General features: G+C 72.0%; 51 protein-coding genes, 1 tRNA gene and 2 pseudogenes (2 of these 54 running past the window's edge). 30 read left to right on the forward strand and 24 right to left on the reverse strand.

All coding sequences use genetic code 11. The annotated features are described in order from the left end of the window. The 6 genes from pknB to ACIBTU_RS04805 form a co-directional block, all read right to left on the reverse strand. Nucleotides 1-656, reverse strand: partial view of a Stk1 family PASTA domain-containing Ser/Thr kinase gene (gene pknB, locus ACIBTU_RS04780; protein ID WP_399124438.1) — the beginning only. It extends 1,333 nt beyond the left edge of the window; the window shows 656 of its 1,989 coding nt (coding positions 1-656); the start codon lies at nucleotides 654-656; the stop codon falls past the left edge of the window. Between the two features lie 229 nt (nucleotides 657-885). Next, on the reverse strand, nucleotides 886-2,349 hold the full coding sequence (locus ACIBTU_RS04785; RefSeq protein ID WP_399124439.1) for a peptidoglycan D,D-transpeptidase FtsI family protein: 1,464 nt from the start codon (nucleotides 2,347-2,349) through the stop codon (nucleotides 886-888). Beyond that, nucleotides 2,346-3,773, reverse strand: a complete 1,428-nt coding sequence (locus ACIBTU_RS04790) for an FtsW/RodA/SpoVE family cell cycle protein (RefSeq protein ID WP_399124440.1) — start codon at nucleotides 3,771-3,773, stop codon at nucleotides 2,346-2,348. The genes ACIBTU_RS04785 and ACIBTU_RS04790 overlap by 4 nt, the downstream gene beginning before the upstream one ends. A 24-nt stretch (nucleotides 3,774-3,797) precedes the next feature. Further along, on the reverse strand, nucleotides 3,798-5,339 hold the full coding sequence (locus ACIBTU_RS04795) for a Stp1/IreP family PP2C-type Ser/Thr phosphatase (RefSeq protein WP_399124441.1): 1,542 nt from the start codon (nucleotides 5,337-5,339) through the stop codon (nucleotides 3,798-3,800). A 131-nt stretch (nucleotides 5,340-5,470) separates the two neighbouring features. Continuing rightward, entirely contained in the window at nucleotides 5,471-5,986 is a 516-nt protein-coding gene (locus ACIBTU_RS04800; RefSeq protein ID WP_399124442.1) for an FHA domain-containing protein, read from the reverse strand. Between the two features lie 10 nt (nucleotides 5,987-5,996). Next, complete coding sequence (locus ACIBTU_RS04805; protein ID WP_399124443.1) at nucleotides 5,997-6,848, reverse strand: FhaA domain-containing protein; 852 nt, start codon at nucleotides 6,846-6,848, stop codon at nucleotides 5,997-5,999. Nucleotides 6,849-7,239: 391 nt separating this feature from the next. Between ACIBTU_RS04805 and ACIBTU_RS04810 the strand changes: the two genes are divergently transcribed. Further along, nucleotides 7,240-7,323, forward strand: a tRNA-Leu gene (locus tag ACIBTU_RS04810). Nucleotides 7,324-7,547: 224 nt separating this feature from the next. Here the strand turns inward: ACIBTU_RS04810 and ACIBTU_RS04815 are convergent. Next, the gene (locus ACIBTU_RS04815; protein WP_399124444.1) at nucleotides 7,548-8,201 is read right to left on the reverse strand and encodes an FMN-dependent NADH-azoreductase; all 654 of its coding nucleotides are present in this window, start codon (nucleotides 8,199-8,201) and stop codon (nucleotides 7,548-7,550) included. Between the two features lie 129 nt (nucleotides 8,202-8,330). On the opposite strand from ACIBTU_RS04815, the gene ACIBTU_RS04820 reads away from it, so the two are divergent. From ACIBTU_RS04820 to ACIBTU_RS04835, 4 genes are all read left to right on the forward strand, one after another. Continuing rightward, on the forward strand, nucleotides 8,331-8,720 hold the full coding sequence (locus ACIBTU_RS04820; RefSeq protein ID WP_399124445.1) for a winged helix-turn-helix transcriptional regulator: 390 nt from the start codon (nucleotides 8,331-8,333) through the stop codon (nucleotides 8,718-8,720). 166 nt (nucleotides 8,721-8,886) lie between these two features. Then, on the forward strand, nucleotides 8,887-10,398 hold the full coding sequence (locus ACIBTU_RS04825) for a DUF2252 domain-containing protein (protein WP_399124446.1): 1,512 nt from the start codon (nucleotides 8,887-8,889) through the stop codon (nucleotides 10,396-10,398). A gap of 32 nt (nucleotides 10,399-10,430) precedes the next feature. After that, nucleotides 10,431-11,429 carry a hypothetical protein gene (locus ACIBTU_RS04830; RefSeq protein WP_399124447.1) on the forward strand — a complete coding sequence of 333 codons (999 nt, stop codon included), beginning with the start codon at nucleotides 10,431-10,433 and terminating at the stop codon, nucleotides 11,427-11,429. Between the two features lie 31 nt (nucleotides 11,430-11,460). Next, nucleotides 11,461-11,808, forward strand: coding sequence for a rhodanese-like domain-containing protein (locus ACIBTU_RS04835; protein WP_399124448.1), 348 nt, complete (start codon nucleotides 11,461-11,463; stop codon nucleotides 11,806-11,808). A gap of 110 nt (nucleotides 11,809-11,918) precedes the next feature. On the opposite strand, the gene ACIBTU_RS04840 is transcribed toward ACIBTU_RS04835, so the two are convergent. The 6 genes from ACIBTU_RS04840 to paaA all read right to left on the reverse strand — a co-directional run bounded on the left by ACIBTU_RS04840 (nucleotide 11,919) and on the right by paaA (nucleotide 17,007). Next, complete coding sequence (locus ACIBTU_RS04840) at nucleotides 11,919-13,085, reverse strand: acyl-CoA dehydrogenase family protein (protein ID WP_399124449.1); 1,167 nt, start codon at nucleotides 13,083-13,085, stop codon at nucleotides 11,919-11,921. Nucleotides 13,086-13,258: 173 nt separating this feature from the next. Beyond that, nucleotides 13,259-14,356: a 1,2-phenylacetyl-CoA epoxidase subunit PaaE gene (paaE, locus tag ACIBTU_RS04845; RefSeq protein WP_399124450.1), complete on the reverse strand. Its 1,098-nt coding sequence runs from the start codon at nucleotides 14,354-14,356 to the stop codon at nucleotides 13,259-13,261. Continuing rightward, nucleotides 14,356-14,934 (reverse strand): 1,2-phenylacetyl-CoA epoxidase subunit PaaD, encoded by a 579-nt coding sequence (paaD, locus tag ACIBTU_RS04850; RefSeq protein WP_399124451.1) that lies wholly within the window; start codon nucleotides 14,932-14,934, stop codon nucleotides 14,356-14,358. Before paaD ends, paaE begins: the two co-directional genes overlap by 1 nt. Then, nucleotides 14,928-15,683, reverse strand: coding sequence for a 1,2-phenylacetyl-CoA epoxidase subunit PaaC (paaC, locus tag ACIBTU_RS04855; protein WP_399124452.1), 756 nt, complete (start codon nucleotides 15,681-15,683; stop codon nucleotides 14,928-14,930). Before paaC ends, paaD begins: the two co-directional genes overlap by 7 nt. Then, nucleotides 15,680-15,994 carry a 1,2-phenylacetyl-CoA epoxidase subunit PaaB gene (gene paaB / locus ACIBTU_RS04860; RefSeq protein ID WP_399124453.1) on the reverse strand — a complete coding sequence of 105 codons (315 nt, stop codon included), beginning with the start codon at nucleotides 15,992-15,994 and terminating at the stop codon, nucleotides 15,680-15,682. Before paaB ends, paaC begins: the two co-directional genes overlap by 4 nt. Continuing rightward, a complete protein-coding gene (gene paaA, locus ACIBTU_RS04865) occupies nucleotides 15,991-17,007 on the reverse strand; it encodes a 1,2-phenylacetyl-CoA epoxidase subunit PaaA (RefSeq protein ID WP_399124454.1) in 1,017 nt (338 codons plus the stop codon). The genes paaB and paaA overlap by 4 nt, the downstream gene beginning before the upstream one ends. Before the next feature lie 286 nt (nucleotides 17,008-17,293). Between paaA and ACIBTU_RS04870 the strand changes: the two genes are divergently transcribed. From ACIBTU_RS04870 to ACIBTU_RS04880, 3 genes are read left to right on the forward strand one after another with little or no spacing between them, the layout of a single operon-like run. After that, nucleotides 17,294-18,070: a DUF5819 family protein gene (locus tag ACIBTU_RS04870; RefSeq protein ID WP_399124455.1), complete on the forward strand. Its 777-nt coding sequence runs from the start codon at nucleotides 17,294-17,296 to the stop codon at nucleotides 18,068-18,070. After that, on the forward strand, nucleotides 18,067-19,293 hold the full coding sequence (locus ACIBTU_RS04875) for an HTTM domain-containing protein (protein WP_399124456.1): 1,227 nt from the start codon (nucleotides 18,067-18,069) through the stop codon (nucleotides 19,291-19,293). Before ACIBTU_RS04870 ends, ACIBTU_RS04875 begins: the two co-directional genes overlap by 4 nt. A gap of 10 nt (nucleotides 19,294-19,303) precedes the next feature. Next, nucleotides 19,304-20,119: a TrmH family RNA methyltransferase gene (locus ACIBTU_RS04880; RefSeq protein WP_399124457.1), complete on the forward strand. Its 816-nt coding sequence runs from the start codon at nucleotides 19,304-19,306 to the stop codon at nucleotides 20,117-20,119. Here ACIBTU_RS04880 and paaN read toward each other — a convergent pair. Beyond that, nucleotides 20,116-21,831, reverse strand: a complete 1,716-nt coding sequence (gene paaN / locus ACIBTU_RS04885; RefSeq protein WP_399124458.1) for a phenylacetic acid degradation protein PaaN — start codon at nucleotides 21,829-21,831, stop codon at nucleotides 20,116-20,118. The genes ACIBTU_RS04880 and paaN overlap by 4 nt on opposite strands. Nucleotides 21,832-22,029: 198 nt before the next feature. On the opposite strand from paaN, the gene ACIBTU_RS04890 reads away from it, so the two are divergent. After that, nucleotides 22,030-23,538, forward strand: coding sequence for a 3-hydroxyacyl-CoA dehydrogenase (locus ACIBTU_RS04890; protein ID WP_399124459.1), 1,509 nt, complete (start codon nucleotides 22,030-22,032; stop codon nucleotides 23,536-23,538). Further along, entirely contained in the window at nucleotides 23,535-24,146 is a 612-nt protein-coding gene (locus tag ACIBTU_RS04895; RefSeq protein WP_399124460.1) for a TetR/AcrR family transcriptional regulator, read from the forward strand. The genes ACIBTU_RS04890 and ACIBTU_RS04895 overlap by 4 nt, the downstream gene beginning before the upstream one ends. A 48-nt stretch (nucleotides 24,147-24,194) precedes the next feature. On the opposite strand, the gene ACIBTU_RS04900 is transcribed toward ACIBTU_RS04895, so the two are convergent. After that, nucleotides 24,195-24,695: an Lrp/AsnC family transcriptional regulator gene (locus ACIBTU_RS04900; RefSeq protein ID WP_399124461.1), complete on the reverse strand. Its 501-nt coding sequence runs from the start codon at nucleotides 24,693-24,695 to the stop codon at nucleotides 24,195-24,197. A 174-nt stretch (nucleotides 24,696-24,869) separates the two neighbouring features. Here ACIBTU_RS04900 and pdhA (ACIBTU_RS04905) point away from each other — a divergent pair, with 174 nt between their 5' ends. From pdhA (ACIBTU_RS04905) to ACIBTU_RS04940, 8 genes and pseudogenes are all read left to right on the forward strand, one after another. Beyond that, nucleotides 24,870-26,021 carry a pyruvate dehydrogenase (acetyl-transferring) E1 component subunit alpha gene (gene pdhA / locus ACIBTU_RS04905; RefSeq protein ID WP_399124462.1) on the forward strand — a complete coding sequence of 384 codons (1,152 nt, stop codon included), beginning with the start codon at nucleotides 24,870-24,872 and terminating at the stop codon, nucleotides 26,019-26,021. Further along, the gene (locus tag ACIBTU_RS04910) at nucleotides 26,021-27,043 is read left to right on the forward strand and encodes an alpha-ketoacid dehydrogenase subunit beta (protein WP_399124463.1); all 1,023 of its coding nucleotides are present in this window, start codon (nucleotides 26,021-26,023) and stop codon (nucleotides 27,041-27,043) included. The genes pdhA (ACIBTU_RS04905) and ACIBTU_RS04910 overlap by 1 nt, the downstream gene beginning before the upstream one ends. A 23-nt stretch (nucleotides 27,044-27,066) precedes the next feature. Then, nucleotides 27,067-28,446, forward strand: coding sequence for a dihydrolipoamide acetyltransferase family protein (locus tag ACIBTU_RS04915; protein ID WP_399124464.1), 1,380 nt, complete (start codon nucleotides 27,067-27,069; stop codon nucleotides 28,444-28,446). A gap of 91 nt (nucleotides 28,447-28,537) precedes the next feature. After that, nucleotides 28,538-28,909 (forward strand): annotated as a pseudogene (locus tag ACIBTU_RS04920) (molybdenum cofactor guanylyltransferase); the annotation flags it as partial. A gap of 525 nt (nucleotides 28,910-29,434) precedes the next feature. Beyond that, nucleotides 29,435-29,974, forward strand: a pseudogene (locus ACIBTU_RS04925) (DUF6457 domain-containing protein); the annotation flags it as partial. Continuing rightward, nucleotides 29,971-31,689, forward strand: a complete 1,719-nt coding sequence (locus ACIBTU_RS04930; RefSeq protein ID WP_399124465.1) for a molybdopterin molybdotransferase MoeA — start codon at nucleotides 29,971-29,973, stop codon at nucleotides 31,687-31,689. The pseudogene ACIBTU_RS04925 and the gene ACIBTU_RS04930, both read left to right, overlap by 4 nt. Beyond that, nucleotides 31,686-32,783, forward strand: coding sequence for a potassium channel family protein (locus ACIBTU_RS04935; protein WP_399124466.1), 1,098 nt, complete (start codon nucleotides 31,686-31,688; stop codon nucleotides 32,781-32,783). Before ACIBTU_RS04930 ends, ACIBTU_RS04935 begins: the two co-directional genes overlap by 4 nt. 51 nt (nucleotides 32,784-32,834) lie before the next feature. After that, nucleotides 32,835-33,815 carry an NAD(P)H-quinone oxidoreductase gene (locus tag ACIBTU_RS04940; protein ID WP_399124467.1) on the forward strand — a complete coding sequence of 327 codons (981 nt, stop codon included), beginning with the start codon at nucleotides 32,835-32,837 and terminating at the stop codon, nucleotides 33,813-33,815. 33 nt (nucleotides 33,816-33,848) lie between these two features. Here the strand turns inward: ACIBTU_RS04940 and ACIBTU_RS04945 are convergent, their stop codons facing one another. Continuing rightward, nucleotides 33,849-34,295 carry a hypothetical protein gene (locus ACIBTU_RS04945; protein WP_399124468.1) on the reverse strand — a complete coding sequence of 149 codons (447 nt, stop codon included), beginning with the start codon at nucleotides 34,293-34,295 and terminating at the stop codon, nucleotides 33,849-33,851. Between the two features lie 160 nt (nucleotides 34,296-34,455). Here ACIBTU_RS04945 and ACIBTU_RS04950 point away from each other — a divergent pair, with 160 nt between their 5' ends. Then, a complete protein-coding gene (locus ACIBTU_RS04950) occupies nucleotides 34,456-34,998 on the forward strand; it encodes a bacterial proteasome activator family protein (protein ID WP_399124469.1) in 543 nt (180 codons plus the stop codon). A 79-nt stretch (nucleotides 34,999-35,077) separates the two neighbouring features. Here the strand turns inward: ACIBTU_RS04950 and ACIBTU_RS04955 are convergent, their stop codons facing one another. Next, entirely contained in the window at nucleotides 35,078-35,509 is a 432-nt protein-coding gene (locus tag ACIBTU_RS04955) for a hypothetical protein (protein ID WP_399124470.1), read from the reverse strand. A gap of 111 nt (nucleotides 35,510-35,620) precedes the next feature. Next, on the reverse strand, nucleotides 35,621-37,264 hold the full coding sequence (locus ACIBTU_RS04960) for a protein kinase (RefSeq protein ID WP_399124471.1): 1,644 nt from the start codon (nucleotides 37,262-37,264) through the stop codon (nucleotides 35,621-35,623). A gap of 424 nt (nucleotides 37,265-37,688) precedes the next feature. On the opposite strand from ACIBTU_RS04960, the gene ACIBTU_RS04965 reads away from it, so the two are divergent. Beyond that, a complete protein-coding gene (locus ACIBTU_RS04965; protein ID WP_399124472.1) occupies nucleotides 37,689-39,272 on the forward strand; it encodes a protein kinase in 1,584 nt (527 codons plus the stop codon). A gap of 26 nt (nucleotides 39,273-39,298) precedes the next feature. On the opposite strand, the gene ACIBTU_RS04970 is transcribed toward ACIBTU_RS04965, so the two are convergent. Together ACIBTU_RS04970 and ACIBTU_RS04975 are read right to left on the reverse strand one after the other, a co-directional pair. Continuing rightward, nucleotides 39,299-39,727, reverse strand: coding sequence for a pyridoxamine 5'-phosphate oxidase family protein (locus tag ACIBTU_RS04970; protein WP_399124473.1), 429 nt, complete (start codon nucleotides 39,725-39,727; stop codon nucleotides 39,299-39,301). 147 nt (nucleotides 39,728-39,874) lie between these two features. Beyond that, the gene (locus ACIBTU_RS04975; RefSeq protein WP_399124474.1) at nucleotides 39,875-40,534 is read right to left on the reverse strand and encodes a response regulator; all 660 of its coding nucleotides are present in this window, start codon (nucleotides 40,532-40,534) and stop codon (nucleotides 39,875-39,877) included. Nucleotides 40,535-40,923: 389 nt separating this feature from the next. On the opposite strand from ACIBTU_RS04975, the gene pdhA (ACIBTU_RS04980) reads away from it, so the two are divergent. Genes pdhA (ACIBTU_RS04980) through ACIBTU_RS04990 form a run of 3 tightly spaced genes read left to right on the forward strand, consistent with a single transcriptional unit; the run spans nucleotide 40,924 to nucleotide 44,485 of the window. Beyond that, entirely contained in the window at nucleotides 40,924-42,117 is a 1,194-nt protein-coding gene (gene pdhA / locus ACIBTU_RS04980) for a pyruvate dehydrogenase (acetyl-transferring) E1 component subunit alpha (RefSeq protein ID WP_399124475.1), read from the forward strand. Between the two features lie 2 nt (nucleotides 42,118-42,119). Next, a complete protein-coding gene (locus tag ACIBTU_RS04985; protein ID WP_399124476.1) occupies nucleotides 42,120-43,100 on the forward strand; it encodes an alpha-ketoacid dehydrogenase subunit beta in 981 nt (326 codons plus the stop codon). A gap of 14 nt (nucleotides 43,101-43,114) precedes the next feature. After that, nucleotides 43,115-44,485 (forward strand): dihydrolipoamide acetyltransferase family protein, encoded by a 1,371-nt coding sequence (locus tag ACIBTU_RS04990; RefSeq protein ID WP_399124477.1) that lies wholly within the window; start codon nucleotides 43,115-43,117, stop codon nucleotides 44,483-44,485. Nucleotides 44,486-44,563: 78 nt separating this feature from the next. On the opposite strand, the gene ACIBTU_RS04995 is transcribed toward ACIBTU_RS04990, so the two are convergent. Then, a complete protein-coding gene (locus ACIBTU_RS04995; protein ID WP_399124478.1) occupies nucleotides 44,564-45,478 on the reverse strand; it encodes a D-alanyl-D-alanine carboxypeptidase family protein in 915 nt (304 codons plus the stop codon). A gap of 135 nt (nucleotides 45,479-45,613) precedes the next feature. Between ACIBTU_RS04995 and ACIBTU_RS05000 the strand changes: the two genes are divergently transcribed. The 3 genes from ACIBTU_RS05000 to ACIBTU_RS05010 all read left to right on the forward strand — a co-directional run bounded on the left by ACIBTU_RS05000 (nucleotide 45,614) and on the right by ACIBTU_RS05010 (nucleotide 48,466). Beyond that, nucleotides 45,614-46,306 carry a GntR family transcriptional regulator gene (locus ACIBTU_RS05000; RefSeq protein ID WP_399124479.1) on the forward strand — a complete coding sequence of 231 codons (693 nt, stop codon included), beginning with the start codon at nucleotides 45,614-45,616 and terminating at the stop codon, nucleotides 46,304-46,306. After that, nucleotides 46,303-47,619, forward strand: a complete 1,317-nt coding sequence (locus tag ACIBTU_RS05005; RefSeq protein ID WP_399124480.1) for a nitrate/nitrite transporter — start codon at nucleotides 46,303-46,305, stop codon at nucleotides 47,617-47,619. The genes ACIBTU_RS05000 and ACIBTU_RS05005 overlap by 4 nt, the downstream gene beginning before the upstream one ends. Before the next feature lie 94 nt (nucleotides 47,620-47,713). Then, a complete protein-coding gene (locus ACIBTU_RS05010) occupies nucleotides 47,714-48,466 on the forward strand; it encodes a class I SAM-dependent methyltransferase (RefSeq protein WP_399124481.1) in 753 nt (250 codons plus the stop codon). Here the strand turns inward: ACIBTU_RS05010 and ACIBTU_RS05015 are convergent. Then, nucleotides 48,456-49,280, reverse strand: a complete 825-nt coding sequence (locus tag ACIBTU_RS05015; protein WP_399124482.1) for a maleylpyruvate isomerase family mycothiol-dependent enzyme — start codon at nucleotides 49,278-49,280, stop codon at nucleotides 48,456-48,458. The two genes, ACIBTU_RS05010 and ACIBTU_RS05015, sit on opposite strands and share 11 nt — an antisense overlap. 194 nt (nucleotides 49,281-49,474) lie before the next feature. Here ACIBTU_RS05015 and ACIBTU_RS05020 point away from each other — a divergent pair, with 194 nt between their 5' ends. Next, nucleotides 49,475-50,275, forward strand: coding sequence for a carbon-nitrogen family hydrolase (locus ACIBTU_RS05020; protein ID WP_399124483.1), 801 nt, complete (start codon nucleotides 49,475-49,477; stop codon nucleotides 50,273-50,275). Between the two features lie 15 nt (nucleotides 50,276-50,290). Here the strand turns inward: ACIBTU_RS05020 and ACIBTU_RS05025 are convergent, their stop codons facing one another. After that, nucleotides 50,291-50,788 (reverse strand): LURP-one-related/scramblase family protein, encoded by a 498-nt coding sequence (locus ACIBTU_RS05025; RefSeq protein ID WP_399124484.1) that lies wholly within the window; start codon nucleotides 50,786-50,788, stop codon nucleotides 50,291-50,293. A gap of 102 nt (nucleotides 50,789-50,890) precedes the next feature. On the opposite strand from ACIBTU_RS05025, the gene ACIBTU_RS05030 reads away from it, so the two are divergent. Then, nucleotides 50,891-52,210: a hypothetical protein gene (locus tag ACIBTU_RS05030; RefSeq protein ID WP_399124485.1), complete on the forward strand. Its 1,320-nt coding sequence runs from the start codon at nucleotides 50,891-50,893 to the stop codon at nucleotides 52,208-52,210. Nucleotides 52,211-52,223: 13 nt separating this feature from the next. Here the strand turns inward: ACIBTU_RS05030 and ACIBTU_RS05035 are convergent, their stop codons facing one another. Continuing rightward, nucleotides 52,224-53,216 carry a helix-turn-helix domain-containing protein gene (locus ACIBTU_RS05035; protein ID WP_399124486.1) on the reverse strand — a complete coding sequence of 331 codons (993 nt, stop codon included), beginning with the start codon at nucleotides 53,214-53,216 and terminating at the stop codon, nucleotides 52,224-52,226. Nucleotides 53,217-53,269: 53 nt separating this feature from the next. Between ACIBTU_RS05035 and ACIBTU_RS05040 the strand changes: the two genes are divergently transcribed. After that, nucleotides 53,270-53,686 carry a cupin domain-containing protein gene (locus ACIBTU_RS05040; RefSeq protein ID WP_399124487.1) on the forward strand — a complete coding sequence of 139 codons (417 nt, stop codon included), beginning with the start codon at nucleotides 53,270-53,272 and terminating at the stop codon, nucleotides 53,684-53,686. A 48-nt stretch (nucleotides 53,687-53,734) separates the two neighbouring features. Further along, nucleotides 53,735-54,577 carry the 5' portion of an NHL domain-containing thioredoxin family protein gene (locus ACIBTU_RS05045; RefSeq protein ID WP_399124488.1) on the forward strand. It continues 996 nt past the right edge of the window, so only the first 843 of its 1,839 coding nucleotides appear in the window; the start codon lies at nucleotides 53,735-53,737; its stop codon lies off the right edge, out of view.

Consider the following 54,577-nt stretch of genomic DNA (forward strand, 5'->3'; position numbering starts at 1 on the left):
TCACCGACGAACGGAGGGCGGACCGTCAGCAGCTCGTAGAGGAGACAGCCCGTCGAATACAGGTCCGAGCGGGCGTCGACCTGCTCGCCCTTGGCCTGCTCCGGCGAGAGGTACTGGGCGGTGCCGATGACCGCGGACGTCTGCGTCATCGTCATGCCGGAGTCGCCCATGGCGCGGGCGATGCCGAAGTCCATGACCTTCACCTGTCCGGTGCGGGTCAGCATGACGTTGGCCGGCTTGATGTCGCGGTGGACGATCTGGGCGCGGTGCGAGTACTCGAGGGCCTGGAGGATGCCGATGGTCATCTCCATGGAGCGCTCGGGCAGCAGCTTGCGCCCCGAGTGCAGCAGCTCGCGCAGCGTGGATCCGTCGACGTACTCCATCACGATGTACGGGATGGAGATGTTGTCGACGTAGTCCTCGCCGGTGTCGTACACCGCCACGATCGCGGGATGGTTGAGCGAGGCGGCCGACTGGGCCTCCCGGCGGAACCGGGCCTGGAACGACGGGTCGCGCGCGAGGTCAGCCCGCAGCGTCTTCACCGCCACGGTGCGGCCGAGCCGGGTGTCATGCGCGAGGTAGACCTCCGCCATGCCACCACGGCCGAGCACCTGGCCCAGCTCGTACCGGCCGCCGAGGCGACGCGGCTCTTCCATGGTTACCTACCAGCCCTCTCCGTCGGTTCCGTCCGTCCCGTGCGGGGTCGGGCGGTGTGCCGTCCGGCATACCGTACCCGTCCCACCCGACGTGACCTGGCCAGCGTCGGGAGCCGTGACAGGACCGGTATCGCCACGTGCGACTTCGTGAAGAACAGGTGACCGGGCTCACATGAAGAGGTGAACCCGGCCGAGCCTGACGATGCGTACGTCACATCCGTCACGTACGTCACTTCTTGCCGTTGATGACCGCTTCCATGACGCTCTTCGCGATCGGGGCGGCGAGACCACCACCGGAGATGTCACCGCGATCGGCGTCACTGTCCTCGACGACGACGGCGACGGCCACCGGGGTTCCCGAGCTCGTCTTCGCGTACGAGACGAACCAGGCGTACGGGGTGCCCTCGTTGTTCACACCGTTCTGCGCGGTACCGGTCTTGCCGCCGACCGTGGCGCCCGGGATCTGCGCCATGCGGCCGGTGCCGCTGGAGACGACCGTCTCCATCATCGACTGGAGCTTCTGCGCGTTCTCCTTCGAGAGCGGGCGGCTCATCTCCTTGGGCTCGTGCTTCTCGATCGTGTCGAGGCTCGGCGACTTGAGCTCGTCGACCAGGTACGGCTCCATCAGGGCGCCGTCGTTGGCGATCGCGGCGCCGACCATCGCCATCTGGAGCGGCGTCGCCGCGGTGTCGTACTGGCCGATGGAGGAGAGCGCCGTCTGCGACGGGTTCATCTCCTTGTCGAAGTTCGAGGCGTTCGCGCGGACCGGGACGAACTGCTCCTCGTTGAAGCCGAACTTCTCCGCGGTCTCCCGCATCTTGTCCGTGCCGAGGTCGGAGCCGACCTTGCCGAACACGGTGTTGCAGGAGACCCGCAGGGCCTCGCGCAGCGTCGCGTTCTCACACGGCAGGTCGCCCTCGTTCTTCAGCGGCGTCGTCGTGCCCGGCATCGTCCAGGGCAGCGGCGACTTCGTGCGCTGGTCCGCGTCCGAGTACAGGCCGTGCTCCAGCGCGGCCGCGGCGGTGACCAGCTTGAAGGTGGAGCCGGGCGGATACGTCTCGCGCAGCGCCCGGTTCATGAGCGGCTTGTCCTTGTCCTTGTTGAGCTTGGAGAAGGTCTCACCGTCCTTGAGCAGGTTGCCGGCGAAGGACGACGGGTCGTAGGAGGGCGTCGAGGCGAGCGCGAGGATCTTGCCGGTGGACGGCTCGATCGCGGCGACCGCGCCCTTGCCCCGGTTCTTCAGGCCGTCGTACGCGGCCTTCTGCGCGGCGGCGTCGAGGGTCGTGACGACATTGCCGCCCTCCTTCGGCTTGCCCGTGATCATGTCGAGCGTGCGGCGGAAGAACAGCCGGTCGTCGTTGCCGGAGAGGATGCCGTCCTCGAGGTTCTCGATCTGGCTGGCGCCCACGACCTGCGAGGAGTACCCGGTGACGGGGGCCCACATGGGTCCGTTCTTCCAGGTCCGCTTGTACTTCAGGTCGGTGTTCTTGGTCTTCACCGACCCGGTGACCGGATTGCCGTCGACGATGATGTTGCCGCGCGGCGTCGAGTAGCGGGCGATGAGGACGCGGCGGTTGTCCTTGTCCGAGGCGAGGGTGTCCGCCTTGACGTACTGCAGCCAGTTGTCCCGGATGAGCAGGGTCAGGATCAGCAGCCCGCAGAAGATCGCGATACGGCGCAGGGGCTTGTTCACGGTCGGACCACCTGGGTCATCTCGGCGTCGGGACTGGGAGCGGGGGCGGGCGCGGGCCTGCGGGCCGTGTCGCTGATGCGGATCAGGATGCCGATGAGCGCCCAGTTCGCGATCACGGACGAACCGCCGTACGCGAGGAACGGCATCGTCATACCGGTCAGCGGGATGAGGCCCATGACACCGCCGGCGACCACGAAGACCTGGAGCGCGAAGGCGCCGGACAGGCCGACGGCGAGCAGCTTGCCGAAGGGGTCGCGGGCCGCGAGGGCGGTCCGTACGCCGCGCTCCACGATCAGTGCGTAGATCAGCAGCAGCGCCATCAGACCGGCGAGGCCCAGCTCCTCGCCGAAGGTGGCGAGGATGAAGTCCGAGTTCGCGGCGAAGCGGATCAGCTCGGAGTGGCCCTGGCCCCAGCCGGTGCCGAGGGTGCCGCCGGAACCGAAGGCCCACAGGGCCTGCATCGCCTGCTCGGAGTGGCCGGCCACGTTCTGCCGGCTGAGCATGAACTCCTTCATCGGGTCGAGCCAGGCGTCCACACGCTGCTGGATGTGCGGCTCGAAGCTCGCCACACCCACGGCGCCGACCGCGGACATCATCAGACCGAAGACGATCCAGCTGGTCCGCTCGGTGGCGACGTACAGCATGATGACGAACATTCCGAAGAACAGCAGCGACGTACCGAGGTCGGTCTCGAACACCAGGATGAGGATCGAGATCGCCCAGACGACGAGGATCGGCCCGAGGTCACGGCCGCGCGGCAGGTACATCCCCATGAAGCGACGGCTGGCCAGCGCCAGCGCGTCCCGCTTCACCATCAGGTAGCCGGCGAAGAAGACCGCGAGGACGATCTTGGCGAACTCGCCGGGCTGGATGGAGAAGCCGCCGACGTGGATCCAGATCTTCGCGCCGTAGATGTTCTGCCCGAGGCCCGGGACCAGCGGGAGCAGCAGCAGGACGATCGCGCCCAGCATCGAGATGTACGTGTAGCGCTGCAGGACGCGGTGGTCCTTCAGGAAGATCAGCACGACGATGAACAGGCCGATGCCCATCGCGGAGTACATCAGCTGCCGCGGTGCCGCGTTGCCCGCCTGGTCGATGGACTGCAGCAGCTTCGACTGGTCGAGCCGCCAGATGGCGACCAGCCCCAGCCCGTTCAGCAGCGTCGCCAGCGGCACGAGGAGCGGGTCCGCGTACGCGGCGAACTTCCGTACGACGAGGTGCGCGACGCCGGCCATCAGGCCGAGCCCGAGCCCGTAGCCGAGCAGGCCCGCGGGCAGCTCGCCGTCGATGGCCAGGCCCACGTTGGCGTACGCGAAGACGGGGATGACCACGGCGAACACGAGGAGCGCCAGCTCGGTGTTGCGCCGGCTCGGCGCCCCGATGGCGCCGATGGTCGACGTATGGGTCGTGGAGTTACTGCTCATGGCGTGCTGAGGCCCCCAACGGCTCTACTGCTGTGCGCACGCCTTGGCCAGCTGCTGCTCTTCCTCGGAGAGAGTGGGGCCAGGGGTGGGCTTGGGAGATTGCGATGACTTGGGCTTGCCGGACGGAGTCTGCGACGGGCCGGGCGAGGGTGCCTTGCGGAACGAGGCCTTGGACGCGGTGCCGCCCGAGGTCGTGCCGCCCGCTTCGCCCTCACCGGACTTCGCGTTGCTCTCGCTCTCGGCCTGCTGCCGCTCGGCCTGCTTCCTGCACGCGGTGGCCTGCGCCGACAGCTCGACGATCTTGTCCTGCGCGGCCGCCAGGTCGCCTTGGGCGATGGTCGACTCGACCTGCTTGCGCTGGTAGGGCGGCAGGTACTTGAGTTCGATCTCCGGGTGGTCCTTCTCGACCGCGGACAGGTTCACCCAGGCGAGGTCCTGGTTGATGCCGCGGTAGAGCGCCACGTGCTCGTCGTTCGAGCCGACGAAGTACTGGGTCTGCGTCCAGCGGTAGCCGCCGTACAGGCCGCCGCCGATGACCGCGAGCGCCAGGACCGAGTACAGCGAGCGCTTGAGCCACTTCCGGCCGCGCCGAGGCTTGATGAAGTCCTCGTCCGCGTACGCGCCGAAGCCCCCCTCGGGTGCGTAGCCGACGCTGTCGCCGCTGCCGGGCGGGCCGAACTCGCCGCCGCCCCCGCCCGGTCCGGGCGCGGGCCTGCCGAGGCCCGCGGCCCGTCCGGCCGGGGTCTCCATGGCGCCGCCGTCGTGCGGCTGGTGCTGGTTCTCCGCGACCGCGCCGACGATGACCGGGGCGTCCGAGAGCTGTCCCGCGAGGGTGTCGCCGCTGTCGATGTCGAGGACGTCGGCGATGATCACCGTGATGTTGTCGGGGCCGCCGCCGCGCAGCGCCAGCTGGATCAGGTCCTGGACCGTCTCCTGCGGGCCCTGGTAGCTGGCGAGCGTCTCCTCCATCGTCTGGTGCGAGACGACGCCGGACAGGCCGTCCGAGCAGATCAGGTACCGGTCACCGGCGCGCACCTCGCGGATCGACAGATCCGGCTCGACGTGGTCGCCGGAGCCCAGCGCACGCATCAGCAGCGAGCGCTGCGGGTGCGTGGTGGCCTCCTCCTCGGTGATGCGGCCCTCGTCGACGAGGCGCTGCACCCACGTGTGGTCCTGTGTGATCTGGGTCAGCACGCCGTCGCGCAGCAGGTAGGCGCGCGAGTCGCCGACGTGCACGAGGCCGAGTCGCTGGCCGGTCCACAGCAGGGCGGTCAGGGTGGTGCCCATGCCCTCGAGCTGGGGGTCCTCCTCGACCATCATGCGCAGCTGGTCGTTGGCCCGCTGCACGGCGGTGCCGAGCGAGGTCAGGATGTCGGACCCCGGCACGTCGTCGTCGAGCGCGACGATCGTGGAGATCACCTCGGAGCTGGCCACCTCGCCGGCGGCCTGGCCCCCCATGCCGTCGGCGATCGCGAGCAGCCGGGGACCGGCGTAGCCGGAGTCCTCGTTGCCCTCGCGGATCATTCCTTTGTGCGATCCGGCGGCGAAGCGCAGTGACAGACTCATGCGCACCTCGCCCGTCGGCTCCGGGTACATCCGCACGGTGCCCACCCTCCGGTCGGGAGCGCGCCGAAGTCCCCCGCGGGGACTGCCGCGCCGGCTCGCTCGCTCCGCTCGCGCTCATTCATGACGTAGCACTACTTCCGCAGCTCGATGACGGTCTTGCCGATGCGGATCGGCGCGCCCAGCTGGATCGGCTGGGGCGTCGTGAGGCGGGTCCGGTCGAGATACGTGCCGTTGGTGGACCCGAGATCCTCGACGATCCACTGGCCGTCCCGGTCCGGGTAGATCCTGGCGTGCCTGCTCGACGCGTAGTCGTCGTCCAGCACGATCGTGCTGTCGTGCGCGCGGCCCAGCGTGATGGTCTGCCCCTGCAGCGCCACCGTGGTGCCCGTGAGGGTTCCCTCGGAGACGACCAGCTTGGTCGGGGCGCCGCGGCGCTGGCGGCCGCCGCCCGACTGCTGCTGGCGTTGCTGCGGAGGCGCGGCCTGGCGCGCGGCCTGCTGGGCCCGCCCGCTCTCACGCCGTGCGCCGCGCTGTGTGACACGCGTGCCGAACAGGTCGCTGCGGATGACCTGGACGGCCACGATCACGAACAGCCACAGAACGGCCAGGAAACCCAACCGCATGACCGTCAGGGTCAGCTCTGACATTGCCCCCGCTTCACCCTTCGGCTTGCCGATAAACGATGGTGGTGGAGCCCACGACGATCCGCGAGCCGTCGCGGAGCGTAGCGCGGGTGGTGTGCTGCCCGTCCACCACGATCCCGTTGGTGGATCCCAGATCCTGGATCGTCGAGGGCGTTCCGGTCCGGATCTCGCAGTGCCGGCGCGATACGCCGGGGTCGTCGATCCGCACGTCGGCCTCGGTGGAACGGCCGAGCACGAGGGTGGGCCGGGAGATCTGGTGCCGTGTGCCGTTGATCTCGATCCAGTGCCGCGTACGGGAGCCCGGCATCGGGCCCGCGCCGGGGCGCCGGTCCGCGGCGGCGGGCCCCGAGGGGGCGTGCGCCGGGCGGCCGGGAGGCGGTGCGGACGGCATCGGCGGTGCGGCGGCGGGCGGGTACCCGTAGCCGCCCGGCGCCTGGGCGGGCCGGGGTGCGGCACCGGGGTGCGGCTGGTCCGGCCGGTCCTGGCTGGTGGACGAGGCGAGGGTGCGGCTGCGCACGCGGTACAGACCCGTGTCCAGGTCGTCCGCCTTCTCCAGATGGACCTTGATGGGGCCCATGAAGGTGTAGCGCTGCTGCTTCGCGTAGTCGCGGACCATGCCGGACAGCTCGTCGCCGAGCTGGCCCGAGTACGGGGCCAGGCGCTCGTAGTCGGGCGCGCTCAGTTCGACGATGAAGTCGTTGGGGACGACCGTCCGGTCCCTGTTCCAGATCGTCGCGTTGTTGTCGCACTCGCGCTGGAGGGCGCCGGCGATCTCGACGGGCTGGACCTCGGACTTGAAGACCTTGGCGAAGGTGCCGTTGACCAGCCCCTCGAGACGTTGCTCGAACTTCTTCAGGACTCCCATGGGGCACCTCCTCCTTCGTAGCCGTCCTGCTTGTCGCTGTTGCCTTGCTCGCTCGTGCTGCCTACTTGGTACTGCTTACTGATCGTATCCACGCGTCGGGAAATCGGCTGGTTCCCCCTGTCCGCCCGGTCGATGAGTGTCGACGCTCACAGCCCCTGCCACGCCCCCGTCCACAGGGATCGTAGAGGGGGTCTCGGGACAGTGTCCCGTACCCGGCTGTGGAACCGGTCGGACCGGACGTGACTCGTGGGCCGTCGCCGGTCGCCGTGGCCCGTGACCGCAGGTGCCCGCCGGAAACGGATGTGAATCCACCCTCCGCAGCGTGCTAATCTTCTGCATGTCGGAAGGCGCCGCGGCCCGAAAGGGAGCGGAGCCCGAGGACACACCCAATGCGCGGGTGGCGGAATAGGCAGACGCGCTGGATTCAGGTTCCAGTGCCCGCAAGGGCGTGGGGGTTCAACTCCCCCCTCGCGCACACAGCCGAGACGGGCTCATCGTGAAGACGATGGGCCCGTTTCGTGTTTCCGTAGATGTACTTGTTTCCGTAGATGTACTTATAGGTGCACTTGTAGATGTGTCCTGTCTCACGTCGTGCCGATGTGCGGTGTGAGACAGCCGAGAGCCCCGCGGGCCGGGAAGGTCCGCGGGGCTCTGTCGTGCCGCTCCGTCGTGCCGGTCCGTCGTACCGGCGGCGGAGGGTCAGGCGGCGTGCCGGGCCGCCGTCTCCTTGCCCTTGCGCTGCGCGTCCAGGAGGGCCTTCTCGCGGGAGGCCTCGTAGAGCGGGACGAGCTCGGCCATCGCCGGGTTCTGCGGGGCCATCGTCAGCTCCGGGACGATGAAGTCGAGGTCCAGGGCGAGGGTGTCGCGCAGGATGGCCTCCAGGTAGTTCTGCACGTACTCCATGCCCTCGCGCGGGGTGCCCGGCGCGTAGGAGCCGCCGCGGCTGGCGACGACCGTGACCGGGGTGCCCTTGGCGGCCGGGGCCTCCACGCCGGCGGTGCGGCCGAACAGGATCACGTTGTCGAGCCAGGCCTTCAGCGTCGACGGGATCGAGTAGTTGTACATCGGGGCGCCGATCAGGATCGCGTCCGCCTGCTCCAGCTCCTCGATGAGCTTCACGCGCTCGGCGAAGGCCGCCGCCTGCTCGGGGGTGTGCGCGGACGGATCGGAGAAGCCGGCCAGGTGGGCGTGGGCGCTCAGGTGCGGGACCGGGTTCGTGTCCAGGTCGCGGTAGACGACCGTGCCCTCGGGGTGCTGCTCCTGCCAGGCCTTGCGGAAGGTGTCCGTGACCGTGCGCGAGGACGACGCGGGGCCGGCGAGGAGGGCGGAGTCGATGTGCAGAAGCGTGGCCATGAGGTCTCTCCCGGAGGTGAGGGTGTCGCAGTCACGCCGCGAAACGTGCTGCAGATGAGTATGTAGCTATTGATAACACAGGTACTTACTTTTTTTCATCCCCGTACGGGAACGCAGTACGCTGGAGGCATGGCGGGTAACGGGGAAGTCGCGGGAGCCGAGGCGCGGGCGGCCGTGCCCGGGTCGTGTTCGACGGTCGGCATCGGGATGACGAGGGTCTTCGCGCTGCTCGGAAAGCGCTGGACCGGGCTGGTCGTGGCCGTCCTCATGGAAGGGCCCGTGCACTTCTCGGATCTGCGCCGGGCGATCCCGGGGATCAGCGAGCGGATGCTCTCGGACCGGCTGACCGAGCTGGGGGCCGCGGGGCTCGTCCTGCGAGAGGTCGACGCGGGGCCTCCGCTGCGGGTCGCCTACCGGCTGACCGAGGCCGGTGAGGCCTTGCAGCCGGCGCTGCGGGAGCTGGGGGACTGGGCGGAGCGGTATCTCGGGGTGCCCGAGGGCAAGGCCTGCTCGGAGTAGATCTCAGGGGCTGTTCTCCCGGCTTCGGGTGCCTTTTCTCTCGCCTTCGGGTACCTGTTCTCCCGGCTTCGGGTGAGGGGCTTGTGCACAGGCCGTGGGTTTTCCACAGGCTCTGACGGGGAGTTTCGCGCGGCGGTACGGTCGTGACCGATCAGAGTTCACAGGGATGCGCCGGTCAGGGCGAAGCACGGGGGAGGCGGTCGGCGTGGGCGGACCCGGGGACACAGTGGCGGCGGTGCCGCGGCAGGGTGACGGGCAGGACTTCGGTGCGGGCGGGCGGCTGCCCCGGGTGCCGGGATTCGCGCGGTCCGGCGGTACGGGGGACGGGGCGGCCGGAGTCGCCGCGCCCAAGGAGGCCGGGAAGGCGCTGCGGCGCGGTGTGCCCCGGTCCTCGCACGCGGACTTCGCACCGGACGCGGGCCGGCCGGACGCCGTCGCCGCCGTCGAGGAGTCGGGGCGCGGCCGGATACCCGAGCTGACCCCGCTCCGGGTCGGGCGGATGGTCGCGACCCCCTTCGCCTTCCTGCGCGGCTCGGCCGGCCTCATGGCGTACGACCTGGCGCGCACGCCGGTCACCGGCATCGGCGCGCAGATCTGCGGCGACGCCCACGCCGCGAACTTCGGCCTGTACGGGGACGCGCGCGGCGGACTCGTCATCGACCTCAACGACTTCGACGAGACCGTGCACGGCCCCTGGGAGTGGGACGTGAAGCGGCTCGCCACGTCACTGGTGCTCGCCGGGCGCGAGGCCGGCGCCGACGAGGACACCTGCCGCAAGGCCGCCCACGACAGCGTCGGCGCCTACCGCCGCACGATGCGTCTGCTGGCGAAGCTGCCGGCGCTGGACGCGTGGAACGCGATCGCGGACGAGGAGCTCGTCTCCCACACCGACGCCCATGACCTGCTCGGCACCCTGGAGCGCGTCTCGGAGAAGGCGCGGAACAACACCAGTGGTCGCTTCGCCGCGAAGTCGACGGAGGCGGTCCCGGGCGGCGGTCGGCGGTTCGTGGACGCGCCGCCGGTGCTGCGCTCGGTCCCGGACGCCGAGGCCGCGGCCGTCGCCGCCGCGCTCGGCCCGTATCTGAAGACCCTGTCCGAGGACCGGTTGCCGCTGCTGGGGCGGTACGCGATCCACGACGTGGCGTTCCGCGTCGTCGGCACGGGCAGCGTCGGCACGCGCTCGTACGTGGTGCTGCTGCTCGATCACCGGGGCGAGCCGCTGGTGCTGCAGGTGAAGGAGGCGCGGCCGTCCGTGCTGCTCCCGCATCTGCCGGCCGTCGGCTTCGCGGCGCCGGAGGTCGGGCACGAGGGGCAGCGGGTGGTGCTCGGGCAGAAGCGGATGCAGGTGGTCAGCGACATGCTGCTCGGCTGGACGACGGTGGACGGACGGCCGTTCCAGGTACGGCAGTTCAGGAACCGGAAGGGGAGCGTCGATCCGGCGGCGCTCGCCGCCGACCAGGTCGACGACTATGCGCGGATGACCGGCGCACTGCTCGCCCGCGCCCACGCGCACAGCGCGGACCCGCGGCTGGTCGCAGGCTACTGCGGCAAGAGCGAGGAGCTGGACGAGGCCGTGGCGGCCTTCGCCGTGGCGTACGCGGACCGGACCGAGGCGGATCACGGGGAGCTGGTGCGGGCCGTGCGCGAGGGGCGGACGGCGGCCGAGACCGGGGTGTGAGCCCTGGCCGGGACAGGGCCTAGGCTGGACGGGTGACGACCCCGGAGAGCGACGTGGCAGAGCAGCAGGCAAAGGGGCGGCCCACGGACGGGCAGCCCGCGGGCGGCTCGGCCGAGCAGGCTCAGGAGCGAGCGGAGCAGGCTCAGGAGCGGGCCGAGGCGGCTCAGTCGCCTCAGGAACCTCAGGAGCCGCAGGCGCCTCAGGAGCAAGGCGGGGCGGCGGCTTCTGGCGAGCGGCCCGAGCCGCAGCCTGCGGGGCGGCCCGAGGAGCGGCTCGAGCGGGCCGTGCGGGCTGCTGAGCAGGCGCTGATCGAGTTCGAGATCGCGGTGGAGACGTTCCGGGTCGAGGTGGAGAACTTCTCGCGGCTCCACCACCAGAAGCTCGGGCCGATGTACACGCGGCTCGACGAGCTGGAGGCGCTGATCGCCGAGGCGACCGCGGCCCGGACCGGTGACCCCGAGGACCGGGCGAAGGCCGAGGAGGCGCGGGCCCGGGTCATGCCGATGCCGGGCGTCGAGGAGCTGTTCCACGGCTGGATGGACGGGGACGGGCTGTTCCCGGAGGCCGTCGCCATGCTGACGGATCAGCCGGTGCGGCCGCCGCAGCGGGTGCGCCCCAGCGAGGAGGCCCGCAAGCTCTACCGCGAGCTGGCCCGCAAGGCGCACCCGGACCTGGCCCAGGAGGAGACGGAGCGGGCCCGGCGCGACGAGTTCATCGCGCGGGTCAACGCGGCGTACGGGCGGGGCGACGAGGCGCTGCTGCGCGAGCTCGCCGAGGAGTGGGCCGCGGGGCCGGTGCCGCCGGAGCGGGAGCCGTCGCCGAGCGAGGAGCTCTACGCCCGCCTGGAGTGGCTGGCGCAGCGCAAGGAGCTGCTCACGGTCGTGGCCCGGGAGCTGGAGGAGAGCGCGATCGGCTCGATGCTGCGGATGGCGCCCGACGATCCGGACACCCTGCTCGACGAGATCGCCGAGCAGCTGCTCGCGCAGGTCGCGGAGCGTGAGGCGGAGCTGCAGCGGCTCACCTCGGCCTGAGCGCGTTTCCTCTTCGGGTAGCGTCGGACGCATGGTTTTCGGTTCTGGTGTTCCCACGGTCGCGGTCGACGAGCTCTCCGAGGGGGACTTCCTCCTCGATGTCCGTGAGGACGACGAATGGCGGGCGGGGCACGCCGAGACGGCGCTGCACATCCCGATGAGCGAGTTCGTCGCCCGGTTCGGTGAGCTGACGCAGGCGGCGCCGCAGGACGGACGGGTCAACGTGGTCTGCAAGGTCGGCGGCCGGTCCGCCCAGGTGACCGCCTACCTCGTGCAGCAGGGCATCGACGCGGTGAACGTGGCCGGTGGCATGGAGGCCTGGGCCGCGGCGGGACGGCCCGTCGTGGACGGCGACGGCAAGCCGGGCGCGGTGCTCTGACCTCTTCTCCGGATACATGGCTGAGTGAGGGCCCCGGTTTTCACCGGGGCCCTTTTTTCGTGCCGGGTCGGGTTTTCGTGGCGGGGTCGGTTCTCGTGCCGGGGCTGATCTCAGCTCAGTGGGTGGGCGGCCAGCAGGTCGCCCAGGGCCTCCTCGTGCGCGGCGGCCGGGCCGAGCGAGAGCTCCAGGTGTTTGGCCCAGGCGTGATAGCGGTGCAGCGGGAAGTCGGTGTCCGCGCCGAAGCCGCCGTGCAGATGCTGGGCGGTCTGCACGATGCGGCGTACGCCTTCCGAGGCCCAGGTCTTGGCGACCGCCACGTCACCGGCGACGGGCAGTGCGCCCCCGGCCTCGCTGCTGATGCGCCAGGCGGCCTGCCACAGGGTCGCCTCCATGGCCCGCAGGTCGATGTACCGGTCGGCGGCCTGTACGGCGACGGCCTGGAACGTGGCGATGGGGTGGCCGAACTGCTCGCGCTTGCCCGCGTAGTCGCTGGTCATCCGCAGCGCGCCGGTGCCGAGGCCCAGGGCGAGGGCGCAGGTGCCGGTGGCCAGGAGGTCGTGCAGTCGGGGCCATGCCTCGGGGGTCTCGATCATGTCCCGGGCCGCGACGCGTACGCCGTCCAGGCGGAGCTCGGCGAGACGCTCGCCGGTGGTGGAGATCTGCTCGGCGAAGGTGAGGCCCGGCGCCTGTGTGTCCGGCCCGGGGAGGATCGCGAGCATCGGCGTGCCCTCGCCGGTGTGCACCGGGACGAGGATCCGGTCGGCGTTGAACGCCCATGGCACCGCCGTCTGCGCCCCGTCCAGGATCCAGCCCGCCGGCCCGTCGGCCCGGTCCCCGGGAGTCTCTTTTCTCGCGGTGACCGCGAGTTCGGCCGGGTCGTGGCCGGTGCGGCCCGCCGACGCGACGCTCAGCACGAGCTCTCCGCGGCCCGCGCCGGGCAGCAGCTCCTGCTTCAGCTCAGCGCTGCCGTGGGCCTGTACGGCCGTCGCGGCCGCGCAGTGCTCGAGCAGCGGCAGCCGGGCCAGGACCTGCGCCGACTCGCGCAGCACGAGACACAGCGCGACGGCGTCGAGCCCGGCCCCGCCGTACTCGGGCGCGATCAGGAGGCTCAGCAGATCGGCGTCCGCGGCCTTGGCCCACAGGGCGCGGTCGAAGTCCTCGGCCACGGCCCCCGGGGTGAGCGAAGGGCTGGGCACCCCGTCGGGAGCGACCGGTGCGAACACCGCCTTCGCCGCCTCGACGGCCGCCTGTTGCTCCTCGGAGAAGGTGAAGTCCACCGGCTGTCCCTCCCGTGCCTGCCCCGGCCGCTCTGCCTCGATCCACCGGGCCTCAGCGGAATCTGACGGAGCGTCAAGATAGAACAGGTTCTACGAGAAGGGAACAGGAGGCAGGTTCTACGAGAGGGGAACAGGAGGAAGGGGCAGGAGGAAAGGCCGGGCGGCGTCCGAGGTCAGCGGTCGAAGTCGAGCTCCACCTTCTCCGTGGTCGGGTGCGACTGGCAGGCCAGCACATAACCGGCCTCGGTCTCCTCGGTCTCCAGCGCGAAGTTCCGGTCCATCCGGACGGACCCCGAGACGAGGAACGCGCGGCAGGTACCGCAGACCCCGCCCTTGCAGGCGTAGGGCGCGTCCGGTCTGTTGCGCAGGACCGTGTCGAGGAGGGACTCGCCGTCCTGGACGGGCCAGCTGCCCGCGCGGCCGTCGAGCTGCGCGGTGACCGTGGCGTGGGCGGGGGCTCCGGTCGCCGACGCGGGCCGGGTCGCGTCCGGCGCGTCGTCCACATGGAAGATCTCCTCGTGGACGCGGTCCCGCCGCACGCCGAGGTCCCGCAGAGTCCGCTCGGCGCTCTGCACGAGCCCGTAGGGGCCGCACAGGAACCAGCCCGAGATCCGCTCGACCGGCAGCAGCGCCGGCAGCAGGGCCGACAGGCGCTCCTGGTCGAGGCGGCCCGAGGCGAGACCGGCCTGCTGCTCCTCCCGGGACAGCACGGTGACCAGCTGGAACCGGTCCGGGTACCGGTCCTTCAGGTCGGCGACCTCCTCCAGGAACATCGTCGAGGCGGTGGTGCGGTCGCTGCGGATCAGGCAGAACCGGGCATCGGGCTCGCGCGCCAGCAGCGTCGCCGCGATGGAGAGCACCGGGGTGATCCCGCTGCCGCCGACCACCGCCGCGTAGTGCCCCGGCGCCGGGTCGAGGACGAAGCGCCCGGCGGGCGTCATCACCTCCACCTCGTCGCCCACGCCGATCTCCTTGTGGGCGTACGTGGAGAAGGCGCCGCCGTCGACCATGCGGACGCCGACCCGCAGCGTGTCCGGCGCCGTGCCGGCCGGGGCGGGGGAACAGATCGAGTACGTGCGGCGGATCTCGGCGCCCTCGGTGGCGGCGTCCGCCGTGCGGCGCAGGGCGAGGTGCTGGCCGGGGGTGAACCGGTACGCCTCGCGCAGCTCATGCGGCACCGCGAAGGTCAGTGCCACCGAGTCGTCGGTGAGCCGGTCGACCGCGGCGATCCGGAGCCGGTGGAAGCGGGCCCTTCCCGCTCCTTGTGCCATCACAGCTCCTTGAAGTGGTCGAAGGGTTCGCGGCAGGCCAGGCAGCGGCGCAGGGCCTTGCAGGCGGTGGACGAGAAGCGGCTGAGCAGCTCGGTGTCGGTCGAGCCGCAGTGCGGGCAGGCGAGCGGCTCCTCGGCCGGCGCGTCCGCGCCGGTGCGGCGGGTCGGGCTCAGCGTCAGGGCGACGGGTCCGGCGGGGGCGCGGGTGGTGCGGGGCGGCGCTATGCCGAACTCCCGCAGCTTGCGGCGCCCTTCGGGCGTGATGTCGTCCGTGGACCAGGCCGGGCTGAGCACCGTGCGGACCGTGACCTCGGGGATCCCGTGCTCGTGCAGCACGCGCTCGATGTCGTCGGACATCGCCTCGATCGCGGGGCACCCCGTGTACGTGGGGCTGAGCTCCACCTCGACGCGGCCGGGCCCCAGGCTGTGCACGGCGCGCAGGACGCCGAGCTCGGTGAGGCTCAGCACGGGCAGCTCGGGGTCGGGCACGGAGCCCGCGAGCCGGCGCAGCTCCGCCTCCAGCGGCGTCTCGGCAGGAGACCCGAGCGGGGTCTCCTGCGCGTGGGCGAGGGTCACCATGACGCCCCCGGGTGACTGCGGTGCAGGTGCTGCATCTCGGCGAGCATCCGCCCGAAGGACTCGGTGTGCAGGCCCTGGCGTCCGGCGCCGGCGCGCCAGGCGCCGGTCTGCGGGCTCGCGGGTACGGCCAGGCCGGCGCGGCGGAGCACGTCCGTGACCTGCTCCGTCCACGTCTCCTGGATCTCCTGCCAGTCGACCGGCAGTCCGGGAACGGGCTGGAACAGCTCGCCGGTGAAGCGCCACAGGGCGTCGACCGCGCGCTGCGTACGGGCGTGGCTCTCGTCGGTGCCGTCGCCCAGGCGCAGCGTCCACTGCTCGGCGTGGTCCTGGTGGTAGGCGACCTCCTTGACCGCCTTGGCGGCCAGCGGCGCGAACGGGGAGTCCGTCGCGGCCAGTCGCGTGTGCAGCAGCAGCTGGTACGTGGAGAAGAAGAGCTGGCGGGCGATGGTGTGCGCGAAGTCGCCGTTGGGCTGCTCGACCAGCTGGGTGTTGCGGAAGGCGCGCTCCTCGCGGAGGTAGGCCAGCTCGTCCTCGTCGCCGACCATGCTCAGCAGGACGCGGGCCTGTCCGAGCAGGTCGAGCGCGATGTTCGCGAGGGCGACCTCCTCCTCCAGGACCGGGGCGTGGCCGGCCCACTCCCCCAGGCGGTGCGAGAGCACCAGGGCGTCGTCGCCGAGGGCGAGGGCGGCGGCCGCGGTGTCGGTCAGCGGCTGCGTCTCAGAGGTCCGCGTCTCAGGGGTCTGCGTCACAGGTGCTTCACCCCTTCCGGGATCTCGTAGAACGTCGGGTGGCGGTAGGCCTTGTCGGCCGCGGGCTCGAAGAAGGGGTCCTTCTCGTCCGGCGAGGAGGCGGTGATCGCGGCGGAGGGCACGACCCACAGGGAGACGCCCTCGCCCCGGCGGGTGTACAGGTCCCGCGCGTTGCGCAGCGCCAGCTCGGCGTCCGGGGCGTGCAGGCTGCCCGCGTGGGTGTGGGACAGGCCGCGGCGGGAGCGCACGAAGACCTCCCACAGGGGCCAGTCCGTGCCGCCCTGCGCCGCGGGGGTGGGGGTCTCGCTCATGCCGCCCTGCCTTCCTGTGTCGTGGCCTTGGTGGAGTGCTTGGCCGCGTGGGCCGCGGCGGCCTCGCGCACCCAGGCGCCCTCTTCGTGGGCGCGCCGGCGCTGGGTGATGCGCTGCTCGTTGCACGGCCCGTTGCCCTTCAGGACCTCCTTGAACTCCGTCCAGTCGATCGGACCGAAGTCGTGCCGGCCGCGCTCCTCGTTCCACCGCAGCTCGGGGTCGGGGAGGGTGAGGCCGAGGGACTCGGCCTGGGGCACGCAGATGTCCACGAAGCGCTGCCGCAGCTCGTCGTTCGAGTGGCGCTTGATCTTCCACTCCATGGACTGCGCGGAGTGCGCCGACTCGTCGTCCGGCGGGCCGAACATCATCAGGGAGGGCCACCACCAGCGGTCCACCGCGTCCTGCGCCATCGCGTGCTGGGCCTCGGTGCCCCGGCTCAGGGCGAGCAGCAGCTCGTACCCCTGGCGCTGGTGGAAGGACTCCTCCTTGCAGACGCGGACCATCGCGCGGGCGTAGGGCCCGTAGGAGCAGCGGCACAGCGGCACCTGGTTCGTGATCGCGGCGCCGTCCACCAGCCAGCCGATGGCGCCGACGTCCGCCCAGGTCAGCGTCGGGTAGTTGAAGATCGAGGAGTACTTCTGGCGGCCGCTGTGGAGCTTGTCGAGCAGCTCGTCGCGGCTGGTGCCGAGGGTCTCGGCGGCGCTGTAGAGATACAGGCCGTGGCCTGCCTCGTCCTGGACCTTGGCCATGAGGATGGCCTTGCGGCGCAGGGAGGGGGCGCGGGTGATCCAGTTCGCCTCGGGCTGCATGCCGATGATCTCGGAGTGCGCGTGCTGGGCGATCTGGCGGACCAGCGTCGCGCGGTACGCGTCGGGCATCCAGTCGCGGGGCTCGATGCGCTCGTCCGCCGCGACCGCCGCGTCGAAGACGGCCTGGAAGCCGGCCTCGCCGAGGTCGGCGGCCTGGTCCGGCCGCGTCCCGGCTGCCTGGTGGTGCGGGGCTGCTGTCGCCATTCCCGATCCCCTCGACCTTGGGTTCCCGACGGGGCCGGGGGCTCCGTCAGCGCCCGACCGATCGTTCGGTTCGTCGAGTTCAATGGTGGGACCCGGCGCCGTAGGGTGTCAACCCTGAACAGTCCGCCTGTGGACAAGTCCGGTCTGCACCGTCCCTTCACCTGTGGAAAACCGCGGTCGGCTGTGTTTGGCGCTCGCTCCCCAGTACGGTTCCGATGCGCCGAGGGGACACGGCGGGGCCGGGGGAACGGCCAAGGGAACAGGGAATCGGGATCGGGGAGCACCGATGGACACGGAAGCAGCGGCGGCGGACGAGGCCGTCCGGCCCGATCCGGAACCGCAGCCGGAGCCTGAGCCGCAGTCGGGCCCGGCCGGCCGCGCCGGCATCGCGGGCCTCGCCCCCGGCTACCAGCTGACGGCCGCGCTGGCCCTGGCGGCGATCGCGCTCGTCACCGGCCTCCACGTCCTCATGGTGTTCCTGCACGTCGCGCCGTCGAACACGCTGAGCAAGCAGTACGGCCAGGACGTCGACGACTGGATCTACCCCGAGTTCGAGCAGAACTGGAAGCTGTTCGCCCCGAACCCGCTCCAGCAGAACATCGCCGTGCAGGCCCGCGGCGAGGTGCGCACGCGCGACGGGGACACGCGGCAGACCCGCTGGTACGACCTGTCCGCCGCGGACGGCGCCGCCATAGACGGCAACCTGCTCCCCAGCCACACGCAGCAGAACGAACTGCGCCGCGCCTGGGACGTCTACGGGTCGACGCACGACGCGCAGAACCGTCCCACCGGACTGCGCGGCACCCTGTCCGAGCGTTATCTGCGCCGCATCCTCGTGCTGCGCCTGGACCGGCTCGGCGTGACAGAGAAGGGCGAGACCCTCGAACGCGTCCAGGTGCGCTCGGAGTCCGTCACCATCGAGCCGCCGAAGTGGAGCACGGAGAAGGTGGACCGGAAGCCGTTCTACCGAGAGATCCCCTGGTGGTCGGTGACCGCGTACGACGCCCCGCTCGACACCGGCGCCCGGGTCCGGGTGCAGGGGCCGGCCGGTGAGGCCCGATGAACCGCCTCACCCGCGCCGGAGCGCAGCTCTACGCCGCCCTCCAGAAGATCACCGCGACCCCGCTCGCCCCGTACCAGAGCGCCGTGATCCGGATCGGGTTCGCCTCGACCTGGCTGCTGTTCCTGCTGCGCGAGTACCCGCACCGGCTGGAGCTCTACGGCCCCGACGGGCCCTGGAGCTGGGACCTGGCACAGCAGCTCATCAGCGAGAACCACGCGTTCAGCGCGCTGATGTGGTCCGACGGGCGCGCCTGGTTCGAGCTCGTCTACGCGGCGGCCGTCCTGGCGTCGTTCCTGCTGGCCCTCGGCTGGCGCACCCGCACCATGTCGGTCCTGTTCATGATCGGCGTGCTCTCGCTGCAGAACCGCAGCGTCTTCGTGGGCGACGGCGGGGACAACGTCATCCACCTCATGTCGATCTACCTCGTGCTGACGCGCTGCGGCCAGGTGTGGTCGCTCGACGCGCGGCGGGCGGCACGCGCGCGTACCGGCGTGCCCCGGCCGGACCGCGCCGGGCCCGCCCTGTGGTGGGCGGCCGGCCTGGCGCTCGCGGCGATCACCTTCACCGGGGACGTCCGCACCGGCTGGCTGCTCGTCCTCTGGTCGCTGTGGGCCGTCCACGGCGTGTGGTGGTTCCTGAACCGGCACGCCCCGGACGGAGACCCCCGCCTGCTGTGCGACGTCGTCGCGAACCTCCTGCACAACGCCGCCCTGCTGGTGATCATGATCGAGGCGTGCCTGATCTACGCCACCGCGGGCTGGTACAAGATCCAGGGCAGCCGCTGGCAGGACGGCAGCGCCGTCTACTACCCGCTGCACCTGGACTACTTCTCGCCCTGGCCCGCCCTGGGCGACCTGCTGACCTCGTACGGTCCGATGGTGCTGCTCGTGACGTACGGGACGGTCGCGGTGCAGGTCGCCTTCCCGTTCACCGTGTTCAACCGGCGGGTCAAGAACGTCCTGCTCGTGCTCATGATCACCGAGCACCTGGCGATCGCCGTCGTGCTCGGACTGCCCTTCTTCTCGCTCGCGATGATCGCCGCCGACGCGGTCTTCCTGCCGACGCCCTTCCTGAAGTGGCTGGGCGGGCGGGTGGCACGCGCGCGTGAGCGCGTGTTCGCCGGTGCTCGTACGGGGGCCGGGCCCGAGGTGCCCGGGCCGCGTCCCGAGGACGGGACGCAGGAGGCCGCGGACGTGTCCGAGGTGCCGGTCACCCGCACGTAGGCTTCCCGGCATGAGCGGGGCGAACGGCACACAGGCGGCGCGGGGCGCACAGGGCGGGCAGGAACAGGACGTGGTCCGGGTCTGGCGGCAGCGGGCCCAGGAGGCCGTGCTGCTGGACGGCTTCCATGCCCTCAAGCACGCGCTGCGCTTCGGCGCGGACGTGCCCGTGGCGCTCGCCGTCGACCGGGACGCCGCGCTCGCCCTGGCCGCCGATCTCGCGCCGGACGTCGCCCCCGAGCTGGCCGCGCGCCTGGTCGAGGTGCCGGACGACGTGCTGCGGGTGCTCGTGCCGCGGCTGCACCCCACCGGGGTCGCCGCGCTCGCGGGCCGCCCCGCGCGGGCGGAGCGGCTCGGAGCCCTGCACCGCACGGACCGTACGACCCCGGTCGTCGTCCTCGACCAGCCGCGCAACCTCGGCAACGCGGGCGCCGTCATCCGGCTCGCCGCCGGCTACGGGGCCGCCGGAGTCGTCACGACGGGCAGCCTCGACCCCTGGCACCCCACGGTCGTGCGGGGCGGGGCCGGGCTGCACTTCGCGACCGCCGTGGCGCGCATGGACGTCGGCGAGCTGCCCGCGGGGCCGCTGTACGCGCTCGACCCCGAGGGCGCCGACATCCGCGGTCTGGAGCTGCCCGACGACGCGCTGCTCGCCTTCGGCTCGGAGCGCAGCGGTCTGACGCCCGAACTGCGCGAGCGCGCCGACCACCTCGTCTCCCTGCCGATGCGGCCCCAGGTCTCCAGCTACAACCTGGCGACCAGCGTCGGCATGACGCTCTTCCACTGGAGCACGCACAGCACGCACGCGCCCCAGGCTGAGAAGGGTTAGGAGGCGGCGGCCTCCCGGCGGACCTCCACCACGCGGAAGCGGTTCGACACGAAGGCGCCGTCGCACAGGGCCGCGTTCGCCGCCGGGTTGCCGCCCGAGCCGTGGAAGTCGGAGAACGCCGCCGTCTGGTTCACGTACACCCCGCCCGTCAGGTTGAGCGAGAGCTGGGCGCACTCCTCCAGGCAGACCTCCTCGACGGCACCGGCCACGTCCTCGGAGGTCGTGTACGCGCCGACGGTCATTGCGCCCTTGTCGCGGACCGTGCGCCGCAGCAGGTCGAGGGCGTCGGCCGTGGAGTCGACGGCGACCGCGAAGGAGACCGGGCCGAAGCACTCGCCCATGTAGGCCGCCTCGGTGTCGGTGTTCTCCCAGAACTTGCGCGCGCCGTCGAGCTTCACCATCGCGGGGGTGCGCACCACGGCGTCCGGGAACTCCGGGTTGGCGACCTCGCGGGAGGGCAGCGCCACCTCGCCGAGCGAGGCGGCCGCCTCCAGGCGGGCCTTCACGTCCGGGTTGACCAGGGCGCCCAGCAGCGCGTTCGCCCGCGCGTCGTCGCCGAGGAGGCCGCCGACCGCGCGCGCGAGGTCGGCCACGACCTCGTCGTACGCCTTCGGGCCCTCGTCGGTGGTGATGCCCTCGCGGGGGATCAGCAGGTTCTGCGGGGTGGTGCACATCTGGCCGCTGTACAGGGAGAGCGAGAACGCGAGGTTCGACAGCATGCCCTTGTAGGAGTCGGTCGAGTCGATGACGACCGTGTTGACCCCCGCCTTCTCCGTGTAGACCTGCGCCTGGCGGGCGTGGGTCTCCAGCCAGTCGCCGAACTCGGTGGAGCCCGTGTAGTCGATGATCTTGATCTCGGGGCGGACGGCGAGCGTCTTGGCGATGCCCTCGCCGGGGCGCTCGGCGGCCAGCGCCACCAGGTTCGGGTCGAAGCCGGCCTCGGCGAGGACGTCCCGCGCGACCTGGACGGTCAGCGCGAGCGGCAGCACCGCGCGCGGGTGCGGCTTGACCAGGACCGCGTTCCCCGTCGCCAGGGAGGCGAACAGGCCCGGGTACCCGTTCCACGTCGGGAACGTGTTGCACCCGATCATCAGCGCGATGCCGCGGCCGACCGGGGTGAACGACTTGCTGAGCAGCAGCGGGTCGCGCTTGCCCTGCGGCTTGGACCACTCCGCCGCGTCCGGCGTGCGGACCTGCTCCGCGTATGCGTAGGCCACCGCCTCCAGGCCGCGGTCCTGCGCGTGCGGGCCGCCCGCCTGGAACGCCATCATGAAGGCCTGGCCGCTGGTGTGCATGACCGCCTGCCCGAACTCCATGCTGCGGGCGCTGATCCGGGCCAGGATCTCCAGACAGACCGCCGCGCGCAGCTCCGCGCCCGCCTCGCGCCACGCGCGCAGGCCCGCGCGCATGGCGGGCAGCAGCACGTCGATGTCCGCGTGCGGGTACGTGACGCCCAGCTCGACGCCGTACGGGGAGGCCTCCCCGCCCACGAAGTCGTCCGTGCCGGGCTGGTCCAGGTCGATGCGGGTGCCGAGCAGGGCTTCGAAGGCGGCCTTGCCCTCGGCCATGCTCAGGCTCCCGTTCTCCCCGTAGGCCTTCGGGTGCTCCGGGTGCGGGGACCAGTACGCGCGCGTGCTGATGGCTTCCAGCGTCCGGTCGAGCGTCGGCCGGTGCTCGGCGATCAGGTCGTGCGCGGTGCGTTCGGCGGCCATGGGGGACCAACTCCTCCTCGGCGGCGGCTCCTCGTCGAGCCGGCGAGCTGGGCAGGGACGGGCAGACAGAGTTAGAGTAACCGAACGATCGGTCGGGACAAGGGGGTGCGGCGAACCTGTGGACGACACCCCTTCGCCGGCCGGGCCTGACGGCCCCCGGAGCCCACGCGCTCGGCTGCATGCGGAAGGATCGCGCGCATGACAGCACATGACCGCCCCGTCGGCGTGGTGGGCACCGGCACGATGGGCCAGGGCATCGCCCAGGTCGCCCTGGTCGCCGGGCACCCCGTACGGCTGTACGACGCCGCGCCCGGCCGCGCGCGGACGGCCGCCGAGTCGATCGCCGCACGGCTCGACCGGCTCGTGGACAAGGGCCGCATGAGCGGCGAGGAGCGCACGGCCGCCGTCGCCCGTCTCACGCCCGCGGAGTCGCTCGACGCGTTCGCGGACACGACCCTCGTGGTCGAGGCCGTCCTGGAGGAACTGGACGTCAAGCAGCGGCTGTTCCGCGAGCTCGAGGACATCGTCGACGAGGACTGTCTGCTCGCCACGAACACCTCGTCCCTGTCCGTCACCGCGATCGCCGGCGCTCTGCGCCTGCCCGGCCGCTTCGTCGGCCTGCACTTCTTCAACCCGGCACCGCTCATGCCGCTCGTCGAGGTCGTCTCCGGCGCCGCCACCGACGTCACCGCCGCCACGCGCGCGTACGAGACCGCACGCGCCTGGGGCAAGACCCCGGTGGCCTGTGCCGACACCCCGGGCTTCCTGGTCAACCGGATCGCGCGGCCCTTCTACGCCGAGGCCTTCGCGGTGCACGAGGAGCAGGGTGCCGACCCCGCCACCATCGACGCCGTGCTGCGCGAGAGCGGCGGCTTCCGGATGGGCGCCTTCGAGCTGACCGACCTCATCGGCCAGGACGTCAACGAGGCCGTGACCCGCTCCGTGTGGGAGGGCTTCTACCAGGACGTGAAGTTCCGCCCCGCCCTGTCGCAGCGCCGCCTGGTGGAGGCCGGCCGGCTCGGCCGCAAGACCGGCCAGGGCTGGTACGCGTACGGCGAGGGCGAGGAGCGTCCCGAGCCGCACACGGCGGCGCCCACGGAGCCCCCCGCGCGCGTGAGCGTCGAGGGCGACCTGGACTCGGCCGCCGAGCTGATCCCGATGATGCGCGAGGCCGGCATCGAGGTCGTGCAGGAGGACGAGGACAAGGGCACCCGCATCGTGCTGCCCAGCGGCGGCCAGCTGGTGCAGGCGGACGGCCAGACCTCCGTCGAGTTCCGCGACGTCGTCTACTTCGACCTCGCCCTGGACTACCGCTCGGCGACCCGTGTCGCGCTCGCCGCCTGCAAGGACGGCAACCCGCGCACCCTGGACGAGGCGGTCGGCCTCTTCCAGGCGCTCGGCAAGCAGGTCAGCGTCATCGGCGACGTGCCGGGCATGATCGTCGCCCGCACCGTGGCCCGGATCATCGACCTCGCGCACGACGCGGTCGCGCGCGGGGTGGCCACCGAGGAGGACGTGGACACCGCGATGCGTCTCGGCGTCAACTACCCGCTGGGGCCCGTCGAATGGAGCCGCCGGCTCGGCCGCGGCTGGGCCTGCGGCGTGCTCGAGGAGCTGCACGAGCGGGACCCCTCGGGCCGCTACGCCCCCTCCCTCGCGCTCTTCCGGCACTCGTACAACCCGAAGAAGTGGGAGGGCTCCGCATGACCACGGCACGACGTGCCCCGGGCCCGCGCCGCGACACGTACACCCCCGAGACGCTGCTGACGGTCGCCGTGGCGGTCTTCAACGAGCGTGGCTACGACGGCACTTCGATGGAGCACCTCTCCAAGGCGGCGGGCATCTCCAAGTCGTCGATCTACCACCACGTGTCGGGCAAGGAGGAGTTGCTGCGCCGCGCGGTCAGCCGCGCGCTCGACGGGCTCTTCGGGATCCTCGACGAGGAACCCGCGCGCGTGGGACGCGCGGTGGAGCGCCTGGAGCACGTCACGCGCCGCATGGTCGAGGTCCTGACCGGCGAACTTCCCTACGTGACCCTCCTGTTGCGCGTGCGCGGGAACACCGACACGGAGCGGTGGGCGATGGCGCGCCGCCGCGAGTTCGACCACCAGGTCGCCGCGCTCCTCAAGGCGGCCGCGGCCGACGGGGACGTGCGTGACGACATACAGGTGCGGCTCGCGACCCGCCTCCTCTTCGGAATGATCAACTCCATCGTGGAGTGGTACCGGCCCGACGGCAGCGGCCAGCTCAGCTCCCAGGAGGTCGCCGACGCGGTCGTGGAGCTGGTCTTCCAGGGAATGCGCAAGCAGTCCTGAGCGCCCCCGGGGGGTCCTTCTGGGGCCTTCAGGGGCCCACTGGGCCCCTCAGGAGTCCGGCCCCAGGTCCTCCTCCTCGAAGACCAGCAGCGTGCGGCTGCTGAGCACCTCCGGGATGGCCTGGAGCTTGGTGAGGACCAGCTCGCGCAGCGCGCGGTTGTCCTGCGTGTGCACCAGGATCAGCACGTCGAAATCGCCGCTGACCAGCGCGATGTGCGAGGCCTCAGGCATCCGCCGCAGCTGGTCGCGCACCGTGCGCCAGGAGTTCTGGACGATCTTCAGGGTGATGTACGCGGAGGCGCCCTGCCCGGCCCGTTCGTGGTTGACGCGGGCGCCGAAGCCGCGGATCACGCCGTCGTCGATGAGCCGGTTGATGCGCGCGTAGGCGTTCGCCCGGGACACGTGGACGCGCTCGGCGACGGACCGTATCGACGCGCGGCCGTCCTTCTGGAGCATCTGGAGGATGTCGCGGTCGATGGGATCGAGCGGGCGGGCCACGGGCTCCGGCGGCTCCCCTCCGGAGCCGTCGGCCATTTGTTCAGATGCCATGTGCCCGCGCCTCCCTACCATGGACGTACTGCATTCATCTCAGGCTGTGGAGAACCGTTTGTCCACAGCCTGAAGGTGCCTGTAGCCAAAATGTGCCGACGACCGAACAATCGGTAGGTGAGGCGCATCACACCCGACGCGTCGTTGAAGCCGCTCCCACGAGGAGGTGCCGTCATGACGGTCATGGAGCAGCGGAGCTCCCGCCGCGCAGGCAGGACGACCCCGCCGCCCGCCTGGCAGCCCCGCACGGACCCCGCGCCGCTGCTGCCCGACGCGCAGCCGTACCGCGTCCTGGGCACCGACGCCGCCGCGCAGACCGATCCCGGGCTGCTGCGCAGGCTGTACGCCGAGGTGGTCCGCGGCCGGCGGTACAACGCGCAGGCGACCGCCCTGACCAAGCAGGGCCGCCTCGCGGTCTACCCCTCGACCACCGGCCAGGAGGCCGCCGAGGTCGCCGCCGCCCTCGCTCTGGAGGAGCGCGACTGGCTCTTCCCGAGCTATCGCGACACCCTCGCCGCCGTCGCCCGCGGCCTCGACCCCGTCCAGGCCCTCACCCTGCTGCGCGGCGACTGGCACACCGGCTACGACCCGCGCGAGCACCGCGTCGCGCCGCTGTCGACGCCGCTCGCCACCCAGCTGCCGCACGCCGTCGGCCTCGCCCACGCCGCCCGCCTCAAGGGCGACGACGTGGTGGCGCTCGCCATGGTCGGCGACGGCGGCACCAGCGAGGGCGACTTCCACGAGGCGCTCAACTTCGCGGCCGTCTGGCAGGCCCCCGTCGTCTTCCTGGTGCAGAACAACGGCTACGCGATCTCCGTGCCGCTCGCCAAGCAGACCGCGGCGCCGTCCCTGGCCCACAAGGCCGTCGGGTACGGGATGCCGGGCCGGCTGGTCGACGGCAACGACGCGGTGGCGATGCACGAGGTCCTCACCGAAGCCGTCGCCCACGCGCGCGAGGGCGGCGGCCCGACGCTGATCGAGGCCGTCACCTACCGCATGGACGCGCACACGAACGCCGACGACGCGACCCGCTACCGCGCGGACGACGAGGTCGAGGCGTGGCGCGACCACGACCCGGTCCTCCTCCTGGAGCGCACGCTGACCGAGCGCGGCCTCATCGACGAGGCCGGGATGCAGGCCGTGCGCGACGACGCCGAGACGATGGCCGCCGCGCTGCGCGAGCGCATGAACGCGGACCCGGTGCTCGACCCCATGGACCTCTTCACCCACGTCTACGCCGAGCAGACCTCCCAACTGCGCGAGCAGGCCGAGCAGTTGCGCGCCGAGCTCGACGCCGAGGCCGAGGCTTCCGAGGGAGGCCACTGATGGCGACCGTCGCCCCCGAGCAGGCCGTGAAGCCCGCCACCAAGCCGGCCACCATGGCCCAGGCCCTCGGCCGCGCCCTGCGCGACGCGATGGCCGAGGACCCCTCCGTGCACGTCCTCGGTGAGGACGTGGGCACCCTGGGCGGTGTCTTCCGGATCACCGACGGACTCGCGAAGGAGTTCGGCGACGACCGCTGCACCGACACCCCGCTCGCCGAGGCCGGCATCCTCGGCGCGGCCGTCGGCATGGCGATGTACGGGTTGCGGCCCGTCGTCGAGATGCAGTTCGACGCCTTTGGCTACCCGGCCTTCGAGCAGCTCGTCTCGCACGTCGCCAAGATGCGCAACCGCACGCGCGGCGCGATGCCGCTGCCGATCACGATCCGCATCCCCTACGGCGGCGGCATCGGCGGCGTCGAGCACCACAGCGACTCCTCCGAGGCTTACTACATGGCGACGCCGGGCCTGACCGTCGTCACGCCCGCCACCGTCGCCGACGCGTACGGGCTGCTGCGGCAGTCCATCGCCTCCGACGACCCGGTCGTCTTCCTCGAGCCCAAGCGCCTGTACTGGTCCAAGGACACCTGGAACCCGGAGCGCCCGTCGACCGTTGAACCCATCGGCACGGCAGTGGTCCGCCGCCCCGGGACCAGCGCCACGCTCATCACGTACGGGCCGTCCCTGACCGTCTGCCTGGAGGCGGCCGAGGCGGCCCGCGCCGAGGGCTGGGACCTCGAAGTGGTCGATCTGCGCTCCCTGGTGCCGTTCGACGACGCGACGGTCGCCGCGTCCGTGCGCCGCACCGGGCGCGCGGTCGTCGTCCACGAGTCCACCGGCTTCGGCGGCCCGGGCGGCGAGATCGCCGCGCGGATCACGGAGCGCTGCTTCCACCACCTGGAGGCGCCGGTGCTCCGGGTGGCCGGGCTCGACATCCCGTACCCGCCGCCAATGCTGGAACGGCACCATCTGCCCGGTGTGGACCGGGTGCTGGACGCCGTCGCACGCCTCCAGTGGGATCAGTGAGAGCCAATGAGGGGATCGGTCTGATGGCTCAGGTGCTGGAGTTCAAGCTGCCCGACCTCGGCGAGGGGCTCACCGAGGCGGAGATCGTGCGCTGGCTGGTGCAGGTCGGCGACGTCGTCGCCGTCGACCAGCCGGTCGTCGAGGTCGAGACGGCCAAGGCGCTCGTCGATGTGCCGTGCCCCTACGGGGGTGTGGTCACCGCCCGCTTCGGCGACGAGGGGAGCGAACTGCCCGTGGGAGCCCCGCTGCTGACGGTCGCCGTCGGCGCGGACGCGAGCACGCTCCTGGAGGCGGCGGGTACCGCCCCGGCGGAGTCCGAGGGCTCGGGGAACGTGCTGGTGGGGTACGGGACGACTGCCGCGCCCGCCCGGCGCCGACGGGTGAGGCCGAGCGCGCCGAGCACCCAGTCCGCGCCGACCGCTTCGGCTCCCGTGGCTCCGGCTCCGGTGGCTCCTGTGGCTCCGGCTCCGGTGGCCGCGAAGCCGGTGCACGCGGCCGGGCCCGTCCCGGTCATCTCGCCGCTCGTGCGCAAGCTCGCCCGCGATCACGGCCTCGATCTGCGGGAGCTGACCGGTTCCGGGCCAGAGGGGCTGATCCTGCGCGCCGATGTGGAGCGCGCGGTGGTGGCGGCTCAGGTACCGGCGGCACCGGTGGCGGCTCAGGCCCCCGTAGGCCAGGCGGGCCCGTCGGGCCAGGCGCTCAAGGGTCACCGCACTCCCCTGCGCGGGGTCCGCGGCGCCGTCGCCGACAAGCTCTCCCGCAGCCGGCGCGAGATCCCCGACGCGACCTGCTGGGTGGACGCCGACGCCACGGAGCTGATGCGCGCCCGCGCGGCCATGAACGGGGCGACCGGTCCCTCCGCGGGCCCGAAGATCTCCGTCCTGGCGCTGCTCGCCCGCATCTGCACCGCGGCGCTGGCCCGCTATCCGGAGCTGAACGCGTCGGTGGACACGGAGCGCCGAGAGATCGTCCGGTTCGACGAGGTGCACCTCGGCTTCGCCGCGCAGACCGAGCGTGGGCTCGTCGTCCCCGTCGTCCGGGACGCGCACGCGCGCGGGGCCGAGTCGCTGAGCGCGGAGTTCGCGCGGCTCACGGACGCGGCGCGGACCGGATCGCTGACGCCGGGTGAGCTGACCGGCGGCACGTTCACGCTGAACAACTACGGCGTGTTCGGGGTCGACGGCTCGACGCCGATCATCAACCACCCGGAGGCGGCCATGCTCGGCGTGGGCCGGATCGTGGCGAAGCCGTGGGTGCACGAGGGGGAGCTGGCGGTCCGTCAGGTCGTCCAGCTGTCGCTCACCTTCGACCACCGGGTCTGCGACGGCGGCACGGCGGGCGGCTTCCTGCGCCACGTCGCGGACTGCGTGGAACAGCCGGCGGTGCTGCTGCGCACCCTGTGACCCGGGGGCCGGGCGTGCCGTGAGCGGCGGCACGCCCCGGGACCCCGTACGCGAGGGTGGCAATGATCCTTCGTGCGCTCATACTCGGGGGATGAACGAGAACGCCGTCCGCGGCCCCGCACCCGCGTACGACGCCGTCGTCCTCGCCGGGGGCGCCGCGCGGCGGCTCGGCGGGGCCGACAAGCCCGGGGTCCGGGTCGGCGGCCGCGCCCTGCTCGACCGGGTGCTCACGGCCTGCGCCGGGGCCCGCGCCACCGTGGTCGTCGCGGCGCCCCGCGCCACCGGACGCCCCGTCACCTGGGCCCGCGAGGACCCGCCCGGCGGGGGCCCGCTCGCCGCGCTGGACGCGGGAGTCCGGGCCCTGCCGCCGTACGGGCACGGGGCGGCGGAGAGCGTGGTCGTGCTCTCCGCCGATCTCCCGTTCCTGACGCCGCACACGGTGCGGCTGCTGCTCGACACGCTGCACACCGACCTCGCCGCGGATGCCGGCCTCGCCGAGCAGGTCGGCCTCGTCGAGCATGCCGAGCTCGTCGGCCTCGCCGAGGAAGCGGAGCCCGCGGGCCTCGCTGAGCATGCAGAGCACGCCGGCCCTGCCGAGCAGGCTGAGTACGCCGGCCTCGTCGAGCATGCTGGCCCCGTTGGCCCCGTTGGCCCCGTTGGCCCCGTTGGCCCCGTTGGCCCCGTTGGCCCCGCTGGCCCCGCCGAGCCCGCTGGTCTCGCCGAGCAGGCTGAGCACGCCGGCCTCGCTGAGCAGGCCGAGCAGGCCGATCAGGCCGGCCCCGCCGAGGACGCGGAGCCCCCCGAACACGCCGGCCTCGCCGAGCAGGCTGAGCGCGCCGGCCTCGCTGAGCACGCCGAGCCCGCTGGCCCCGCCGAGCAGGCTGAGCACGCCGGCCCCGCCGAGCCCGTCGGCCCCGCTGGCCCCGCCGAGCCCGTCGGCCCCGCTGGCCCCGCCGAGCCCGTCGGCCCCGCTGGCCCCGCCGAGCCCGCCGACGCCGTACTCCTCATCGACCGCGACGGCCGCGACCAGCCCCTCGTCGCGGTCTACCGTCGCCCCGCGCTGGACCGCGCGCTCCGCGCCCTCGCCGCCGGACACGGCGCGCTCGAAGGGTTGCCCCTGCGCCTCCTCACGCGCGGACTGCGCCTCGTCCGGGTCGCCGACCCGGAGGACCCCGTCGCGTCGTTCGACTGCGACACCTGGGACGACATCGCCGAAGCCCGGACACGGATCAGGGAGCATGGACGCGTGCTTGAAGAATGGATCTCCGCAGCCAAGGACGAACTGGGCATCGACCTGGACGTCGACACCGGCGCACTGCTCGACCTCGCCCGCGACGCCGCGCACGGGGTCGCCCGCCCCGCCGCGCCCCTGACGACGTTCCTCGTCGGGTACGCGGCCGCGCAGGCGGGCGGCGGCCCCGAGGCGGTCGCCGCCGCCACCGCGAAGGCCGTCGCGCTCGCCGAACGCTGGGCGCGGGAGGCCGAGTCCGCCACGGCCTCGGACGACGCGGCACCGGGCGCGGAATGACCGCCCCGGACGGTCGCTCCGCCCCGCAGACCGACCCGATCGACGGCGACGTCGACGAGGCGCTGGCCCTGGCCAACGCGCACAGTGCCCCGCGCGGTCGGCACAGTGCCCCGGGCGGTCAGGGGGCCCCCGGTGGGCAGGGCGCCGGCGGCACGCCGCGCGCGGCCACGCCCGGCCCCGCCGACGCAGGCCGGGACGCCCCCCGCGCTCCGCGCCCCGGCACCGAGGCGCATGGCAGCGAGGCACACGCCACCGGCCAGGAGGACTCGCGGGAGGCCACCCGTGACCAGGCGGCCTCCCGCGACCGCCACCGCGCCACCCCCTGGCCCACCGCCCGCCGCATCGCCGCCCAGGCGGGCCGACAGGCCGCCGCGCACCGGGCCCGTACGACCGAGCCGCCCGTCGACCCGGTCACCGGCGGGCAGACCGACCCGGCGACGGGCCTGTCCGTCGACCCCGTGGCCGACGCCTCGACGGCCCCCCGCGCGGAGCGCTTCCCGCGCGGAGCGGCCCGCGTCCCGCTGGAGGAGGCCCTCGGCCTCGTCCTGGCCGCGCCGCTCACCGCCCTCACCGACCTGCCGTCCTTCGACACCTCCGCGATGGACGGCTGGGTCGTGGCGGGCCCCGGCCCCTGGGCCGTACGCGACGAGGGCATCCTCGCCGGGCACGAGCCGCCCGCGCCGCTGTCCGACGGGGAGGCGGCGGCCATCGCGACCGGCGCCCGGATCCCGCCCGAGACGACGGCCGTCATCCGCAGCGAGCACGGCCACCTCGACGACAAGCGGCAACTGCACCCGCTGCGCGAGGTCGCGCACGGGCAGGACATCCGGCCGCGCGCCCAGGAGTGCCGCAGCGGCGAACTGCTGCTGCCCGCAGGCGCGGTGGTCACCCCCGCGGTCCTCGGCCTGGCGGCCGCCGCGGGCTACGACGACCTGCTCGTCGTGCCCCGGGCCCGGGTCGAAGTCCTCGTCCTGGGCGACGAGTTGCTCACCTCGGGCCGTCCCCGCGACGGCCTCATCCGCGACGCGCTCGGCCCGATGCTGCCGCACTGGCTGCGCGCGCTCGGCGTCGAGGTGATCGCGGTGCGCCGGCTCGGCGACGACGCCGAGGCCGTCCTCAAGGCCGTCCGCGACTCCACCGCCGATCTCGTCGTGACCACCGGAGGCACCGCGTCCGGCCCCGTCGACCACGTCCACCCCACGCTCCGCGCCCTCGGCGCCGAACTGCTCGTGGACGGCGTCAAGGTGCGCCCCGGCCACCCGATGCTGCTGGCCCGGCTCGCCGAGGGCCGGCACCTCGTCGGCCTGCCCGGCAACCCGCTCGCCGCGGTCTCCGGCCTGCTCACCCTCGCCGAACCGCTCCTGCGCGAGCTGTCGGGCCAGGCCGCGCCCGAGGCCTCGTACGGGCGTGAGGGCGAGGCGGAGGAGCCGGACACCGCGCCGCTGCACGCGGCCGTCCAGGGGCACCCGCACGACACCCGGCTCGTGCCCGTCGTGCTGCGCCAGGACCGCGACAGCGGCCACGACTGGGCGGTGCCGCTGCACTACAACGGCCCGGCCATGCTGCGTGGCATCGCCGCCGCCGACGCCCTCGCGGTGATCCCCCCGGGCGGAGCCCAGGGGGCCCAGGAGGTCGGGATCCTCGATCTGCCATGGTCGTGGAGCACAGGGAACCCAGGGACCAACCTCCCGGGAAACGAAGGGTGTTTCACGTGAAACTGGCCGGCCATGACGCCATCGCGCGTCAGGCGGACGAGAAAACTGCCACATACCGGGTGAAGCTGCCGCGCCGTGTCGTCGTGCCGCCGCTGAAGCAGGTGGCCCGCCGGCTGGCGATGGCCCTCGGTGTCCTCGTCCTGACCGGGTTCCTCGTCTGGTTCGACCGGGCCGGGTACAACGACAGTTCCGACCGCTCGGTCGACATGCTCGACTCCTTCTACTACGCGACCGTCACGCTCTCCACCACGGGATACGGCGACATCACGCCGGTCAGTGACAGCGCCCGCCTCACCAACATCCTCGTCATCACACCCCTGCGCGTGCTGTTCCTGATCATCCTGGTCGGCACCACGCTGGAGGTCCTCACCGAACGGACCCGGGAGGAATGGCGCCTGAACCGCTGGAGGTCCAACTTGCGTGACCACACTGTCGTCATCGGCTTCGGCACGAAGGGCCGCAGCGCGGTGGAGACCGTCTGCGCGACCGGACTCAAGCCCGAACAGGTCGTCGTGGTCGACCCCAGCAGCAAGGTCATCGAGGCGGCCAACGCACTGGGCTACGCCGGGGTCATGGGCGACGCGACGCGCAGCGACGTCCTGGTCCGCGCCGAGGTGCAGCGCGCCCGGAAGATCATCATCGCCACGCAGCGCGACGACACGGCGGTCCTGGTGACGCTCACGGCACGGCAGCTGAACCGGGGGGCGAAGATCGTCGCCGCGGTCCGCGAGGAGGAGAACGCGCCCCTGCTGCGCCAGTCCGGCGCCGACGCGGTCATCACCAGCGCCAGCGCGGCGGGCCGGCTGCTCGGCCTGTCGGTCCTCAGCCCCAACGCGGGCATGGTCATGGAGGACCTCATCCAGCAGGGCAGCGGCCTCGACCTGATCGAACGGCCGGTGATAAAGGCCGAGGTGGGCCTGGAGCCGAAGCAGGTCGACGACCTCGTCGTCAGTGTCGTACGCGGCCACCGGCTGCTCGGCTACGACGACAAGGCCATCGGCACCCTGCAGTTGACGGACCGTCTGATCACCATCGTGCGGGCCACCCCGACCACCCACGTGGCACCGGACTCCAAGCCGCTGCCCCAGGACTGACCCGGGCGTGACGAAGGGCCGCGCCGGGCCCACGGGAGTAGCCTCGCGGCCATGTATGCGATCACGATCCCGGAACCCGGCGGACCCGAGGCGCTCGTCTGGGCGGAGGTCCCCGACCCCGTGCCCGGCGAGGGCGAGGTCCTCGTCGAGGTGGTCTCCAGCGCCGTCAACCGCGCCGATCTGCTCCAGCGCCAGGGCTTCTACAACCCGCCCGCCGGCTCCTCCCCGTACCCCGGTCTGGAGTGCGCGGGCCGGATCGCCGCGCTCGGGCCGGGCGTGGGCGGCTGGTCGGTCGGCGACGAGGTGTGCGCGCTGCTCGTCGGCGGCGGCTACGCGGAGAAGGTCGTCGTCCCCGCGGGCCAGCTGCTGCCCGTGCCGCGGGGCGTCGACCTCGTGACGGCGGCGGCGCTGCCCGAGGTGACCTGCACCGTCTGGTCCAACGTGTTCATGGTCGCGAACCTGCGCCCCGGCGAGCTCTTCCTCGTGCACGGCGGATCCAGCGGCATCGGCACGATGGCGATCCAGCTCGCGAAGGCCGTCGGCGCCAAGGTCGCCGTCACCGCGGGCACCAAGGAGAAGCTGGACTTCTGCGCCGAGCTGGGCGCCGACATCCTGATCAACTACCGCGAGCAGGACTTCGTCGAGGAGATCCGTGAGAACACCGCGGGCGGCGGCGCCGACGTCGTCCTCGACAACATGGGCGCCAAGTACCTGGGCCGCAACGTGGACGTCCTCGCCGTCAACGGCCGGCTCGCGATCATCGGCATGCAGGGCGGCGTCAAGGGCGAGCTGAACATCGCCACGCTGCTCGGCAAGCGCGGCGCGATCACCGCGACCACGCTGCGGGCCCGGCCGCTCGCCGAGAAGGCGGCCATCGTGGCGGCGGTCCGCGAGCACGTCTGGCCGCTGATCGAGGGCGGCCATGTGCGGCCGGTCGTGGACCGGACGCTGCCGATGGCCGACGCGGCGCAGGCCCACCGGGTCCTGGAGGAGTCCGGGCACATCGGCAAGGTCTTGCTCACGCTGCCGTAGCCGCCCGTACGGCGGTCGGCGCGGTCAACTCGGTCAGCGCCGCAGCCGCAGGGCCAGGAAGCCGAGGCCGAGTCCGGTGAGGAGCAGGCCGAGGCCCAGCGGCAGCACGTCCATCAGCGGGCTCGTCCCGCCCCCGCCCGGCACCACGGTCTGCTGCCGGGCGGCGGCGGGCCGGTCCGGGTGGTGTGTCGGCGTCGCGGAGGGCTCCTCGGCGGGCGGCTCGGGCGGCTCGGGCGGGCGCAGGGCGGCGGGGCCGGTCGGATGCGGCCGGGGCCGCCCCGGCGGAGTCCGGCCCTGACCGGCCTGGCTGCCCGCGAGGGAGGCTCCGGGCGAGGGTTCGGCGGCCCACGCCGGGGAGGCGTGGGCGACGGCGGAGGCGACCGCACAGGCCGCCGCGGCCGGCAGGGCCACCACGAGCGCGAGAAGGGTCGCCGCAAACGCCCCCGTCACCCGTCCGGCCACCCGCCGAAGCCACGCCATGCGCTGCCCCCTTCTGCCCGTGCCGCTGCCGTGCTCCTGATAAGCCTCACATAGGCCAATAAAACGGGCACGCCGGATTTCGGGGCACCTGGGCGCGGTGGATCATCGCTCGACGGGGGCACCACCGAGGGGTGAGAGCACAGTGCGAGAGAATGGCGGCATGGAGATGCCGAGGAACGAACGGTCGCCCGAGAACCCGCAGATCCTGGTCGTGGGCCAGGACGGAATGGCTCTGGGCGGCGGCGGAGGCGACGAAGCCCGCGAGGTCCCGGTGACGGAGATGGTGGAGCAGCCCGCCAAGGTGATGCGCATCGGCAGCATGATCAAGCAGCTGCTGGAAGAAGTGCGCGCGGCTCCCCTGGACGAGGCGAGCCGGCAGCGGCTCAAGGAGATCCACCACAGCTCCGTCAAGGAGCTGGAGGACGGTCTCGCGCCGGAACTCGTCGAGGAACTGGAGCGGCTTTCCCTGCCGTTCACCGACGAGGCCACCCCGAGCGACGCCGAACTGCGCATCGCGCAGGCCCAGTTGGTCGGCTGGCTGGAGGGCCTCTTCCACGGGATCCAGACGACGCTCTTCGCCCAGCAGATGGCCGCGCGGGCCCAGTTGGAGCAGATGCGCCGCGCTCTGCCGCCGGGTGCCGGCGGCGAGGACATCGACGAGGACCCCCGCACGGTCGGCCGCTCGGGCGGTCCGTACCTGTAGGCGACGGATACGGAAAGCAAAGGGCCCGGCCCGCGCATCACGCGCGGGCCGGGCCCTTTCCGGTCGGACCGAGGTGGGGTCAGTACCTCGGGTTGACCTTGCCACCGGAGTAGCAGTTGACGACGATGCCGGGCTTGTTCACCTTGGTGCGGCCGTTGTAGAGCTGCACCTCGACGCCGGCGTGCTTGATGCCGCGGGTGTCGTGCGCGGAGGTGTTCCAGGTCTCCGCGCTGCCGCTGACGTGGTGCCAGGGCCAGAGCTTGACCTTGCTGCCGGTGTAGGTGACCAGGCGGATCGCCGGGTGGTAGCCGTCGGCCTTGGTGTCCTTGCCCTTGAGCTTGAGCGGGTCGAGCTTGGTCCTGCCGGCCCAGGTCCAGCTCCCGGTTCCGCTCGCGCCCGTGACCGAGCAGGACTTGCTCGCTCCGGCCGCGGCGGCCGGGCTCGCCGCCAGAGGAATCAGTACCGCTGCCAGCGCCCCAGCGACGAAGGCCCCCGTTTTACGCGTGTTCACAACGCTCCCTCAGATCGTCCGAGTTGACGTGTACACACTATTCGCAGAGGCAATCGGCACCTAGGCGATCGTGTGCGTGTCGCGCGGACGATCCGGAGGGTGACGCGAGGCTCAGCCGCCCGACGGGTTGCCCGTCGAGACCTGGAGCTGGATCTTCACACCGGTCGGGTCGATCTCCGTGTCGGCCGCCGGGCTCTGGTTCATGACCGTGCCCTCGCCGTACGTGTTCTCGTCGATCCGCACGATCTCGGGCTGCCAGCCGGCCGCCCGGAAGCACGCCTTCACCGAGTCGATGTTCTTCAGGTAGAAGTCCGGGACCTTGATCTTGTTCTCGTCGTTGAACCCGGTCTCGGGCTCGGTGCACTTGTCGGTCTCGATCGTCTTCGTCTTGTCCGGACCCTTGTGACCCGCAACCTCGGACGTGCCGCCGCTCGGCTTTCCGTTGCCGCCGGGCTCGGGGTCCTCGCCCTGGTTCGTCAGGACCGCGATGAGACCGCCGATGGCGACCAGCGCGACGACGATCGAGGCGATGATCACCAGCAGGTTCTTGTTCCGGCCGCCGGAGCCGCCGCTCTGCGGGCTCGCCGTCGTCACCGGCTGCGGGGAGTACGGAGCCGGGGTCTGCGGCGCGTACGACATCGACGGGGGCGGCGTCTGGTACCCGCCCTGCTGCGGATACCCGTACGCGGGCTGCGGCGCCGGGGTCGGCGTGCCGTAAGGGTTCTGCGTCTGCGGCTGGTACGGCGTCTGGACCGGGCCCGGGGTCGGCATCCCGTTCTGGTCGACGGGCGGGAAGACGGTCGCGCCGACGCCCGCACCACTGGACGTCTGCGCGCCCGGCACGATGCTCGGCGCGGCGTGCGTGAGCGACTGGGCGACCCGCAGGCACTCGTCCCGCATCGCTTCGGCGCTCGGGAAGCGCTCGTTCGGGTTCTTCTTCAGGGCGCGGGCGACCAGCGCGTCGATCGCCGGCGGCAGCGAGCGGTTGATCGAGGACGGAGCCACCGGCTCCTCCTGGACGTGCGCATACGCTATGGCCAGCGGCGAGTCCGCCTCGAAGGGCAGCCGGCCGGTGGTCAGCTGGAAGAGCATGATGCCGACCGAGTACAGGTCGGAGCGGGCGTCGACGCCGCGGCCGAGGGCCTGCTCCGGCGACAGGTACTGGGGCGTGCCGACGACCATGCCGGTCTGCGTCATCGACGTGACGCCCGACTGCATGGCGCGCGCGATGCCGAAGTCCATGACCTTGACGACGTTCCGCTTCGTCATCATCACGTTGCCCGGCTTGATGTCGCGGTGGACCAGGCCCATCTCGTGGCTGATCTCGAGCGCGGCGAGCACGTCGGCGGTGATCTTCAGCGCCTTGTCGGCGGGCATCGCGCCGTACTGGCGGACGTCCTCGTCGAGCACCGAACCGAGCGGCCGGCCCTCGACGTACTCCATGACGATGTACGGAGTGATCGTGCCGTTCAGCTCGTCCTCGCCCGAGTCGAAGACCGAGACGATGTTCGTGTGCGTGAGCTTGGCCACCGACTGGGCCTCGCGCTGGAAGCGCTGACGGAAGGCGTCCTCGCGGCCGAGTTCCGTGTGCAAAGTCTTGATGGCGACCGCGCGGTCGAGCCGCGTGTCGTGCGCGAGATGCACGGAGGCCATGCCGCCCTCGCCGAGCAGGTCGCGCAGCTGGTACCGCCCACCGGCCACGGAACTGCCCGCGTACCGCCCGCTCTGCCCGCCGCCGGCGCTGCCCTCGGTCATGTCTCCACGTCCCCCATAGGCGCCCCGCTGTGGGCGGCGGCCCGGTGATCGAATCAGCTATTCCCGGCCAAGTCTGCCCCAGGCCACCGACACGTCAAGCTCGATGCCCGTTCCGTGACCGTACGGGCAAGAAGCGTCGCGGAAGCGTTACAGGCGATCGGCGGGAGAGAGACGGGAGAGAGAGGGGAGAGAGGAGCCCGGGCCGCGCATACGAACGCCATGGGTCCGGCACAGAAATTGCGCGCACGATTTGCACGACGTACACGGCAACGGGTTTGATACCGGATCCATCTCCGGACGCGGCCGGCGCCCAAGCCTGTAGCGTGGCCCGCCGGAGCCCGTGTTCACAACCGCGCGTACTCCGAATGCGCGGATCCGGCAGCACAGACGGCAACAGCACGGACAGAAACGACGGCGAGGACTGATGGCACAGCAGCAGCGCGCTCAGGGCCCGTCCGACCCCGAGGCGACTGGCGGCGGTATGTCAGACGCGCCGGAGGCGTGGGGCAACGGCGGGCTGGTCGGAGACGGCCGGTACCGGCTCACCCACCGCCTCGGCCGGGGCGGCATGGCCGAGGTCTTCGCGGCCGAGGACGTGCGCCTCGGACGCACCGTCGCCGTCAAGCTGCTGCGGGCCGACCTCGCGGAGGACCCGGTCTCCAAGGCCCGCTTCACGCGCGAGGCCCAGTCGGTCGCCGGACTGAACCACCACGCGGTCGTCGCGGTCTACGACTCCGGCGAGGACTTCGTGAACGGCACCGCGGTGCCGTACATCGTCATGGAGCTCGTCGAGGGCCGCACCATCCGTGACCTGCTCATCAACGCGGAGGCGCCGGGCCCCGAGCAGGCCCTCATCATCGTCTCCGGGGTGCTCGAGGCGCTCGCTTACTCGCACCAGCACGGCATCGTGCACCGTGACATCAAGCCCGCCAACGTGATCATCACGGACACCGGCGCGGTCAAGGTCATGGACTTCGGCATCGCCCGCGCCCTGCACGGCGCGCAGTCGACGATGACGCAGACCGGCATGGTCATGGGCACCCCCCAGTACCTGTCCCCGGAGCAGGCTCTTGGCAAGGCCGTCGACCACCGCTCCGACCTGTACGCGACCGGTTGTCTCCTCTACGAGCTCCTCGCGCTGCGGCCCCCCTTCACCGGTGAGACGCCGCTCTCCGTCGTCTACCAGCACGTCCAGGACATGCCGGTGCCGCCGTCCGAGGTCTCGGACGCGACGCCGCCGGAGCTGGACGGCCTCGTCATGCGCTCCCTCGCCAAGGACCCGGACGACCGGTTCCAGACGGCCGAGGAGATGCGCGGGCTCGTCCAGTACGGCCTGCAGATGCTGTACGAGCAGGGCGGCCACACCGGCACGTGGAACACGGGCCCGGTCGACATGCACGAGGGCGGCAACACGCCGGCCATGGGCATGGGCATGGCCGGCACCACCGCGCTGCCGCACCCCGGCGACGCCGGTACGGCCGCGCAGCCGATGCTGCGTCCGCCGGGCCGTGACGACGGCGGCTTCGACGGCCACGGGAACGGTGGCGGCGGCGGCCGCGGCAAGATGTGGATCGTCGCCGTGCTGGCCGTGATCGCCGTCGCGGTGGGCGTCGCCTTCGCGCTCAACGCGGGCGACAACGGCGGCGCGAAGAAGGACGGCGACAAGCAGTCCCCGTCCGTCTCGCAGACGAAGGAGTCGAAGGAACCGACCGACGACGCCACCGACGAGACGGACACGGGCGGCCAGACGCAGGAGCCGGGCGGCGACACGGGCGGCGAGCCCGACTACACGCCCACCCAGCAGCCGACGCAGCAGCCGACGACGCCGACGGACCAGCCGACGGAGCCCACGGACCAGCCGACGACGCCGACGGACGAGCCGACGGAGCCCACGGGCGAGCCGACGGAGCCGACGGAGGGGCCGACCGATCCGACGACCGATCCGACAGGTGACACGGCCGGCACCGACACGGGTGGCATCGACGGAGGCGTCGACAGCGACGTCTGATCGGCGTCCGGCTCAGGGCCGGCCGCTCAGGCCCGACGCCGCGCGGATCCGCCCCGCAGTTCGTGCACGGTGACGAACTGCGGGTCGACGCGCAGGTACACCGGGTCGTAGGGCTCCCCGTCCGCGGAGTGCGGGGCGGCGCCGAAGCGTTCCAGCTCGGCCGGGGTCGGCTCGGCCCGCGCGCAGGTGCCGACGCACTGCACGGACCACTGCCCCTCGTCCTCCGGGCGCTCGACGCCCAGGTTGTCCGCCCCGTAGGCCACGACACTGCCGACACAGGCCAGGTGGTAGCCGTAGCCGCGGTGCATGCGCAGGAGCAGCCGGCCGTCGGAGACGACGTGCCGGGCGGCCGCCAGGAAGGGCAGCGCGCGCATGCTGGTGGCCACACGGCCGTAGTCCACGCGGGCGAGCAGCTCGAAGCCGCGATCGTGCTCGGGCTGGGGATCGGAGGGCATGTCCCTACTGTGCGCCGCCGCGCGGGCACGGAAGAAGAGGACGTCGCCCCGCGCACCTCGGGACCAAAGTCCCGGTTTCTCCCCATATGAGGAGGGGGAAGGGCGCCTCTCTGCGCCTCTCCCAGTGCTTCACCCGGTGCCTGGTGCCTAGTGCTTCTCCGCCTGCATCCGGGCGACGAACGCGGCCGCCTGCGAGCGGCGCTCCATCCCCAGCTTCGACAGCAGGCTCGACACGTAGTTCTTGATCGTCTTCTCGGCGAGATGCAGCTGCTCGCCGATCGCCCGGTTCGTCATGCCCTCGCCGATCAGGTCGAGGATCCGGCGCTCCTGGTCGGTCAGGCCCGCCAGCCGGTCGTCGGGCTTGGCGCGGCCGCCGTCCCGCAGCCGCTCCAGGACGCGGGCGGTGGCCACGGGGTCGAGCAGGGACTTGCCGGCGGCGACGTCCCGCACGGCCGACAGCAGCTCGTTGCCCCTGATCGCCTTCAGGACGTAGCCGGAGGCGCCCGCCATGATCGCGTCGAAGAGGGCCTCGTCGTCCGCGTACGAGGTCAGCATCAGGCACTTGATCGAGTCGTCCTGGGAGCGGAGCTCGCGGCACACCTCGACGCCGCTGCCGTCCGGCAGGCGCACGTCCAGGACCGCGACGTCGGGCCGGGTGGCCGGGATCCGCACCAGCGCGTCGGCGGCCGTACCGGCCTCTCCGACGACCTCGATGTCGTCCTCCACCGACAGCATCTCGTGGACTCCGCGCCGGACCACTTCATGGTCGTCGAGGAGAAATACGCGAATTTTTCCGTCTTCGTGCACGACGTCAGTCTTACACGCAAGCCCTTCCCGCGCCCCAGGTGACCGGGATAACGTGCCGGTGTTCCGGCCCCCTGCCAGGCTGTGACCAGTGACCAGCCGCACAGCTGTGACCTGCGACGCTTCGTCTCCGGCGTGATTACTAGGATTTCCAAGCATCGAATTTACTTGGAAATCCAAGCAAAAACGCAGGTCAGATGGGGTTTCGCAGATGTGCGACCCACTGGGTAACGTGCTGGGTGAAGGGTCTGCCGGGATGCAGGATCTGTTTCGTTCTTTCTAGTCACGCCTGAGCCCGGCGCAGCGCACCCACCCCGTGCGTGGACGGATCAGGCGAGCCGAGCCGACTGGCCATCCGGCAATCCCGGGGCCGGACCGACGGAGGAGCACACGTGACCGTAGACAGTGCTGACAGCACTGCCGCTGCGCAAGAGGCACAGCCGCCGCGCAAGCGGGCCGCTGCGAAGAAGTCCGCGAAGAAGTCCACCGGCACGACCGCGGCGAAGGGCCGTCCCGAGCTGGTCCAGCTCATGACGCCCGAGGGCAAGCGGGTCAAGAACGCGGCGTACGACAAGTACGTCACCGACATCACCGACGACGCCCTGCGCGACCTGTACCGCGACATGGTCATGGCCCGCCGCTTCGACGCGGAGGCCGTCACGCTGCAGCGCCAGGGCGAGCTGGGCCTGTGGCCCTCGCTGCTCGGCCAGGAGGCCGCCCAGGTGGGGTCCGGGCGCGCCACCCGCGACGACGACTACGTCTTCCCGACCTACCGCGAGCACGGGGTCGCCTGGTGCCGCGGGGTCGACCCGACCAAGCTGCTCGGCATGTTCCGCGGGGTGAACAACGGCGGCTGGGACCCGAACAGCAACAACTTCCAGCTCTACACGATCGTCATCGGCTCCCAGGTGCTGCACGCCACCGGCTACGCGATGGGCGTGGCCAAGGACGGCGCCGACTCGGCGGTCGTCGCCTACTTCGGCGACGGCGCCTCCAGCCAGGGCGACGTGGCGGAGGCCTTCACGTTCTCGGCGGTCTACAACGCGCCGGTCGTGTTCTTCTGCCAGAACAACCAGTGGGCCATCTCCGAGCCCACCGAGAAGCAGACCCGCGTGCCGCTCTACCAGCGCGCCCAGGGCTACGGCTTCCCCGGCGTCCGCGTCGACGGCAACGACGTCCTCGCGGTGCTCGCCGTGACCCGCTGGGCCCTGGAGCGGGCGCGCGACGGCGAGGGCCCGACCCTCGTCGAGGCGTTCACGTACCGCATGGGCGCCCACACCACCTCCGACGACCCGACCAAGTACCGGGCCGACGAGGAGCGCGCCTCGTGGGAGGCGAAGGACCCGATCCTGCGCCTGCGCACCTACCTCGAGTCCCAGACGGACACGGACGAGGGATTCTTCGCGGAACTCGAGGCCGAGGCCGAGGCGTTGGGCAAGCGAGTGCGCGATGCGGTGCGGGCCATGCCGGACCCGGACCACATGGCGATCTTCGAGAACGTGTACGCGGACGGGCACGCGCTCGTCGACGAGGAGCGCGCGCAGTTCGCCGCCTACCAGGCGTCGTTCGCGGAAGAAGGTGCCTGATCATGGCGGTACAGAAGCTTCCGATCGCCAAGGCGATCAACGAGTCGCTGCGCAAGGCGCTGGAGAGCGACCCCAAGGTCCTCGTCATGGGCGAGGACGTCGGCAAGCTCGGCGGTGTCTTCCGGGTCACCGACGGGCTGCAGAAGGACTTCGGTGAGGACCGGGTCATCGACACCCCGCTCGCGGAGTCCGGCATCGTCGGCACCGCGATCGGTCTCGCGCTGCGCGGCTACCGGCCCGTGGTGGAGATCCAGTTCGACGGCTTCGTCTTCCCGGCGTACGACCAGATCGTCACGCAGCTCGCGAAGATGCACGCGCGGGCGCTCGGCACGGTCAAGGTGCCGGTCGTCGTGCGCATCCCGTACGGCGGCGGCATCGGCGCGGTCGAGCACCACAGCGAGTCGCCCGAGGCGCTGTTCGCGCACGTGGCCGGCCTGAAGGTGGTCACTCCGTCGAACTCCTCGGACGCGTACTGGATGCTCCAGCAGGCCATCCAGAGCGACGACCCGGTGATCTTCTTCGAGCCCAAGCGCCGCTACTGGGACAAGGGCGAGGTCGATGTCGACGCCGTCCCCGGCGACCTGCACAAGGCCGTCGTCGCGCGCGAGGGCACGGACGTGACGCTGGTCGCGTACGGGCCGATGGTGAAGGTCTGCCTGGAGGCCGCCGCGGCCGCCCAGGAGGAGGGCAAGTCGATCGAGGTCCTCGACCTGCGCTCGATCTCGCCCATCGACTTCGACGCCGTGCAGAAGTCCGTGGAGAAGACCCGGCACCTCGTCGTCGTGCACGAGGCGCCCGTCTTCCTCGGCTCCGGCGCGGAGATCGCCGCCCGGATCACCGAGCGCTGCTTCTACCACCTGGAGGCGCCCGTGCTGAGGGTCGGCGGGTACCACGCGCCGTATCCGCCGGCGCGGCTGGAGGAGGAGTATCTGCCGGGCCTGGACCGGGTGCTCGACGCCGTCGACCGCTCGCTTGCGTACTGAGGAGGGCTGAAGACATGGCACGTGAGTTCAAGATGCCCGACGTGGGCGAGGGCCTGACCGAGGCCGAGATCCTCAAGTGGTACGTCCAGCCCGGTGACACGGTCACCGACGGGCAGGTCGTGTGCGAGGTCGAGACGGCCAAGGCCGCCGTCGAGCTGCCGATCCCCTATGACGGGGTCGTGCGTGAGCTGATCTTCCCCGAGGGCACCACGGTCGACGTCGGCCAGGCGATCATCTCCGTGGACGTGGCGGGCGAGGAGCCCGCTGCCGCCCCGGCGCCGGCCGTCGCCGAGCCGGTGGCCGCGGAGGAGCCCGAGGAGGCCCCGACCGGGCGCCAGCCCGTGCTCGTCGGCTACGGCGTCGCGGAGTCCTCCACCAAGCGCCGCGCCCGCAAGGGCGACACCCCCGCCCCGGCCAACGGGACGGCAGCGCAGGTCGTCGTCGAACAGGTCGTCGCCGAGCAGCGTCCGCTGGCCAAGCCGCCGGTGCGCAAGCTCGCCAAGGACCTGGGCGTCGACCTCGCCACGGTGATCCCGTCGAACCCGGACGGGATCATCACCCGCGAGGACGTGCACGCCGCGGTCGAGCTGACCGCGCCGATCGCCGCACCCGAGGTCCCGGCCCAGGCGCCCGCGCCGGTCCGGTCCGCCCCGGCCCCCGCGGCGCCGGTCTCGTACGACACGGTCCGCGAGACCCGGATCCCTGTGAAGGGCGTCCGCAAGGCGACCGCCGCGGCGATGGTCGGCTCGGCGTTCACCGCGCCGCATGTCACGGAGTTCGTGACGGTCGACGTGACCCGCACGATGAAGCTCGTCGAGGAGCTCAAGGGCGACAAGGACATGCAGGGGCTGCGGGTCAACCCGCTGCTGCTCATCGCCAAGGCGCTGCTCGTCGCGATCAAGCGGAACCCCGCGGTCAACGCGTCGTGGGACGAGGCCGCCCAGGAGATCGTCCAGAAGCACTACGTGAACCTGGGCATCGCCGCGGCCACCCCGCGCGGGCTGATCGTGCCGAACATCAAGGACGCGCACGCGATGGCGCTGCCGGAGCTGGCGGCGTCCCTCGGGGAGCTGGTGGCGACGGCCCGGGACGGCAAGACGTCCCCCGCCGCGATGCAGGGCGGCACGGTGACCATCACCAACGTGGGCGTCTTCGGCGTCGACACCGGTACGCCGATCCTGAACCCGGGCGAGTCGGCGATCCTCGCCGTCGGAGCGATCAAGCTCCAGCCCTGGGTCCACAAGGGCAAGGTGAAGCCGCGTCAGGTGACGACCCTGGCCCTCTCCTTCGACCACCGGCTGGTGGACGGGGAGCTGGGGTCCAAGGTGCTGGCGGACGTGGCGGCGATTCTGGAGCAGCCGAAGCGCCTGATCACCTGGGGCTAGTCGGTCCCGCCTCGGACCGCACGGTCGCAGCGAGGCCCCGCACCACAGGGTGCGGGGCCTCGTGCCGTGCGGGCGGGACTATCGCTTGAAGCCGTAGTCCATGAGCTTCTTCGCGTCGGAGGTGCGGGCCGTGACCGACGTCGACTTCAGGACCGTGCCGATGACCGTCTTGCCGTTGCGGGTCGCGGCGAAGACCAGGCAGTAGCCGGCCTCGGGGCCCGAGCCCGTCTTGACGCCGATGGTGCCGGTGTACGAGCCGAGCAGGTTGTTCGTGTTGGTCCACGACATGTAGCGGTAGCCGCCGGACTTCGTCGTGACCTTCTGCTTCGTCGACGCCGTCTTCACGACCGTGCGGAACGTGGAGTTCTTCATCGCCGACGAGGCGATCTTCGTGAGGTCGCGCGGCGTCGAGTAGTTCGAACCCTGGCCGATGCCGTCGAACGAGTCGAAGTGCGTGTTGCTCAGGCCGAGGCCCGTCGCGGCCTTGTTCATCTTGCCGATGAAGGACTTCACGCGGGCCGCGCGCGTGGTGCCCGAGCCGAACTTGTCCGCGAGCGCGTAGGCGGCGTCGCAGCCCGAGGGCAGCATCAGCCCGTACAGGAGCTGGCGGACGGTCACCTTGTCGCCGACGATCAGGCGGGCCGACGACGCGTTGTTCCTGACGATGTAGTCGCTGTACGCCTTCTGGATCGTGACCTTGGAGTCCAGGTTCAGGTTCGGCTGGGACAGCACCACCTTCGCGGTCATGATCTTGGTGGTCGAGCCGGTGGACCGGCGGGTGTCCGCGGCCTTGGTGAACAGGCTCGCGCCCGTCCCGTTGTTCATCACATACCCGCCGGCCGCGGCGATGGTGGGCTTGACCGGCGCGGTGGCGGCCTGTGCGGAGGTGGTCAGCGCTCCGCTGGTGAGCACCGTTCCGGCGACGAGAACGGCGATGCCCGAAGTGCGAATTTTCAAGATGGACGCTCCAAATGCCCCTAAAGCGCGGCCCATTGGGTGGATCGCGCACGTAAGAGACTTCTGGGACGCGTCCAGGGTTGTACGGGTCGGTACACGAGATCGGGTGATCCCCGTTCCGTATGGTGGACGTCCCCTGTGTTGCGTACGTGTTGTATCTATGATGTGCGCATGCCCGCGACCTCGACCCCTGCCCCGGTTTCCGCCCCGTCCGCCCCCGTCACAGAGAAGCGGCCCCCCGCCGCGGAGCGCGTCTACGACCACGTGAAGCGTGGCGTGCTCGAACGCCGCTACGAAGGCGGCACCCTGCTCACCGAGGGCGAGCTCGCCGAGGCCGTCGGGGTCTCCCGCACGCCCGTGCGCGAGGCGCTGCTCAAGCTGGAGGTCGAGGGGCTGCTCAGGCTGTACCCGAAGAAGGGCGCGCTGGTCCTGCCCGTCTCCGCGCAGGAGATCGCGGACGTCGTCGAGACCCGGCTGCTCGTCGAGGAGCACGCGGTGCGCAAGGCCGTGCCCGCCCCGCCCCGGCTGCTCGACCGGCTCGCGGAACTGCTCGACACGCAGCGGGAGCAGGCCGCCGCCGGACAGTTCGCCGACGCCGCCGCCACCGACCGCTGCTTCCACGCCGAGATCGTGCGCAACGCGGGCAACGAGATCCTGTCCCGCCTCTACGACCAGCTCCGCGACCGGCAGCTGAGGATGGGCGTCGCTGTCATGCACTCCCACCCCGACCGGATCGCCAAGACCCTCGCCGAGCACGGCGAGATCCTCGACGCGCTGCGCGCCGGGGACGAGGAGGCGGCCGTCGCCGTCGTCCGCCGCCACGTGGGCTGGTTCCAGAACCTGGCGCGGGGTGACGTGCGATGAGCTCCGCCTCCTCCGACTCCGCGCTGCGGCTGCCCGGCGATCCGCCCGGCGGCCGCCGCGCGGTCGCCGTGTGGTGCATCGGCGTCTCCGTCTACTTCGTCGCCGTCATCTTCCGCACCTCGCTCGGCGTCGCCGGACTCGACGCCGTCCAACGCTTCGACATCAACGCCTCGGCGCTGTCCACGTTCTCGATCCTGCAACTGCTCGTGTACGCGGGCATGCAGATACCCGTCGGCCTGATGGTCGACCGGCTCGGCACCAAGAGGGTGCTGACCATCGGCGTCGTCCTCTTCACCATCGGCCAGCTCGGCTTCGCGTTCTCCTCCTCGTACGGGATGGCGCTCGTGTCGCGGGCGCTGCTCGGGTGCGGCGACGCCATGACGTTCATCAGCGTGCTGCGGCTCGGCACGCGGTGGTTCCCCGCGCGGCGGGGGCCGCTCGTCGCGCAGCTCGCGGGGCTCGTCGGCATGGCCGGCAACCTCGTCTCCACGCTCGTCATCGCGCGGCTGCTGCACGGGATCGGCTGGGAGGCCGCGTTCGCCGGCTCCGCCGTCGCGGGTGTCGTCGTCCTCGTCCTGATGCTGCTCTTCCTCAAGGACCACCCCGAGGGGTACGCCGCCCCGGCGCTGCCCGCCTCGCACAAGGGGGCCGCGTACGTGCGGGCGCAGATCTCGGCCGCCTGGCGCGAGCCCGGGACGCGGCTCGGGCTCTGGGTCCACTTCACGACGCAGTTCCCGGCGATGGTGTTCCTGCTGCTGTGGGGGCTGCCGTTCCTCGTCGAGGCGCAGGGCCTCTCGCGCGGCACGGCGGGGGAGCTGCTGACCCTCGTGGTCCTCTCCAACATGACCGTCGGACTCGTCTACGGGCAGGTCGTCGCCCGGCACCACACGGCGCGGCTGCCGCTGGCGCTCGGCACGGTCGCCACCACGGCCGTGCTGTGGGCGATGCCCATCGTGTGGCCCGGGCAGGCGCCGATGTGGCTGCTCGTCATGATGTGCGTGGTGCTCGGGGCGTGCGGGCCCGCGTCGATGATCGGCTTCGACTTCGCGCGCCCGGCGAATCCGCCGGAGCGGCAGGGGACCGCGTCCGGGATCGTGAACATGGGAGGCTTCGTCGCCTCCATGACCACGCTGCTGGCCGTCGGGATCCTGCTCGACGCGACCGGGGACGACTACCGGATCGCGTTCTCGGCGGTGTTCGTCCTCCAGGCCCTCGGAGTGAGCCAGATCCTGCGCCTGCGCAAGCGCGCCGCCCGCGCGGAACGGGAACGGGTCGTCGCGTCCCGGGTCACCTCGGTGCATGTGCCGGCGTGACCGGTAACGCGATGGAGGCGGGTCCGATCCCGCCTCCATCGCGCAGGCCCTAATCGTGTTGACCGCCCCCGGCGGGCGGTGCTGGAGTCGGCAGGTGGACAGCATCCCCGCCAATCGGCGGCTCTGGAACCGGATCAGCAGCGACTACCAGCACCGGCACGACCCGCGGATCGGCGCCGCGCCCCGGCTGTGGGGCATGTACTCCGTCCCCGACGCGCGCCTGAACGCCCTGGGCGACGTCACCGGCAAGCGCGTCCTCGAACTCGGCTGCGGTGCCGGCCAGTGGTCCCGGGCGCTCGCGGCCGAGGGCGCCGACGTGGTCGGGATCGACCTGTCCGAGGCCCAACTCGCCGCAGCCGCCGATGCGATGGGAGCGGCCCGCTACCCGCTGGTGCAGGGCGCCGCCGAACAGCTCCCCTTCGCCGACGACAGCTTCGACCTCGTGTTCTGCGACTTCGGCGGTCTCAGCTGGGCGCCCCCGCACCTGGCCGTCCCGCAGGCCGCACGGGTCCTGCGCCCGGGCGGGCGGCTGGTGTTCAACGTCGCCAGCCCGTGGTTCGAGGCCTGTTACGACGAAGCCGCGAGCCGCGTCACCACGACGATGCAGAAGGACTACTTCGGGCTGAGCGGCATCGCCGAAGGCGACGGCGCCATCAGCTATCAGCTCACCTACGGCGACTGGGTCAGGGTCCTGCGCGGCGCGGGGCTCGTCGTCGACGACCTCATCGAGCCGCGGCCCGAACCCGGAACTCTCAACGGCTACAACCAGACCGACCCGCCCGACTGGGCACACCGCTGGCCGGCGGAACTCCTGTGGGTCACCCACAAACCGTGCGTCAGGGAGTGACCGCGAACGAGGTCAGGATGGCCTCGACCAGAGACGCGTCGCCCTCCGTCTTGAGGGCGTCCCGGACCGCCTCCGGGGTCGTGCGGCCGCAGGCGAGGCGGACGTAGGTCTCCCAGTCCAGGGCGATCGTCGCGGCGGGGCCGAGCGAGGGGGCGCCGTCGACCGAGCCCTTGCCCTCCGCGTCCACCCGCACCGTCCGCAGGAACTCGACGGGCCCGTGCACGTCGAAGACCACCGCCGAGTTCGCCGGCGCGCCCGCGTCCTTCGCGACGATCTTCGGCAGGACCGCGAGCAGCATGTCCCGGGTGACGTACGCCCCGGGCGAGTCGAGGTTGCCGGGCCGGCCCAGCGCCTGGCGCAGGTCCTGCTCGTGGACCCAGATGTCGAACGCCCGCCGCCGCATCGCGTACTCGAGGGTCTCCTCGACGCCGCGCGGCCCGCGCACGATCGTGCCGGGCTCACGGGAGTCGTTGCGCAGGTGCCGCGAGCGCCGGATGATCGTGTACTCCAGCTCGGAGACCATCTCCGGCGCCGTGTGGTGCCGGCGGACGTCGACCTGGACCTCCTGGTACCGCTGGTACTCCGTCTGCACGTGGTAGAGATCGCGGGGCAGCGAGTGGATCGGGCGCGGGTCGCCGAGCATCTCGCAGTCCACACCGATGACGTGCGACACGATGTCCCGTACGGACCAGCCGGGGCAGGGCGTCGCCCGGTTCCACTCACCCTCCGCGAGCGGCGTGACCAACTCGGATATCGCTTCCACGGAGTGGGTCCAGGCATCGGCGTAGGACTGAAGGCTGGGGTGGAGACTCACGGAAGGGGACCCCTCGAGCGGTTTGGTACGCGGGCGTATGGCTAGGCGGCGGCGGACGCTGTCGGTGCGGGTTCTGGGGGTCCGGGGGAATCCCCCGGACTGGCACAGTACGCTGCCCGAAGGCACCCCGGCAGCGCTTTCGTACGACGATCGTAGGCCGGTGTTGACGGCTCGAATGCCAGGACGGTGGTAGTGTGCGCGCCTCCCTCATCCAGATCGCGGTAAACGAGGACGAATCGGTCAACTCGCGGCGGGAACGAGTGAGTTCCCTGGTCCGCGAACAGGCAGGTTCGGCCGATCTCGTGGTCCTGCCCGAACTGTGGACGACCGGAGCCTTCGCCTACGAGCTGTTCGCCGCCGAGGCCGAACCGCTGGAGGGCCCCACCTTCGACGCCATGTCGAAGGCCGCGGCGGACGCGGGCGTCTGGCTGCACGCCGGTTCGATCCCCGAGCGCGACCCGGACGGCCCGCTCTACAACACCGCGCTGGTCTTCGCCCCCGACGGCACCCTCGCCGCCGCCTACCGCAAGATCCACCGCTTCGGCTTCGACAAGGGCGAGGCCGTCCTCATGAGCCCCGGCGACGAACTGGTCACCGTACGGCTCCCGGAGACCGTGCTCGGCGTGACCACCTGCTACGACCTGCGCTTCCCCGAGCTGTACCGCGGCCTCGTCGACCGCGGCGCCGAGACCCTCGTCGTCTCCGCCGGCTGGCCCGAGCGGCGCCGCGCCCACTGGACCCTCCTCGCGCAGGCCCGCGCCGTCGAGAACCAGGCGTACGTCCTGGCCTGCGGCAGCGCCGGCACGCACGCGGGCGTCGAGCAGGCGGGCCACAGCATCGTCGTCGACCCCTGGGGCGAGATCCTCGCCGAGGCGGGCGCCGGCGAGGAGGTGCTGCGCGTGGAGCTCGACCCGGCGAAGGTCGGCGCCACCCGCGAGCAGTTCCCGGCCCTCAAGGACCGCCTCCTCGGCCTCGACACACCGCGCCGCCCCTGACCTCCGGGAGCACGCTCAGTCGAGGTCGCCGCGCTCCTTCTCTGCGAGATGGATCACGCACACGGCGACCGCGACGAGCAGCGCCGGATCGGCGTCCTCCCGCACCACGTTCACCCCGTACGTGTCCCGCACCCGCAGCCAGCGCCGCGAGATGTCCGCGAGCAGTTCGCCGTCGTACTCCACGGCGAACTCCCGGTCCAGGATCTTCCCGCTGACGTCGAGCTCGGTGCCGTCGACCAGCTCGACCCGGTAGTGGTTGCGCAGCAGCGACAGACGTTTGCGGCGGATCTTCGCGAGCGGTTCGCCGCCGCGCTCGATCACCATCGTGTCCCGCAGCGCGAGCATCTTCTGGCGGATGTCGATCAGGACGCGTCCGTCGGGCCCCTTGAGCTCGAACGTGTCGCGCAGCCGCATCGCCTTCCCGTCGACGAGGAACGCCTTGCGGCCCTGCTCGTCCTCGATCCAGTAGTCCTCGCCGACGGCGAAGAGCCGTTCCCGAACTTCGTAGCGCATACGCCCCAGCCTGCCCGCGCGCGGCCGACCCGATGCCCGGCAGTGACCCGAACGGCCCAGCCCCGCGTGCGCCGTCCCCGACCCCACCGGTCTCCTAGACCCATGACCAGGGACGACGACGAACTTTCCGCGCTGCGCGCTCGGGTCGCCGAGCTGGAGGCGGCCGCCGGGCAGCCCGCCGGGCAGCCCGCACGGCGGCGGGCCGGCCGGACGAAATCCACGTTCGCCGTCGTCCTGATCGTCCTGGCCGCCCTGCTCACCCCGCTCGGCGCCGTCGCCGTCTGGTCCGACTCACTGATCGGCGACACCGGCCGGTACGTCGACACGATGGCGCCCCTCGCCGAGGACCCGGACGTGCAGAACGCCGTCGCGAACCGGGTCACCACCGCCGTCATGAGCCACATCGAGATCGCCGACCTGCTCGAGAACGTCGCCCCCACCGACCGGCCCGCCCTGGAGAAGGCGCTCGGCGCCGCCAGCGGGCCGATCACCGACGGGCTCACCTCGTTCGTGCACACGGTCGCCGACCGGTTCGTCTCCAGCCCCGCCTTCGCCACCCTGTGGGAACAGCTCAACCGCACCGCCCACGCCTCCGTCGTCAAGGCGCTCACCGGCAGCGGCGGCGGCGCCGTCAAGGTCGACAACGGCATGGTCACCCTCGACCTCGCCCCCGTCGTCGAGCAGGTCAAGAACGCTCTCGTCGACCGCGGGCTCGACGTCGCCGCGAAGATCCCCGAGGTCCACACCGAGATCACCGTCATGGAGTCCACCGGCGGCCTCGCCAAGGCCCGCAAGGGCTTCCGCCTCCTCCAGCTGCTCTCCTGGGTGCTCCCGCTGATCGTCCTGGTCCTCGCCGCCGCGGGCGTCCTGCTCGCCCGGCGCCGCCGCCGCGCCCTCGTCACCGCCGCGCTCGGCGTCGCGGCCGGCGCGCTGGTCCTCGGCCTCGCCCTGTGGCTCGGCCGCGCCTACTACCTCGACGCCCTGCCCTCCAGCGTCTCCCGCCCCGCCGCGGAGTCCGTCTTCGACACCCTCGTCCGCTTCCTGCGCAGCGGCGTCCGCATGATCGCCGCCCTCGGCATCGTCGTCGCCCTGGCCGCCTGGCTCAGCGGCCCCGGGCGCTGGGCGCGGGCCACCCGCGACGCCTGGTCCGGCGCCATCGGCTCGGTCCGCCGGTCCGTCACGGCCGGCACCTTCGGCCCGGTCGGGCCCTGGGTGCACCGCATGCGGACCTGGCTGAACTGGACCGTGGCGGCCGTCGCCGCCGCCGTCCTCATCGCCTGGAACTACCCGACCGGCGCCGTCGTCGCCTGGATCGCGTTCGTCGCCCTGTGCGCCCTCGCGATCATCGAGTTCCTCGACGTCCCGGAATTCCAGGACGCGGCCGCACCCACTTCCCTCCCGCCCGAGGGCCTCGCACCGTAGCTGCCGCAGACCTTTACGCCGTAATCGCCGAAGTGGCCTCCACAGGCGCCGCACCGAACCGCCTCCGGTACGCCGAAGGGCTCAGCCCCGTCGCCCGCTTCAGATGCGCCCGCAGATTCGCCGCGCTCCCCAGACCGCTGTCCCGCGCCACCACGTCGAGCCGCGGCTCGCCCCGCTCGATCAGCCGGCAGGCCAGCGCGATCCGCTCCCCGAGCAGCCAGGCCAGCGGCGTCGTCCCCAGCTCTGCCCGGAACCGGCGGTGCAGCGTCGCCGGGCTCACCCCGGCGCGGGCCGCCAGCCCGGCCACCGTCAGCGGTTCGCCGAGCCGCTCCTGCGCCCAGACCAGCAGCGGCGCGAGCGAGGCGTCCGGCACCTGCGGCACCGGGCGCTCCACGAACTGGCGCTGCCCGCCGTCCCGGTGCGCGGCGAACACCAGCCGCCGCGACACCGCGTTCGCGATCTCCGCGCCGTGGTCCCGGCGCACCAGGTGCAGCCCGAGATCGAGCGCGGACGCGCTGCCCGACGCGGTCAGGATGTCCCCGTCGTCGACGAACAGCACGTCGGGTTCGAGCCGCACCCCGGGGAAGCGGCGGCGGAACGCGTCCGCCCACATCCAGTGACAGGCCGCCCGCCGCCCGTCGAGGAGCCCCGCCTCCGCGAGCGTGAACGCCCCGCTGCAGAACCCGACGAGCCGGGCCCCGCGCGCGTGCGCGGCCCGCAGCGCGTCGAGCACCTCCGCCCGGCGGGGCACCTCGGTGTCCGGCCGGTTCGGCACGATCACCGTGTCGGCGCTCTCCGTCGCCGACAGGTCCGCGACCCCGCTCAGCGTGAAGAACCCGTCCCGCATCACCGTGTCCGGCTCCGGCGCGCACAGCGCGAACGAGTAGAGCGCGCGCCCCAGTTCGGGCCGGCGCAGCCCGAACACCTCGATGGCACAGGCCAGCTCGAAGGGGTTGGAGCCTTCGTCGACGAGTGCGACCACCCGGTGCGAGGATTCTTGCGACATACGCGATTTCTAGCACTCACACCCGGCCCCGCGCCGCCCGCACGCTGGACACCATGAACCCCGCCACGCACCCCGCACTCCCGGAACCCGTCTCCCTCCCGCAGACCCTCACCACCTTCGACGCCCTGTGGAGCCCGCGCATCGTCGCGAACGTCAACGACTACGACGTGCGGCTCGCCAAGGCGGAGGGCGAGCACGTGTGGCACGTCCACGAGAGCACCGACGAGTTCTTCCTCGTCGTCGAGGGCGAACTGACCATCGCCCTGCGCGAGGACACCGGCGAACGCGCCGTCGTCCTGCCCCGCGGCTCCGTCTTCACCGTCCCCCGCGGCACCTGGCACAAGCCCCACGCCGCCCCCGGCACCGCCCTCCTCGTCCTGGAACCCACCGGCACCTCCTCGACGGGCGACGCCCACGACCCCGTCCCGGCCCACGTGGACTCCACGACGGGTCACCCCGTCCAGGTGTGACCGTCGTCCAGGTGTGACCGGCTTCCGCGCGGGTGGCAAGCTTGAAGCATGAACGATGCTGCCCCGGTGCCCAGCCCCGTCCCCGCCCGCCGCGCCCGAGTCCGCGCTCCCGAACTGGTCGGCGCGGGCGGCTGGCTCAACACGGGCGGGAAGGAACTGAAGCTCGCCGACTTCCGCGGGCGCACATTGGTCCTCGATTTCTGGACCTTCTGCTGCGTGAACTGCCTGCACGTGCTCGACGAGCTGCGGGAGCTGGAGGAGAAGCACCGGGACACGCTCGTGATCGTCGGCGTGCACTCGCCGAAGTTCGTGCACGAGGCCGAGCACGCGGCGGTCGTCGACGCGGTCGAGCGGTACGGGGTGGAGCACCCGGTGCTCGACGACCCGGAGCTCGTGACCTGGAAGCAGTACGCGGTGCGGGCCTGGCCGACGCTCGTCGTGATCGACCCCGAGGGGTACGTCGTCGCGCAGCACGCCGGTGAGGGGCACGCGCACGCGATCGAGAAGCTGGTCGAGGAGCTGGAGGCCGAGCACGAGGCGAAGGGGACGCTGCGGCGCGGCGACGGGCCGTACGTGCCGCCGGAGCCGGTCGCCGGTGATCTGCGCTTCCCGGGCAAGGCGCTCGTGCTGCCGTCGGGGAACTTCCTGGTGTCCGACACGACCCGGCACCAGCTGGTCGAGCTGGCCGCGGACGGCGAGAGCGTCGTGCGGCGGATCGGGAACGGGGAGCGCGGCTTCGGGCCCGAGTCGTTCAACGAGCCGCAGGGGCTGGCGCTGCTCGACGAGCGGACCGTGGTCGTCGCCGACACCGTGAACCACGCGCTGCGCGCCGTCGACCTGGAGAGCGGTGCGGTCACGACCCTCGCGGGGACCGGGAAGCAGTGGTGGCAG

This window comes from Streptomyces sp. NPDC050145 (assembly GCF_044460245.1).
Lineage (GTDB): Bacteria > Actinomycetota > Actinomycetes > Streptomycetales > Streptomycetaceae > Streptomyces.

What these genes read in the sequence shown, in the direction of transcription:
- ACIBTU_RS04790 (WP_399124440.1), bottom strand. Translation starts at nt 3,773, where the DNA reads ATGAGCAGTAACTCCACGACCCATACGTCGACCATCGGCGCCATCGGG.
- ACIBTU_RS04795 (WP_399124441.1), bottom strand. Translation starts at nt 5,339, where the DNA reads ATGAGTCTGTCACTGCGCTTCGCCGCCGGATCGCACAAAGGAATGATC.
- ACIBTU_RS04800 (WP_399124442.1), bottom strand. Translation starts at nt 5,986, where the DNA reads ATGTCAGAGCTGACCCTGACGGTCATGCGGTTGGGTTTCCTGGCCGTT.
- ACIBTU_RS04805 (WP_399124443.1), bottom strand. Translation starts at nt 6,848, where the DNA reads ATGGGAGTCCTGAAGAAGTTCGAGCAACGTCTCGAGGGGCTGGTCAAC.
- ACIBTU_RS04815 (WP_399124444.1), bottom strand. Translation starts at nt 8,201, where the DNA reads ATGGCCACGCTTCTGCACATCGACTCCGCCCTCCTCGCCGGCCCCGCG.
- ACIBTU_RS04820 (WP_399124445.1), top strand. Translation starts at nt 8,331, where the DNA reads ATGGCGGGTAACGGGGAAGTCGCGGGAGCCGAGGCGCGGGCGGCCGTG.
- ACIBTU_RS04825 (WP_399124446.1), top strand. Translation starts at nt 8,887, where the DNA reads ATGCGCCGGTCAGGGCGAAGCACGGGGGAGGCGGTCGGCGTGGGCGGA.
- ACIBTU_RS04835 (WP_399124448.1), top strand. Translation starts at nt 11,461, where the DNA reads ATGGTTTTCGGTTCTGGTGTTCCCACGGTCGCGGTCGACGAGCTCTCC.
- paaE (WP_399124450.1), bottom strand. Translation starts at nt 14,356, where the DNA reads ATGGCACAAGGAGCGGGAAGGGCCCGCTTCCACCGGCTCCGGATCGCC.
- paaD (WP_399124451.1), bottom strand. Translation starts at nt 14,934, where the DNA reads ATGGTGACCCTCGCCCACGCGCAGGAGACCCCGCTCGGGTCTCCTGCC.
- paaB (WP_399124453.1), bottom strand. Translation starts at nt 15,994, where the DNA reads ATGAGCGAGACCCCCACCCCCGCGGCGCAGGGCGGCACGGACTGGCCC.
- paaA (WP_399124454.1), bottom strand. Translation starts at nt 17,007, where the DNA reads ATGGCGACAGCAGCCCCGCACCACCAGGCAGCCGGGACGCGGCCGGAC.
- ACIBTU_RS04870 (WP_399124455.1), top strand. Translation starts at nt 17,294, where the DNA reads ATGGACACGGAAGCAGCGGCGGCGGACGAGGCCGTCCGGCCCGATCCG.
- ACIBTU_RS04875 (WP_399124456.1), top strand. Translation starts at nt 18,067, where the DNA reads ATGAACCGCCTCACCCGCGCCGGAGCGCAGCTCTACGCCGCCCTCCAG.
- ACIBTU_RS04880 (WP_399124457.1), top strand. Translation starts at nt 19,304, where the DNA reads ATGAGCGGGGCGAACGGCACACAGGCGGCGCGGGGCGCACAGGGCGGG.
- paaN (WP_399124458.1), bottom strand. Translation starts at nt 21,831, where the DNA reads ATGGCCGCCGAACGCACCGCGCACGACCTGATCGCCGAGCACCGGCCG.
- ACIBTU_RS04890 (WP_399124459.1), top strand. Translation starts at nt 22,030, where the DNA reads ATGACAGCACATGACCGCCCCGTCGGCGTGGTGGGCACCGGCACGATG.
- ACIBTU_RS04895 (WP_399124460.1), top strand. Translation starts at nt 23,535, where the DNA reads ATGACCACGGCACGACGTGCCCCGGGCCCGCGCCGCGACACGTACACC.
- ACIBTU_RS04900 (WP_399124461.1), bottom strand. Translation starts at nt 24,695, where the DNA reads ATGGCATCTGAACAAATGGCCGACGGCTCCGGAGGGGAGCCGCCGGAG.
- pdhA (WP_399124462.1), top strand. Translation starts at nt 24,870, where the DNA reads ATGACGGTCATGGAGCAGCGGAGCTCCCGCCGCGCAGGCAGGACGACC.
- ACIBTU_RS04910 (WP_399124463.1), top strand. Translation starts at nt 26,021, where the DNA reads ATGGCGACCGTCGCCCCCGAGCAGGCCGTGAAGCCCGCCACCAAGCCG.
- ACIBTU_RS04915 (WP_399124464.1), top strand. Translation starts at nt 27,067, where the DNA reads ATGGCTCAGGTGCTGGAGTTCAAGCTGCCCGACCTCGGCGAGGGGCTC.
- ACIBTU_RS04930 (WP_399124465.1), top strand. Translation starts at nt 29,971, where the DNA reads ATGACCGCCCCGGACGGTCGCTCCGCCCCGCAGACCGACCCGATCGAC.
- ACIBTU_RS04940 (WP_399124467.1), top strand. Translation starts at nt 32,835, where the DNA reads ATGTATGCGATCACGATCCCGGAACCCGGCGGACCCGAGGCGCTCGTC.
- ACIBTU_RS04945 (WP_399124468.1), bottom strand. Translation starts at nt 34,295, where the DNA reads ATGGCGTGGCTTCGGCGGGTGGCCGGACGGGTGACGGGGGCGTTTGCG.
- ACIBTU_RS04950 (WP_399124469.1), top strand. Translation starts at nt 34,456, where the DNA reads ATGGAGATGCCGAGGAACGAACGGTCGCCCGAGAACCCGCAGATCCTG.
- ACIBTU_RS04960 (WP_399124471.1), bottom strand. Translation starts at nt 37,264, where the DNA reads ATGACCGAGGGCAGCGCCGGCGGCGGGCAGAGCGGGCGGTACGCGGGC.
- ACIBTU_RS04965 (WP_399124472.1), top strand. Translation starts at nt 37,689, where the DNA reads ATGGCACAGCAGCAGCGCGCTCAGGGCCCGTCCGACCCCGAGGCGACT.
- ACIBTU_RS04970 (WP_399124473.1), bottom strand. Translation starts at nt 39,727, where the DNA reads ATGCCCTCCGATCCCCAGCCCGAGCACGATCGCGGCTTCGAGCTGCTC.
- ACIBTU_RS04985 (WP_399124476.1), top strand. Translation starts at nt 42,120, where the DNA reads ATGGCGGTACAGAAGCTTCCGATCGCCAAGGCGATCAACGAGTCGCTG.
- ACIBTU_RS04990 (WP_399124477.1), top strand. Translation starts at nt 43,115, where the DNA reads ATGGCACGTGAGTTCAAGATGCCCGACGTGGGCGAGGGCCTGACCGAG.
- ACIBTU_RS04995 (WP_399124478.1), bottom strand. Translation starts at nt 45,478, where the DNA reads ATGGGCCGCGCTTTAGGGGCATTTGGAGCGTCCATCTTGAAAATTCGC.
- ACIBTU_RS05000 (WP_399124479.1), top strand. Translation starts at nt 45,614, where the DNA reads ATGCCCGCGACCTCGACCCCTGCCCCGGTTTCCGCCCCGTCCGCCCCC.
- ACIBTU_RS05005 (WP_399124480.1), top strand. Translation starts at nt 46,303, where the DNA reads ATGAGCTCCGCCTCCTCCGACTCCGCGCTGCGGCTGCCCGGCGATCCG.
- ACIBTU_RS05025 (WP_399124484.1), bottom strand. Translation starts at nt 50,788, where the DNA reads ATGCGCTACGAAGTTCGGGAACGGCTCTTCGCCGTCGGCGAGGACTAC.
- ACIBTU_RS05030 (WP_399124485.1), top strand. Translation starts at nt 50,891, where the DNA reads ATGACCAGGGACGACGACGAACTTTCCGCGCTGCGCGCTCGGGTCGCC.
- ACIBTU_RS05035 (WP_399124486.1), bottom strand. Translation starts at nt 53,216, where the DNA reads ATGTCGCAAGAATCCTCGCACCGGGTGGTCGCACTCGTCGACGAAGGC.
- ACIBTU_RS05040 (WP_399124487.1), top strand. Translation starts at nt 53,270, where the DNA reads ATGAACCCCGCCACGCACCCCGCACTCCCGGAACCCGTCTCCCTCCCG.